We start from the raw sequence: 44,013 nt of genomic DNA on the forward strand, positions 1-44,013 counted from the left end.
GTGGCGAGCCCCCGATCGATGTAGGAGCGGGCTTGCCCGCGAATGCGATGGTGCTGCGACGCTGAATGATCTGGGATATTGGCCGGCAGGTCCGGCCCTTTCGCGGGTGAACCCGCTCCTACGACGGTATGTGGCGAGATCACCGAGCGATGTAGGGGCTTGCCCGCGAAGAGGCCCGTACAGGCGGCGAAGGTCTGGAGTAGACTGTGCCACCTCCGCACTCAAAAGGATGTTGCCATGCTGAAGATCTGGGGCCGCAAGAATTCGAGCAATGTGCGCAAGGCGCTGTGGATCGCCCACGAGCTGGGCCTGGACTTCGAATCCATCGACGCCGGCGGCGCCTTCGGCGTGGTCAACGAGCCGCACTACCGCGCCCGCAACCCCAACGGGCTGGTGCCGATGCTGGAAGACGGCGACCTGACCTTGTGGGAATCCAACACCATCGTCCGCTACCTGTGCGCGGAGTACGGCACGGAGCAGGGCTGGTATCTGGCAGACCCACGCCAGCGCGCCCTGGCCGACAAGTGGATGGACTGGACCACATCGTCCTTTGCTACCCCATTCCGGCCCCTGTTCTGGGGCCTGCTGCGCACGCCGGAAGACCAACGCGACTGGGTGGCGATCAACGCCGCGCACAAGCAGTGCGCGCAATTACTGGCCATTGCCGACCAAACCCTGGCCAATCAGCCTTACTTGTCCGGTGACCAGATCGGTATGGGCGACATCCCACTGGGTAGCTTCATCTATGCCTGGTACGAACTGCCCATCGAGCGCCCGGACATGTACCACCTTCAAGCCTGGTATGAACGCCTGAAGCAACGCCCGGCCTACCAGGCCGCAGTGATGACCGCGCTCACTTGAACCCGCTTCGATAGTCATTATCAATAGATGTGACTGTACTTGTGCAGCCTGGCCTTGCACCATGGCTGCACTCACTGCGCCAGTGACTTTACCTGGCGTGTCCTGCACCTTTTTCTTCGGTAAGTGACCCGCTATGAGTTCCGCCCTGTCCATCCGACAGCTGACCAAGACCTACGGCAATGGCTTTCAGGCCCTCAAAGGCATCGACCTCGATGTTGCCGAAGGCGACTTCTTCGCCTTGCTCGGCCCCAACGGCGCCGGTAAATCCACCACCATCGGCATTCTCTCGACCCTGGTGAACAAGACCAGCGGCACAGTGAATGTGTTCGGTCACGACCTGGACCGCGAGCCCTCCGCGCTCAAGCGTTGCCTGGGCGTGGTGCCGCAAGAGTTCAACTTCAACCAGTTCGAAAAGACCTTCGACATCGTCGTGACCCAGGCCGGGTACTACGGCATCCCGCCCAAGCTGGCCAAGGAGCGCGCCGAGCAGTACCTGACCCAGCTGGGCCTGTGGGACAAACGTGATGTGCAGTCGCGTTCGTTGTCCGGTGGCATGAAGCGGCGCCTGATGATTGCCCGTGCATTGATCCACGAACCGCGCCTGCTGATCCTGGACGAACCCACCGCCGGGGTGGATATCGAGCTGCGCCGCTCGATGTGGAGTTTCCTCACCGAGCTGAACCAGAAGGGCATCACCATCATCCTCACCACCCACTACCTGGAAGAGGCTGAGCAACTTTGTCGTAACATCGGCATCATCGATCATGGCACCATCGTCGAGAACACCAGCATGCGCCAGTTGCTGGGCAAGCTGCATGTCGAAACCTTCGTGCTCGACCTCAAGCAGGACCTGGTCGCGGCCCCGGTACTGCAGGGCTACCCGTGCCGGCTGCTGACCCCGCATACCCTGGAAGTGCAGGTGGAGAAGGACATCGGCATCACCGCGCTGTTCGGCCAGCTGGCGCTGCAGAACATCGAAGTGCAGAGCCTGCGCAACAAGACCAACCGACTCGAGGAGCTGTTCGTGTCCCTGGTGGAAAAAAACCTGTCGAAGGTGGCCGTATGAGTGTGGAACTGCGCACCAACTGGGTCGCCCTGAACACCATCGTCTACCGCGAAGTGCGGCGCTTCCTGCGCATCTGGCCGCAAACGTTGCTGCCGCCAGCGATCACCATGGTCCTGTACTTCGTCATCTTCGGTAACCTGATTGGCCGGCAGATCGGCGACATGGGTGGCTTCACCTACATGCAGTACATCGTCCCGGGGCTGATCATGATGTCGGTGATCACCAACTCCTACGGCAACGTGGTGTCGAGCTTTTTCGGCAGCAAGTTTCAGCGTTCGATCGAGGAACTGATGGTGTCGCCGGTATCGCCGCACACCATTCTCGTGGGCTATGTGCTGGGTGGGGTGCTGCGTGGTTTGGCGGTGGGTGTGATCGTGACCATCCTGTCGATGTTCTTCACCGACCTGCAGGTACACCACCTGGGCGTGACCGTGGTGGTTGTGCTGCTGACGGCCACCATCTTTTCGCTGCTTGGCTTCGTCAACGCAGTGTTTGCACGCAACTTCGACGACATATCGATCATCCCGACCTTCGTGCTGACGCCGCTGACCTACCTGGGCGGGGTGTTCTACTCGATCAACCTGCTCCCGCCGTTCTGGCAGACCGTGTCGTTGGCCAACCCGGTGCTGCACATGGTCAACTCGTTCCGCTACGGCATTCTAGGGGTGTCGGATATCAGCATTGGCACGGCGATCACCTTCATGCTGGTGGCCACTGCGGTGCTCTACGTTGTTTGCGTTCGCTTGCTGGTCAGCGGCCGCGGCATGCGTGCCTGAAGCCTTGCACCGGCATTGGCGACGACGCCACTGCCGGCCCACCCACGAGCGCCAATAGAGCATGGTGGTGAAGTAGCCAAGGATGCCCAGCACCACGCCGCATACCACCGAACCGAGCAGGAAGGGTTGCCACAGCGTGGCCAGCTGGTCGGTGATCCACTCGAAGGTCAGCTCGTCGGGCAGGGTGCGCGGCGGGATCTGCATCAGCCAGGCACCGGCCATGTAGGTCACGAAGAACACCGGTGGCATGGTCAGCGGGTTGGTCAGCCACACCAGGCTGATGGCGATCGGCAGGTTGCCGCGCACCGGGATTGCCAGGGCTGCGGCCAGTAGCATCTGCATGGGAACGGGAATAAGCGCCGCGAACAGGCCCACACCCATGGCCCTCGCCACCGAATGGCGGTTCAGGTGCCAGAGGTTGGGATCATGCAGCAACTTGCCGAAAAAACGTAAGGACTTGTGTTCCCGAATGCTGGTCGGGTCCGGCATGTAGCGTTTGAAAAGTCGGCGCGGCATGTAGGCTCCCGGAGCGTTGACCCTGGCAGTATGCCCTTAATCCTGCTCGGCCTCGTTTAGAGTTTGTGACAATTGTTGAGCGAGCGTTGCCGGCGATTGGGCTATGCCTCAGAAGGTGATTTGCCTTCTGGAGCTCTACCTCATGCGCACAGGGATGTTTGCGCTCGCGCTCGGGCTGTTGTGCCTGGGCTTTCTTCCCGCATTGCCATCGGTCGGATGGTTGATAACCCTGGCAGCCTGCGCTGTCGGCAGCCTGTTTACCCGCGTCTGGCCGTTGGGCTGGTTTCTGCTGGGCTTGTGTTGGGCGTGCGGGTCTGCTCAGCAGGCCCTTGATGATCGTCTGGCTGCCGGCCTGGAGGGGCGCACCTTGTGGCTGGAAGGGCGGGTAGTCGGCTTGCCGGCACGCACTGCACACGGTGTGCGTTTCGAGCTGGAAGCGCCACGCTCGCGGCGGGCCGAACTGCCTCAGCGTTTGCAACTGAGCTGGTTCGACGGCCCGCCGCTGCGGGCGGGCGAGCAGTGGCGGCTGGCCGTGACCTTGCAGCGCCCGGACGGGCTGCTGAACCCGCATGGGCCTGACCGGGAAGCGCAGTTGCTGGCGCGACGGGTAGGCGCTACTGGTACGGTCAAGGCGGGGCAGTTGCTGGCGCCAGTCGCCGGTGGTTGGCGCGATGCGCTGCGTCAGCGCTTGCTGATGGTCGAAGCCAATGGCCGGCAGGCAGCGTTGGTGGCACTGGTGCTTGGCGATGGTGCGGGCATGGCCCGGGAGGATTGGCAGACGTTGCAGGCCACCGGCACGGTGCACCTGTTGGTGATCTCTGGCCAGCACATCGGCCTGGTCGCCGGTTTGCTCTATGGCCTGGTCGCCGGGCTGGCGCGTTGGGGGCTATGGCCGGCAAGGCTACCGTGGTTACCCTGGGCCTGCGGCCTGGCCATGGCCGCAGCGCTGGCCTACGGGTGGTTGGCTGGCGGTGGGGTGCCAGTGCAGCGGGCCTGCCTGATGCTGGCCGTGGTGCTGCTCTGGCGTCTGCGCTTTCGCCACCTTGGCGCGTTTTTCCCGTTGCTGCTTGCACTGGTCGCCGTGCTTGTCTTCGAGCCGCTGGCGGCGCTGTTGCCGGGGTTCTGGCTGTCGTTCGCCGCCGTGGCCACGCTCATCTACTGCTTCAGTGCCCGGTTGGGTGGTTGGCGGCCCTGGCAGGCCTGGACGCGTGCGCAATGGGTGATCGCCATTGGCTTGCTGCCGGTGTTGCTGGCCACGGGCTTGCCGGTGAGCCTGAGTGCGCCGCTGGCCAACCTTGTGGCGGTGCCGTGGGTCAGCCTGGCAGTCTTGCCGTTGGCGTTGCTGGGCACGCTGATGCTGCCGCTGGCGGGCGTTGGCGAGGTGTTGCTCTGGCTGGCAGGTGGCCTGCTGGATGTGCTGTTCCGCGGGCTGGCGCTGGTGGCGCAGCAGCGCCCGGCATGGGGGGCGCCGGCCCTGCCGTTGTGGGCCTGGTTGCTGGTGTGTCTGGGTTCTCTATTGGTTTTGCTGCCTCGTGGTGTGCCGCTGCGCGGGTTGGGAGGGGTGATGCTGCTGGCGCTGTGGGTGCCCAGGGAGTCGGTACCGATCGGCCAGGCCGAGGTCTGGCAGCTGGATGTCGGCCAGGGGCTGGCGGTGCTGTTGCGTACCCGGCATCACAGCCTGCTCTACGATGCCGGACCGGCAAGGGGGGAAAGCGACTTGGGGGAACGCGTGGTACTGCCGACCTTGCGCAAGCTGGGGGTGGGCGGCCTGGATGTGATGGTGATCAGCCATGCGCATGCCGACCATGCGGGCGGTGCCGGGGCCATTCAGCGTGGTTTGCCGATCGAGCGGACAATCGGTGGGGAAGCGCTGGTTGATGTTCCGTTGCAGCCTTGTGCCAGTGGCGAGCAATGGGACTGGGATGGCGTGCGCTTTTCACTGTGGCGCTGGGTGGACGGGCAAAGCAGCAATGATCGTTCCTGTGTGCTGTTGGTCGAGGCGCAGGGCGAGCGCTTGCTGCTGGCGGGAGATATGGAGGCCGCTGCCGAACGGGCCTGGCTGGCGGACACTGAAGTGCCGCGTATCGACTGGCTGCAGGCGCCGCATCATGGCAGCCGCAGTTCGTCCACCGAGGCGTTCGTCCGGGCTACCGCACCGCGCGGGGTATTGATTTCGCGGGGGCGCAACAACAGCTTCGGGCACCCGCACGTGCAGGTGGTCGAGCGGTATAAGCGGCATGGGGTGGTGATGCATGATACGGCAGTGGAGGGGGCATTGCGGTTGGTGTTGGGGCGGCATGGGGAGGTTGAGGGTGTGCGCCGACAGCGGCGATTCTGGCGTGATGTGGGTGGTGGCTGATCTGGCCCTTTCGCGGGTAAACCCGCTGCCACAGGTACTGCACGGCCCAGAGGGCCGATCCGGTAGCCCGACAGCCTAATTCCCTGACCTCCGGCAGATGAGCCCTCGGCGCGCCTATGGTAGAGTGGCGGCCTTTTTCCGAAGGGGCGTTTATTGTGTGGGAATTGGTCAAGTCCGGTGGTTGGATGATGCTGCCGATCATTCTGAGCTCCATCGCTGCCATGGCTATCGTCGTCGAACGCCTGTGGACCTTGCGCGCCAGTCGCGTCACCCCGCCGCACCTGCTGGGCCAGGTGTGGATTTGGATCAAGGACAAGCAACTGACCAGTGACAAGCTCAAGGCCCTGCGTGCCGATTCGCCACTGGGTGAAATCCTCGCGGCGGGCCTGGCCAATTCGCGTCACGGTCGGGAGATCATGAAAGAGTGCATCGAGGAGGCCGCCTCGCGCGTCATCCACGAACTGGAACGCTACATCAGCACCCTCGGCACCATCGCCGCCATGGCGCCTCTGCTGGGCCTGCTGGGCACCGTGCTGGGCATGATCGACATTTTCAGCGCCTTCATGGGCTCGCAGATGACCGCCAACGCCGCCGTGCTGGCCAGTGGTATCTCCAAGGCCCTTGTCACCACTGCGGCTGGCCTGATGGTCGGTATCCCGGCAGTGTTCTTCCACCGTTTCCTGCTGCGCCGCATCGATGAACTGGTGATCGGCATGGAGCAGGAGGCGATCAAGCTGGTGGAAGTGATCCAGGGTGACCGTGAAGTGGAAGTGGCCGGAGGCAAGGCGTGAAGTTCCGGCGCAATCGCCAGCGGGAGAACGTCGACATCAACCTGGCGTCGCTGATCGACGTGGTATTCGTCCTGCTGCTGTTCTTCGTGGTTACCACCACCTTCACCCGCGAAACGCAACTCCGCGTCGAGCTGCCCGAAGCCACCAGTGCCGAGCGGGCGCCGGCTGACCCGGGCAAACTGGTGGAAATCACCATCAGCGCCGAAGGCGTGTATTCGGTGAACAACCACCTGCTCCCCAAAAGCGACCTGGCCACCCTGAGCGAGGCCATAGAGCGCGAGTCGGGCGGCGACAACAAGTTGCCGCTGGCCATCAGCGCCGACGGCAAGACCCCGCATCAGGCTGTGGTCACCGCAATGGATGCTGCCGGCAAGCTCGGTTTCAGCCAGTTGCGCATGACCACCGTCGAGGCGGCCCAGGGCACGCCTTGATGGCTTTCGCCGACCGCTTGCTCGCCGCCTGGTACGCCGGGCATCCGGCGCTGGTGCTGCTGCGTCCGCTGGAGGCCCTGTATCGCCGCGTGGTCACGCGCAAGCGGGCACGGTTTCTAAGGGGGGACAGTGCCAGCTACCGGGCACCGGTACCGGTCATTGTGGTGGGCAACATCACCGTCGGTGGCACCGGCAAGACGCCGATGATCCTCTGGCTGATCGAACACTGTCGCCAGCAGGGGCTGAAGGTGGGTGTGGTCAGCCGCGGTTATGGTGCCAAGCCTCCACAGCTGCCCTGGCGGGTGCAGGCCGATCAGGCGGCCGATCAGGCGGGCGACGAGCCGCTGCTGATCGTGCAACGCACCGGCGTGCCACTGATGATCGACCCCGATCGCTCCCGTGCCGTGCAGGCATTGCTGGCAAGCGAACCCCTAGACCTGATCCTGTGCGACGACGGTATGCAGCATTACCGCCTGGCCCGTGACCTGGAACTGGTGCTGATCGACGCTGCCCGCGGCCTGGGCAATGGCCGCTGCCTGCCGGCGGGGCCGTTGCGTGAGCCGGCCGACCGCTTGCGTGAGGCTGACGCGGTGCTGTTCAACGGCGCCAGCGAAGACCGCACCGATGGTTTCGGTTTCTGCCTGCAGCCGTCCGCCCTGGTCAACGTGCGCAGTGGCGAGCGCCGTGCGCTCGACCATTTCCCCGCCGGCCAGCGCCTGCATGCGGTGGCCGGAATCGGCAACCCGCAACGTTTCTTCAACACCCTGCTGGGGCTAAACTGGCAGCCGGTGCCGCATCCCTTCGCCGACCATGCGCAGTTCAGTGCCCGGAGCCTGGCTTTCAGCCCGCCACTGCCGCTGGTCATGACCGAGAAGGACGCGGTGAAATGCCGGGCCTTTGCCGCTGACGACTGGTGGTACCTGGCCGTCGAAGCCCAGCCTACGCCGGCTTTCAGCACCTGGTTCGACAGCCAGTTGCAACGCTTGTTGCGCAAACCCTGAGCCCGTTTTCAATTTCCGGCCACCTGGCCTAAAGGAAGCCTCCAATGGACACCAAACTGCTCGATATCCTGGCCTGCCCGATCACCAAGGGCCCGCTCAAGTTGAGCGCCGACAAGACCGAGCTGATCAGCAAAGGCGCTGGCCTGGCCTACCCGATTCGCGACGGTATCCCGGTCATGCTGGAAAGCGAGGCACGCACCCTGACCGACGACGAGCGTCTTGACAAATGAGCCTGGAATTTACGGTAGTAATCCCCGCCCGGCTGCGCTCCACCCGCCTGCCAGGCAAACCGCTGCTGCTGATTGCCGGCAAGCCGATGGTGCAACATGTGTGGGAGCAGGCCCGCAAGAGCGGTGCCAGCCGTGTGGTCATCGCCACCGACGACACCAGCATCCTCGAAGCCTGCCAGGCCTTCGGCGCCGAAGTGCTGATGACCCGTGCCGATCATGAATCGGGCACTGACCGCCTGGCCGAAGTGGCCGCGTACCTCGGCTTGCCGGCTGACGCCATCGTGGTCAACGTGCAGGGCGACGAACCGCTGATCCCACCGGTGATCATCGACCAGGTGGCGGCCAACCTGGCTGCGCATCCGGAAGCGGGCATCGCCACCTTGGCCGAGCCGATCCATGAGCCGGAAACCGTGTTCAACCCTAACGCGGTCAAGGTAGTGAGTGACAAGAATGGCCTGGCCCTGACGTTCAGCCGAGCGCCGCTGCCCTGGGGCCGCGATACCTTTGCCAAGGGCCGCGACGTGCTGCCGGAAGGGGTGCCATATCGCCGCCATATTGGCATGTACGCCTACCGTGTCGGCTTCCTGCACGACTTCGTCAGTTGGGGCCCATGCTGGCTTGAGCAGGCTGAAGCGCTGGAGCAACTGCGTGCCCTGTGGCACGGCGTACGCATTCACATCGAGGACGCCATCGAGGCGCCTGCCGTGGGCGTAGACACCCCGGAGGATCTGGAGCGCGTACGGCGCTTGCTGGAGGCCTGATGCGCGTCCTGTTCGTGTGCCTGGGCAACATCTGCCGCTCGCCAACTGCCGAAGGCGTGCTGCGCCATCAATTGCATGTCGCCGGGCTCGCCGACAAGGTGCAGGTGGCTTCTGCCGGCACCGGCGATTGGCATGTCGGCAAGGCGCCAGACAGCCGCACCTGCAAGGCGGCGCTGGCGCGTGGTTACGACCTGTCGCAGCAACGCGCCCAACAGGTCAAGGCATCGCACTTCGCCGAATACGACCTGGTGTTGGCCATGGATGAGCACAACCTGCGCGATCTGCGGGCCCTGCGCCCGTCCACGGCAGTGGGTGAACTCGACCTGTTCCTGCGCCGCTACGGTGCAGCCCTGGATGAAGTGCCAGACCCTTACTATGGTGGCGCCGACGGCTTCGAGCAGGTGCTGGATCTGGTGGAGGCGGCTTGCCAGGCGCTGGTACTGGAAATCAAGGGGCGTCTATGACAGTGCAGTGGCAGGAGCAGGTATCGCTCAAGCCTTACAATACCTTCGGCATCGACGTGAAGGCGCGCTATTTCAGCCAGGTGCAGGACGACCAGCAGGTGCGTCAGGCGCTGGGCCAGGCACAGCAAAGGGGCCTGCCGGTACTGGTGATCGGGGGTGGCAGCAACCTGCTGCTGACCCGCGATATCGATGCACTGGTGCTGCACATGGCCAGCCGCGGTCGGCGTGTGCTCAATGACGATGGCGAGCGTATCGTGGTCGAAGCCGAGGCCGGTGAACCATGGCACGCGTTTGTGCAGTGGGCGCTGGCGCAGGGCTATTGCGGGCTGGAGAACCTCAGTCTGATCCCCGGCACCGTCGGGGCTGCGCCGATGCAGAACGTGGGCGCATACGGGGTGGAGATCAAGGACGTATTCGCCGGGCTGACAGCCCTGGACCGTGAGACGGGCGAGCTGCGGGACTTCAGTTTGGCAGAATGTGCTTTCGCCTATCGCGACAGCCTTTTCAAGCGCAACCCCGGCCGCTGGTTGATCCTGCGTGTGCGCTTTGCCTTGACCCGCACCCTGCACGCTCATCTGGATTACGGCCCGGTGCGCCAACGCCTGTCTGAGCAGGGTGTTACCGAGCTGACCGCGCAAGCGATCAGTGATGCAATCTGCAGCATTCGCCGCGAGAAGCTGCCAGACCCGGCAGAGCTTGGCAATGCCGGGAGCTTCTTCAAGAACCCGGTGGTAACGGCTGATCGGGTCGAGCGTATTCGTGCGCAGTATCCCGGCGTCGTGGCATACCCCCAGGCTGATGGTCAGGTGAAACTGGCGGCGGGCTGGTTGATCGAGCAGGCGGGCTGGAAGGGCCATCGTGAGGGTGATGCTGGCGTGCATCGCTTGCAGTCGCTGGTGCTGGTCAACTATGGGCAGGCGAGCGGGGCGCAGATGCATGCGCTGGCGCGGAAGATTCAGGCGGACATCTTCGAGCGGTTTGGGGTTGAGCTGGAGATGGAGCCTAATCTTTACTGATTTGCCGGCTGTGAACCCCCGTAGGAGCGGGTTTACCCGCGAAAGGGCCGGGCCTGGTGGCCAATTTCCACCTGCTGTTCACCGTTGCCGCCGCCACCGTATTCGCGGGTAAACCCGCTCCTACACGCTGATCGGTGGTGGATATACATCGGGGGGTGGACACAGGCCATTGTAGGAGCGGGTTTACCCGCGAAGAGGCCAGTCAGGCAAGCCAAAAAAAGCCCCGCCAGTTCGCACTGGCGGGGCTTTTTCATTCAGCTTTGGCTATCAGCCGTGATGAGGTTTGTGCTCATCGGCGGCTTCCAGGGCTGGTTCCTGGGAGGCTGCAGCAGCTTCCTGTGCGGCTTTGGCAGCAGCCTCGGCCTCACGCTTGCGGCGACGCACTTCACGTGGGTCGTTCGGTGCGCGGCCGTTGGCCAGCATGACAGTGGCAGGTTCGACCGCTGCAGGTGCAGGCTCGGCCGCCACTTCTGGCTGGGCTTCGACAACCGGGGCAGGCTGTACAGCAACCGGAGTGACTTCGACCACGGCCGGGGCCTGTTCGATTTCACCGGCTTCCACCGTTGGGGCTTCTACTGGGGTTTCAGCGGCCACGGTTTCTGCAACCACGGCCGACTCAACAGCAGGTGCGTCTTCAGCGACAGGCTGCGGGGCAGTTTCGACCACAGGCTCGGCAGTTGCCTCGGCTGCGGCCACTGGCTCGGTGACCGGCTGCTCGACCGCTGGGGCCACGGACGCTTCTTCAGCTTTGGCGACCGCTTCGACCTGCTCGACCGGCTGGGTGGCTTCGCTGTTGTCGGTTTCTGCAACGGTAGCGACTTCGGCGGTAGCACGCTCGGCCTGCTGGTTGGCCTGGGCTTCTGCGTCGGAGCTGATGTTGCTGCTGGCGACAGCAGCCGTCACGGCAAGGCCGGCAGCCAGTTCGGCACCCAGCTCGGTGGCCTGGTGCTGTTGTGGCTGCTCTTCGCTGCCTTCTTCTTCACTGCCGTCGATCAGTTCACCATTGGCGTTGCGCTGACGCTCACGACGGTTGCTGCGACGACGCTGGCCACGGGAGCGGCGGCGCGGGCGCTCGCCATCGGTGCCTTCCTGCTCGTCTTGCTGCAGCTCTTCGCTTGGCAGTTGCTCTTCGGCCAGCTCGGCAGCCTGTTCGGCAGCTTCTTCGACAGCGCGTGGTTGGCGCTCTTCGCGTGGTGGGCGCGGGGCGCGTTCTTCACGTGGAGCACGTTCTTCACGAGGTGCGCGCTCTTCACGTGGAGCACGTTCCTCACGAGGTGCGCGCTCTTCACGTGGGGCACGTTCCTCACGAGGTGCGCGCTCTTCGCGTGGAGCACGTTCCTCACGAGGTGCGCGCTCTTCACGTTGGGCACGTTCTTCACGAGGTGCACGCTCTTCACGCGGCTGGCGCTCTTCGCGTTCGGCTGGTGGCGTAGCGTCCAGCGGCTCGCGCAATTCGCGAACGCGCTCTTCGCCGCGGTTGCTACGGCGGTCTTCGCGTGGCTGGCGTGGAGCACGTTCTTCGCGTGGGGCGCGTTCCTCGCGCGGTGCACGCTCTTCACGTGGGGCGCGTTCCTCACGCGGTGCACGCTCTTCACGTGGGGCGCGTTCTTCGCGCGGTGCACGCTCTTCACGCGGTGCGCGCTCGGCACGCTCTTCGCGCGGCTTGCGTTCTTCGTCGCGGCGGCCGTTGCGGTTGCGGCTTTGCTGGCGGCCGTTGCGGCGTTCTTCGTTGCGCGGGCTGCGCTCGGCGGCCGGTTTTTCGGCGGCGGGAACCACTGGCGCGGCGGCAGGCTCGTCCTTGCCGGCGAACAGGCTGACCAGCGACTTCACCAGGCCTTTGAACAGGCTTGGCTCTGGAGCGCTCGGGGCAGGGGCGACCGGCGCGGCAGGCTGGGGCTCTTCAGCGGCGACCGGTACCGGTGCGTTGGCGCGGGCCGGGGCCGTTTTCACTGCGGCTTCCTGGCGTACCAGGGTGCGGGTGGCGGTCGGCTGCGGCGCTTCTTCGGCTTCGGCGGCGGCGATTTCGTAGCTGGACTGGTTGTTCAGCACTTCAGGGTTGTCGTCGCGCAGGCGCTGGACTTCGAAGTGCGGGGTTTCCAGGTGGTCGTTCGGCAGGATGATGATGCGCGCACGGGTGCGCAGCTCGATTTTGGTGATCGAGTTGCGCTTTTCGTTCAGCAGGAAAGCGGCTACCGGGATCGGCACCTGAGCGCGTACTTCGGCGGTGCGGTCCTTCAGGGCTTCTTCTTCGATCAGGCGCAGGATGGCCAGCGACAGCGACTCGACGTCACGGATGATGCCGGTGCCGGAGCAGCGCGGGCAAACGATGCCGCTGCTTTCGCCCAGCGATGGGCGCAGGCGCTGACGGGACATTTCCAGCAGGCCGAAGCGCGAGATGCGGCCTACCTGCACGCGGGCGCGGTCGGCTTCCAGGCATTCACGAACGCGCTCTTCAACGGCGCGTTGGTTCTTTGCCGGGGTCATGTCGATGAAGTCGATGACGATCAGGCCGCCGATGTCACGCAGGCGCAGCTGGCGGGCGATTTCCTCGGCCGCTTCCAGGTTGGTCTGCAGGGCGGTTTCTTCGATGTCGCTGCCTTTGGTGGCGCGCGCCGAGTTGATGTCGATGGACACCAGGGCTTCGGTCGGGTCGATCACGATCGAGCCACCGGACGGCAGGTCAACCACGCGCTGGAAGGCCGTCTCGATCTGGCTTTCGATCTGGAAGCGGTTGAACAGTGGCACGCTGTCTTCGTACAGCTTGACCTTGCTGGCGTACTGCGGCATCACCTGGCGGATGAAGGTCAGTGCTTCTTCCTGGGCTTCGATGCTGTCGATCAGCACTTCGCCGATGTCCTGGCGCAGGTAGTCGCGGATGGCGCGGATGATGACGTTGCTTTCCTGATAGATCAGGAATGGCGCGGCGCGGTCCAGGGACGCTTCCTTGATGGCGGTCCACAGTTGCAGCAGGTAGTCCAGGTCCCATTGCATTTCTTCGCTGCTGCGGCCAAGGCCGGCAGTGCGCACGATCAGGCCCATGTCGCCCGGCACGGTCAGGCCGTTCAGGGCTTCGCGCAGTTCGTTGCGCTCTTCGCCTTCGATGCGGCGGGAGATGCCACCGGCACGCGGGTTGTTGGGCATCAGCACCAGATAGCGGCCGGCCAGGCTGATGAAGGTGGTGAGGGCGGCGCCTTTGTTGCCGCGCTCTTCCTTCTCGACCTGAACGATGACTTCCTGGCCTTCGCTGAGCACTTCCTTGATGTTGACCCGGCCTTCTGGGGCCTTCTTGAAGTACTCGCGGGAGATTTCTTTCAGCGGCAGGAAGCCGTGACGTTCGGAACCGAAGTCGACGAAGGCGGCTTCGAGGCTGGGTTCGATGCGGGTGATCTTGCCTTTGTAGATGTTGGCCTTTTTCTGCTCGCGCGCGCCGGACTCGATGTCCAGGTCGTAGAGACGTTGGCCGTCCACCAGGGCTACACGCAACTCTTCGGGTTGAGTCGCGTTAATCAGCATTCTTTTCATGTTGTACCGTCGGTTTCCGGGCTGCCGGAAACGGCGTTCGGCACACACGACGTCTCATGGTCGGTGCCAAGGTGCGCAAAGGGTGGCCGGGCCACCCCCGTGTCGAGCGACGTTCGGCACCAGCCGGTTGCCCAGCCTGCCGTTGTCGCGACGACGCGTCCTGTTTGCTGCGGTGCCAACAAGGCCCCGGTGGCTTCGAATAGGTATCCGAATCAACCAAGCGGGCCTTGTGCACTCAGTCAGGAGGAGGAATCAACCGTCAGCCGTGGACGCCCGGAGGGCATCTGTTCAGGACCTTATCCGCTCACCAGCCGTCAGTGGGCTGGTGGCCGGACGCGGTGCTACACGGTCCGAGGGCTGTGCATCTCCACCCTGCACGTATCCCTGATAATTCGGGTGCTGCCGCGCGCTGAATCCGCAACGGGTTGCATTTTTCGCCAGCGCTGGTTCTGCGCTGGCGCCATTCATGTCCAAGGCAGGTATTTCCGAAGCATTCGCCGGGCGATGCGTGGAAGCGACTCGCGGGCAGAGGTGCAGCGAAAAGAATCGGGTAAGCAGGTGAAACACCGCACTTGTCGTTTTTTTTCGGTCTTCTCTACACGGCGCTGGTGGCGATTCCAGGCATTTCGGTAAACTGGCGAAAACCCCGTAGGACGGCCTCGCGTCCTGGAGAATTGCGAAGGTCAGGGACCGGCAAAGAGCCTGATGCCGCTGGCCTGCCGCTTTTGGCGGCGTTCGCGACTATAGCAGCAATGATTAAGTGCTTCAATTCCATAAAAAATTGTTATGATCCCGCAATGACGACCAATACCCCTCCGACTTCCGGCGTTCAGCTGATCGAAGTCGCGCCGGAGCTTGCCGGCCAACGCATCGATAATTTCCTCATCACGGCCCTCAAGGGCGTGCCCAAGACACTGGTCTACCGCATCCTGCGCAAGGGTGAGGTGAGGGTCAACAAGGGCCGCGTCAAGCCGGAGTACAAAATCCAGGCCGGCGACATCGTGCGGGTTCCGCCCGTCCGCTTGCCGGAGCGAGACGAGCCGGCGCCGGTGGCCCAAGGCCTGCTGCAGCGCCTGGAGGCCGCCATTGTTTACGAAGACAAGGCGCTTATCGTGATGAACAAGCCGGCCGGCATCGCCGTGCATGGCGGCAGTGGTCTGAGCTTCGGGGTGATCGAGGCGCTGCGCCAGTTGCGCCCGGACGCCAAGGAGCTGGAGTTGGTGCACCGCCTGGATCGCGACACGTCTGGTCTGTTGATGATCGCCAAGAAGCGCAGCATGCTGCGCCACCTGCATGCCGCCCTGCGCGGCGATGGTGTCGACAAGCGCTACATGGCGCTGGTGCGCGGCCACTGGCCAACCTCGAAAAAGCAGGTCAACGCGCCGTTGCTCAAGAGCAACCTGCGTTCCGGTGAGCGCATGGTTGAAGTGAACGAGGAAGGCAAAGAGGCGCTGACCCTGTTTCGGGTGCTGCGCCGTTTTGGCGACTTTGCCACCATTGTCGAGGCGCGCCCGATCACCGGTCGTACCCATCAGATCCGCGTGCACGCGCTGCATGCCGGGCACATGATCGCTGGCGACAGCAAGTATGGCGACGAAGATTTCAGCCGGGAAATTCGTGAGCTGGGTGGCAAGCGCCTGTTCCTGCATGCTTATGCGTTGACCGTGCCGCTGCCGGACGGCGGTGAATTGAAGCTCGAGGCGCCTGTGGATGAGGTCTGGGCGAAAACCGTTGAACGTCTGAGTGCGTCCTGACCCATGAAAAAAGGCTATGAGCTACTGATCTTCGACTGGGACGGCACCCTGGCCGATTCCATTGGGCGTATCGTCGAGGCCATGAGTGTCGCCGCCGAGCGTGCCGGCGAGGCGCAGAGCAGCGACGCTGCGGTCAAGGGTATCATCGGTCTGGCCCTGGACGAGGCGATCCACACCCTGTACCCGCACCTGGCGCCTGCAGGGGTTGCCAGCTTCCGTCAGCACTATGCCGATGTCTACGTTGCGCTGGATCAGCAGCCTTCGCCGCTGTTCGAAGGCGTGGTCGAGTCGCTGGATGCCTTTCGTGCCGAGGGTTACCGCCTGGCGGTGGCCACCGGCAAGGCCCGTCGCGGGCTGGATCGGGTGCTCAAGGCCAATGGCTGGGAGCGGTTCTTCGATATCACCCGTGCCGCTGACGAGACCCGGGGCAAGCCGCACCCGCTGATGCTCGAGGAAATCCTCGGTCATTGTGGCGTCGAACCGACGCGTGCACTGATGGTCGGAGATTCGGCATTCGACCTGCAGATGGCCAGCAATGCCGGCATGCATTCGGTGGCGGTTGGCTATGGTGCCATGTCGCTGCAGGCGCTGGCCGAGTTTGGCCCGCAGGTATGCATCGATCACTTTTCCCAGTTGCGCGAGTGGCTGGGTGGTTCCGCAACTCCACTTCCAAGGTAGGTAAGCATGGCAGACGAATGGAAAGCCCCAGAGGCCGAGCCCGGGGAGCGCGAAGAGCGCAACAGCTGGAAGCTGCTGGAAAAGACCTTGCTGGCCAGTGTGCAGGAGCAGCGACGGTCGCGGCGCTGGGGGATCTTCTTCAAGCTGCTGACCTTCGTCTACCTGTTCGGCATTCTGGCGTTGTTCTCGCCGCTGATGGACATGGACAAGGCCGCTTCGCGCGGTGCCAGCCATACCGCGCTGGTCGAGGTGCGCGGGGTGATTGCCGATCAGGAGGCTGCCAGCGCCGATAACATCGTCAAGAGCCTGCGAGCGGCGTTCAGGGATGACAAGACCAAGGCTGTGGTGATGCGCATCAACAGCCCGGGTGGCAGCCCGGTGCAGGCGGGTTACGTGTATGACGAAATTCGTCGCCTGCGTGCCGAATATCCCGCTATCAAGCTGTATGCGGTGATCGCCGACCTGGGTGCTTCCGGTGCCTATTACATCGCCAGTGCGGCGGACGAGATCTATGCCGACAAGGCCAGTCTGGTGGGTTCCATTGGTGTGACGGCGGCCGGTTATGGCTTTGTCGGCACCATGGAAAAGCTGGGGGTCGAGCGGCGTGCCTATACATCGGGTGAGCACAAGGCGTTCCTTGATCCGTTTTCGCCGGAAAAACCAGAAGAGACCCGGTTCTGGCAGGGTGTGCTGGATACCACGCACCAACAGTTCATCGCCATGGTGAAGCAGGGGCGGGGAGAGCGCCTGAAGGATAAGGAGCACCCGGAGTTGTTCAGCGGCCTGATCTGGTCGGGTGAGCAGGCCAAGGCCCTGGGGCTGGTGGATGGCTTGGGCAGTGCCAGCTATGTGGCGCGTGAAATCGTGGGCGAAAAGGAGTTGGTGGACTTCACTGTTCAGGAGTCGCCTTTCGATCGCTTCTCCAAGCGCGTGGGGGCCAGCGTGGCTGAGCACCTGGCGATGTGGATGGGGTTCCAGGGGCCGCAGTTGCGTTGAGTCCGTCGCAGTTTGTGTTGCCTGGCAGATCGAGCGCCGCCCGCGCGGCGCATTGCGCTGAGGCTCGCTCATCGATCGGGGTGCCCGGTGTGGGAGCGGGTTTACCCGCGAATAGGCCGGACCTGCCGGCCAATATCCCCAGTCGATCACCCTCCCGGGCGGCGCTCGATCTGCGGGGCACCAAAATTTCCAGCCAGGTTACGGAACCATCACCCCTTCCTTTGTCAGCATGTCCACCAGCCGAATTAGCGGCAGCCCGATCAGGCTGGTCGCATCGCACCCATGCGTGCTCTGGAACAGGCTCACCCCCAGGCCCTCGGCCTTGAAACTCCCTGCGCAATCCAGCGGCTGTTCTGCTGTCACGTAACGCTCTACCTGCTCCCTGCTCAGTTCGCGCAGTGTCACGGTAAAAGGCACGCAATCTACCTGGCAGTGCCCGGTGGCGCTGTTCAGCAGCGCCAGCCCGGTCAGAAAGCTCACCTGTTGCCCGCTGCACTCCAGCAGTTGCTCGCAGGCGCGCTCGAACGTGTGCGGCTTGCCCAGCACCTGCTCACCCAATACTGCAACCTGGTCCGAGCCGATAATCAGGTGCCCAGGGTAGCTGCCTGCCAATGCCTCGGCCTTTTGCCTGGCCAGCCGGCGCACCAGCTCTACGGGCGGCTCACCATCCAGGCGTTGCTCGTCTATGTCGGGGCTTGCCCAGGTGAAGGGCAGGTGCAGGCGTGCGAGCAGTTCGCGGCGATAGGCAGAGCTGGAAGCCAGTAACAAAGGAAGCATGGTAGACTCCGGGTTCGGTTGAACCAATTCTATCACGCACGATGCCGCCTAATTTCCTTTGACAGGGGCGGGGGGCATCCCTAGAATGCTGCGCCTATGTTGAATGACCCGATTCCACCTCACGTTGACCCGCGCAAATTAGCCGATCGTGGCGTAACCCTTAACGGTTCGCTGCAACTCGCTGATTTGGAAAGACTCTGCGACCCGCTTTCCGACAATGTCGGTACGGTGCAGGCGAAGTTCGATTTTGAACGAGATGAGCAGCACGTGGTGGTTATCCACAGCGAGCTGGACGTCGAAGTCAAGATGGTTTGCCAGCGTTGTCTTGAGCTGGTCACCCTGCCGATCCACAGCGAATGTACTTACGCGGTGGTGAAGGAGGGTGCGAATACCCAGTCGTTGCCGAAAGGCTATGACGTGCTGGAACTGGGCGAAGATCCTTTGGATCTGCAGGCATTGGTCGAGGAGGAGCTTTTGCTCGCCTTGCCAATCGTGCCTGCTCATCATCCGGAAGAATGCCAGCAGCCGGCGGGCGCAGACGAGCCCGAATCGAGCAAGGACGAGGTATCGCGGTCCAACCCGTTCAGTGTTTTGGCGCAGTTAAAGCGTGACCCAAACGTTTAGGAGTTAATCAATTATGGCTGTTCAGCAGAACAAAAAATCCCGCTCTGCCCGTGACATGCGCCGTTCGCACGACGCTCTGTCGGAAAACGCGCTGTCGGTAGAGAAAACCACTGGTGAAGTTCACCTGCGTCACCACGTTTCGCCAGAAGGCGTATACCGTGGTCGTAAAGTGGTTGACAAGGGCGCTGACGAGTAATCCTTGTCCGCTCAGGTCATCGCGATCGACGCAATGGGCGGGGACTTCGGTCCCCGCAGCATTGTCCAGGCTAGCATTGCCTGCCTTTCGGCTACCCCCTCGCTCCACCTGACCCTCGTCGGTCAACCCTCCCTCCTTGAAGATCTCGTCAGTGGCCTGCCAGCTGCGGATCGCGCGCGCCTGCAGATTGTCGCCGCCAGTGAGGTAATCGGTATGGACGAGCGGCCATCCCAGGCGTTACGCGGCAAGCCGGATTCGTCGATGCGCATCGCCCTCGAACTGGTGCGCGACGGAAAAGCCCAGGCCTGCGTCAGTGCCGGCAATACCGGGGCGCTGATGGCGTTGTCGCGCTTCGTGCTCAAGACCCTGCCGGGTATCGATCGGCCGGCCATGGTGGCGGCGATCCCGACCCAGACGGGTTACTGCCAACTGCTCGATCTGGGCGCGAATGTCGACTGCAGTGCCGAAAACCTCTACCAGTTCGCCGTAATGGGCTCGGTGGCCGCTCAGGCCCTGGGTGTGCACCGGCCACGCGTGGCACTGTTGAATATCGGTACCGAGGACATCAAAGGCAATCAGCAGGTCAAGCTGGCTGCCACGCTGTTGCAGAACGCCCGCGGCCTCAACTATGTCGGTTTCGTCGAAGGGGATGGCCTGTACCGGGGTGAGGCGGACGTGGTGGTGTGCGATGGTTTTGTTGGCAACATACTGCTCAAATCCAGCGAGGGCCTGGCGACGATGATCGGTGCGCGCATCGAAAAACTGTTCAAGGGCGGTGCTTTTTCCCGCATTGCCGGGGCCGTGGCCATGCCGCTGCTCAGGCGTCTGCAGGCCGACCTGGCGCCGGCGCGGCACAATGGGGCGAGCTTCCTGGGGCTGCAGGGTATCGTCATCAAGAGTCATGGCTCTGCGGGCGTGCAGGGGTTTCAGAGTGCCATCCAGCGGGCGCTGATCGAAATTCAGGAAAACCTGCCGCAGCGGCTGCACGGCCGCCTTGAAGACTTGTTGCCTTAGGCATTTCGCCGATGAAGTGCTTAAATGTGACCGCTTGGTCTGTGTTTTCATCCAAGTTTTCAGATTCCGCGCTTGGCCTCGGGCCTGGCGCACACTATCCGACGACAAGATCATAAGGGCTTGTTCAATGTCTGCATCCCTCGCATTCGTCTTTCCCGGTCAAGGTTCCCAGTCGCTGGGCATGCTCGCCGAGCTCGGCGCCGAGAAGCCAGTGATCATCGAAACCTTCAAGGAAGCGTCCGAAGCGCTCGGCTACGACCTGTGGAAGCTGGTCCAGGATGGCCCGGAAGAGCAACTTAACCAGACCGACAAGACCCAGCCGGCGATCCTCACCGCGTCCATCGCGTTGTGGCGTCTGTGGCTGGAAGAGGGCGGTGCCAAGCCTGCCTTCGTGTCCGGTCACAGCCTGGGCGAATACAGCGCCCTGGTCGCTGCAGGCAGCATCAGCCTGAAAGATGCCGTTCGCCTGGTCGAGCGCCGCGGTCAGCTGATGCAGGAAGCCGTACCGGCCGGTCATGGCGCCATGGCTGCCATTCTCGGTCTGGACGATGCCGTGGTCGTGGAGCTCTGCGCCGAAGCCGCTGAGGACGAAGTGGTCAGCGCCGTGAACTTCAACTCGCCTGGTCAGGTGGTCATCGCCGGTAACAAGGCAGCGGTAGACCGTGCCATGGAGCTGTGCAAGGCCAAAGGTGCCAAGCGCGCCCTGCCGCTGGCGGTCAGCGTTCCGTCGCACTGCGCCCTGATGAAGCCGGCCGCCGAGCGCTTTGCCGATTCGGTCAATGCCATCGAATGGAAGGCCCCGCAGATTCCGGTGGTGCAGAACGTCACTGCTGCCGTCGCCGCCGACCTCGATGCCCTCAAGCACGACCTGCTGGCACAGCTGTACCAGCCGGTACGCTGGGTCGAGTGCGTGCAGACCCTGGCCGCCAACGGTGCGGTCAACCTGGTCGAGTGTGGCCCGGGCAAGGTCCTGGCTGGCCTTAACAAGCGTTGCGCCGACGGCGTGACCACCTACAACCTCAACACCCCTGACGCCGTTGCTGCCACCCGCGCGGCACTGGCCTGATTTGGAGAAGCTTGCATGAGCCTGCAAGGTAAAGTTGCACTGGTCACCGGCGCCAGCCGTGGCATTGGCCAGGCCATCGCCCTCGAACTGGGCCGCCAGGGCGCGACCGTGATCGGCACCGCGACTTCGGCGTCCGGCGCCGAGCGCATCGCTGCCACCCTGAAAGAGCACGGCATCACCGGCACCGGCATGGAGCTGAACGTGACCAGTGCCGAATCCGTTGAAGCAGTACTGGCCGCCATTGGCGAGCAGTTCGGCGCGCCGGCCATCCTGGTCAACAACGCCGGTATCACCCGCGACAACCTCATGCTGCGCATGAAAGACGACGAGTGGTTCGATGTCATCGACACCAACCTGAACAGCCTCTACCGTCTGTCCAAGGGTGTGCTGCGTGGCATGACCAAGGCACGTTGGGGTCGTATCATCAGCATCGGCTCGGTCGTCGGTGCCATGGGTAACGCTGGTCAGGCCAACTACGCGGCTGCCAAGGCCGGCCTGGAAGGTTTCAGTCGCGCCCTGGCGCGTGAAGTGGGTTCGCGTGGCATCACCGTCAACTCGGTGACCCCGGGCTTCATCGATACCGACATGACCCGCGAGCTGCCGGAAGCTCAGCGCGAAGCCCTGCAGACCCAGATTCCGCTGGGCCGCCTTGGCCAGGCTGACGAAATTGCCAAGGTGGTTTCGTTCCTGGCTTCCGACGGCGCAGCCTACGTGACCGGCGCCACCGTGCCGGTAAACGGCGGGATGTACATGTAATACTGCAACTCAATGTGACGGGTTTCGTAAAAAAAGAGTCATACTGCGAGCCTAAAATCCGTTATAAAGCTGCAACCAGATTCCAGGCAGCGGGTGTGGTGACTAGCCTGAAGGTGCGTTTCGCTTGAAAAGCGAACGTCTTTCTATAAAATTAGCCACCGGCCAGCTGCCTGACATATATCCATTAGGAGTGAAAACTAGGTATGAGCACCATCGAAGAACGCGTCAAGAAAATCGTCGCCGAGCAACTGGGCGTCAAGGAAGAAGAAGTGACTAACTCCAAGTCCTTCGTCGATGACCTGGGTGCCGATTCGCTTGACACCGTTGAACTGGTGATGGCTCTGGAAGAGGAATTCGAGACCGAAATCCCTGACGAAGAAGCCGAGAAGATCACTACCGTTCAAGCTGCTATCGACTACGTCCTGGCCCACCAGGCCTAAGACGCTGCAGTCGACGCTACTTGTCGGGGAAAACCGCACTGCCTTCGCTGGCGTGCGGTTTTTTCTTTGCGAGCGCCTCGCATTCTTCAGGCCGCTTCGTTCACCGCGCACCAAGAGTCTGTTGCCATTGCATTCCTGCGCTTGAATGCAATGGCAAGAGACTCTGTTATTAGAAAAGGAGAGTACTGTGTCGCGTAGACGCGTCGTGGTCACCGGTATGGGTATGCTGTCGCCACTGGGTACCGATGTACCGAGCACCTGGCAGGGCATTCTGGCTGGCCGCAGTGGCATTGGTCCGATCGAACACACGGACCTGTCTGCCTACTCCACCCGTTTTGGCGGCTCGGTGAAAGGCTTCGAGGTTGAGCAGTACCTGTCGGCCAAAGAGGCCCGCAAACTCGATCTGTTCATCCAGTACGGCCTGGCGGCCGGTTTCCAGGCGGTGCGTAATGCCGGCCTGGAGGTCACCGACGCCAACCGTGAGCGTATTGGCGTGGCCATGGGCTCGGGCATCGGTGGCCTGACCAACATCGAAGAAACCAGCCGCACCCTGCACGATTCGGGGCCGCGCCGCATTTCGCCGTTCTTCGTGCCGGGTTCGATCATCAACATGATCTCCGGTTTCCTGTCGATCCACCTGGGCCTGCAGGGGCCGAACTACGCCATCGCCACCGCTTGCACCACCGGCACCCATTGCATCGGCATGGCCGCGCGCAATATCGCCTACGGTGAAGCTGACGTGATGATCGCTGGTGGCGCCGAAATGGCCGCTTGTGGTCTGGGCATGGGCGGTTTTGGCGCTTCGCGCGCGTTGTCCACCCGCAACGACGAACCCAGCCGGGCCAGCCGGCCGTGGGACAAGGGTCGTGACGGCTTTGTGTTGTCCGACGGTGCCGGAGCCCTGGTGCTCGAGGAGCTGGAGCACGCCAAGGCCCGCGGTGCGACTATCTATGCAGAGCTGGTTGGCTTTGGCATGAGCGGCGACGCCTACCACATGACCTCGCCACCCGACTCTGGCGAGGGCGCTGCCCGCTGCATGGCCAACGCTTTGCGCGATGCCGGTATCCAGCCGGAAGAAGTCAGCTACATCAACGCCCACGGCACTTCTACCCCGGCGGGCGATGTGGCCGAAGTGGCGGCGATCAAGCGCGTGTTCGGCGAGCATGCCTACAAGCTGGCGGTCAGCTCGACCAAGTCGATGACCGGTCACTTGCTGGGCGCCGCGGGCGCGGTGGAGGCGATCTTCAGCGTGCTGGCCATCAATAGCCAGATGGCCCCGCCGACCATCAACCTGGACGAGCCGGACGAGGGGTGTGACCTCGACTTCGTTCCCCACCAGGCGCGCAGCATGCCGATCGACGTGGTGCTGTCCAACTCGTTCGGCTTTGGCGGCACCAACGGCTCGCTGGTATTCCGCCGGTTTGCCGGCTGATGCACAGCTGGATCGACGGCCAGCCGGCGACTGCACTCAACCTGCAGAACCGCGGCCTGGCCTACGGCGATGGCCTGTTCGAAACCATCGCTGTGCGAGGCGCTCGGCCCAGCTTGCTGGACGGCCACCTCGCACGCTTGGCACTGGGCTGCCAGCGCCTGGCAATCAACGCCGACCTGGCGCTGGTACGCGACGAGTTGCTGCGCTATGCCAGCCAGTTGGGCGAGGGTGTCGTCAAACTCATTCTGACCCGTGGCGATAGCCAGCGTGGCTATGCGCCCGCTGTCGATGCCGCTCCGCGGCGGATCCTGCAAGGCAGCCCATTACCCCGCTATCCTGCCGAGCATGCCGAGCATGGCGTGCGCTTGTTCCCTTGCCAGACCCGGCTTGGGGAACAACCACTGCTGGCCGGCCTCAAACACCTCAACCGCCTGGAGCAGGTGCTGGCCCGTGCCGAATGGCAGGACAGCGGCCATGCCGAAGGCCTGATGCGTGACGCGCAGGGCAGGGTGATCGAAGGGGTATACAGCAATCTGTTTCTGGTGCGTGATGGCGTGCTGCTTACTGCCGACCTTAGCCGTTGCGGTGTGGCGGGAGTGATGCGTGCCGCACTGCTGGAACAGGCCCCGCTGCTGGGTATTGCGGTACAAGTCTGCGACCTGTCATTCGACGCGCTGGAGCAAGCAGATGAAGTATTTGTTTGCAATAGCGTTTACGGCATTTGGCCTGTGTGTGGCGTAGCCGCGTTAAACTGGTCGCCAGGCCCGCTCACTCGTAAACTGCAGGCCGTTGCCCGTACGTTACTGGAAACCTGAATTCGTGAGACGTAAATTCCTGCTGTTGCTGGAGATGGGCTTGATCCTTGCCGGCCTGGCGTTTGGCTGGTCGGCCTGGAAGGTCAACTCGGTCCTGGAGCAGCCCTTGCACGTCACGCAGGAACGCCTGCTCGATGTGCCCAATGGCACCAACCCCAACCGCATGTTCTACAGCATGCAACGAGAAGGGTTGCTCGACGATGCCGTCTGGTTGCGTTTGTACTGGCGCTTCAACATGGCCGGCACCCCCCTGCACACCGGCGAGTACCGTCTTACCCCAGGCATGACCGTCGAGCAGCTGTTCGACGCCTGGCGCCGTGCCGACGTGGTGCAGTACAACCTCACTCTGGTCGAAGGCTGGACCTTCCGCCAGGTGCGCGCGGCCGTGGCCAAGCATGAAAAGATCAAGCATACCCTTGATGGCTTGTCGGATGCCGAGGTCATGGACAAGCTCGGCCATACCGGCGTATTCCCCGAAGGCCGCTTCTTCCCCGACACGTACCGCTTCGTGCGGGGTATGAGCGATGTCGAGTTGCTGCAGCAGGCCTACATGCGCCTGGACGAAGTGCTGGCCAAGGAGTGGGCCGAGCGTTCCACAGACCTGCCGTATCGTGACCCTTACCAGGCGCTGATCATGGCCTCTCTGGTCGAAAAGGAAACCGGCATTCCGCAGGAGCGCGGGCAGATCGCCGGCGTCTTCGTGCGGCGCATGCGCCTGGGTATGATGCTGCAGACCGATCCGACGGTTATCTATGGCATGGGTGAACGCTACAACGGCAAGATCACCCGCGCCGACCTGCGCGAGCCTACGCCCTACAACACCTACACCATGACCGGCCTGCCGCCGACCCCGATCGCCATGGTTGGCCGCGAGGCGATTCATGCGGCGCTGAACCCGTCCAATGGCACCAGTCTTTACTTCGTCGCCCGCGGCGACGGCAGCCATGTGTTCTCCGACGACCTCGACGGCCACAACTCGGCGGTGCGCGAATTCCAGCTCAAGCGCCGGTCGGACTACCGCTCCAGCCCCGCGCCGCAGCAAGAGGCAAAGCCAAGTGCCGATGATGCCGAGCAGGCGTCGGGCGCCGATGACGCGCAGCGCCCTGAGCCCGCTCCCGAGGAAGCGCCTGCGCAGGATGCCCCTGTCGGCGGTGCGCAAGCGGCCGAGCGGCCGATGCCTGACGAACAACATTAAGGACTGCCTGTGAGCGGCTTGTTTATTACTTTGGAAGGCCCCGAAGGTGCGGGCAAGAGCACCAACCGCGACTACCTGGCCGCGCGCCTGCGCGAGCACGGCCTGGACGTGGTGCTGACCCGTGAGCCAGGCGGCACGCCGCTGGCGGAAAAGGTGCGTGAACTGTTGCTGGCCCCGAGCGACGAAGGCATGGCGGCCGACACCGAGCTGCTGCTGGTGTTCGCCGCTCGCGCCCAACACCTGGCGCAGGTGATCCGTCCGGCGCTGGCCCGCGGGTCTGTGGTGCTGTGTGACCGTTTCACGGACGCTACCTATGCCTATCAGGGCGGCGGTCGTGGCTTGTCGGTCGAGCGTATCGCTGCCCTGGAGCAGTTCGTCCAGGGCAACCTGCGCCCGGACCTGACCCTGGTCTTCGACCTGCCGGTAGAAGTCGGCCTTGCCCGAGCCGCCGCCCGTGGCCGCCTGGACCGATTCGAACAGGAAGGACAGGCCTTCTTCGAAGCGGTGCGCCAGGCGTACCTGCAGCGCGCCCAGGGTGCGCCACAGCGCTACAGCTTGCTCGATGCAGCACAATCCCTGGAGGCTGTGCAGCGTGACATTGATGCACTGCTGCCAGGCATTCTGGAGCGTTGCCGTGGCTGAGGCCTACCCTTGGCAGCAGGCGCTGTGGCAGCAACTGGCCGGTCGCGGCCGGCACGCCCACGCTTATCTGCTGCATGGGCCGCAGGGTATTGGCAAGCGGGCCCTGGCCGAGCGTCTGATGGCGCGCCTGTTGTGCCAACAGCCGCAGGGCCTGGACGCTTGTGGGGCGTGTAAGTCGTGCCTGTTGCTCAAGGCCGGCAGCCACCCGGACAACTTCGTCCTCGAGCCTGAGGAGGCTGACAAGCCGATCAAGGTCGACCAGGTCCGTGAACTGGTGGCCTTTGTGGTACAAACCGCGCAGCTGGGCGGGCGCAAGGTGGTGTTGATCGAGCCGGTGGAGGCGATGAATGTCAACGCCTCCAACGCCCTGCTCAAAAGCCTTGAAGAACCTTCCGGTGATACCGTGTTGTTGCTGGTTACGCACCAGCCCAGCCGCCTGTTGCCGACGATCAAGAGCCGCTGCCAGCAGGTCGTCTGTCCGCAGCCCAGCCTGGCCCAGAGCCAGGCATGGCTGGCTGGCGCGTTACCCGACTGCGACGAGGTCGAGCGCGATGAGTTGCTGACGCTGGCCGCGGGTTCGCCATTGATGGCGGTCAACTTGCAGGCGCAGGGTGTGCGCGAGCAACGTGCGCTGGTTACTGACGGGGTGAAGAAGCTGCTCAAGCAGCAGCAATCGCCCAGCCAGCTGGCCGATGCCTGGAGCGGTGTGCCGTTGTTACTGCTGTTCGACTGGTTTTGCGATTGGTCGCACCTGATCCTGCGCTACCAGTTGACCCAGGACGAGGAAGGGTTAGGCTTGGCCGATATGCGCAAGGTCGTGCAGTACCTGGCGCAGAAGAGCCGCCAGACCAAGGTGCTGGAGGTGCAGGCATGGATCCTCGAGCAGCGCCAGAAGGTGCTGGGCAAGGCCAACCTCAACCGTGCCTTGTTGCTTGAATCGCTGCTGGCTCACTGGCTGCAACTGCCGGGTGCCCGCTGATTTTCCATCTTTCATGTGTGCCGTTATCCCATGCTCGTAGATTCCCATTGCCACCTCGACCGTCTTGACCTCAGTGCCCACCAGGGCTCCCTTGATGCTGCCCTGCAGGCGGCGCGTGAGCGTGGGGTTGGGCATTTCTTGTGCATTGGCGTCAGTGCCGAGAATGCGGGTGCAGTGAAGGCGCTGAGCGAGCAGTACGCTGACGTCGATTGCTCGGTGGGCGTGCACCCGCTGGACCTGGCCCCTGGCGAAACCCCGGCGTTGGAATGGCTGTTGCGCGAATTGGCCCACCCGCATGTGGTGGCGATTGGTGAAACCGGGCTGGATTACCACTACGAGCCGGAGGCTGCGGAGCTCCAGCAGGCCTCGTTCCGCCTGCACCTGGAGGCCTCCAGGCAGACTGGCAAGCCGGTGATCGTGCATACCCGGGCGGCGCGCGCCGATACCCTGGCGCTGCTGCGTGAGGCCAACCTGCCGCAGGCTGGCGTGCTGCACTGCTTTACCGAGGACTGGGACATGGCCAAGGCCGCGCTGGACCTGGGCTATTACATCTCGCTGTCTGGAATCGTGACCTTCCGCAATGCCGATGCGTTGCGTGAAGTGGCGCGGCAGGTGCCGGTCGACCGCCTGCTGGTAGAGACCGATTCGCCGTACCTGGCGCCGATTCCGCACCGGGGCAAGCCGAACCTGCCGCAGTATGTGCGGGAGGTGGCGGAGTATGTGGCTTCCCTGCGTGGGGCCAGTTATGAGCAACTGGCCGAGCAGACTACCGCCAACTTCAAGCGGCTGTTCCCGTTGGCGCGTGTGGATTGATTCACCGGGGTTGGAGATTGCGTGAGGGTCACAAGGTGCCTGCCACAGCCCTTGCAGCGCCTGTGAGATCGAGCGCCGCCCGCGCGGCGCTCGATCTCACAGGCGCTGAAAATCTTGCGTCACGCACCTGACAGCCGTCACACCATCCTCCCCACAAAAACACAAAAAAAAACCCGGGTTCTGGGGGAGGAATCCGGGTTAAGACCATTAGGAGTAAAACAAAGGTACGCGGTCCCTGAGCACCTTTATCGGCGCGCCACTGGGGGGGATGCGCCGCGCCAACACTTCAAGTATTGGTCAGGTTTGGCGCAGTGCCAGTGCATAGTGGACGTTTTTTAAACAGATTTGGAATACGCCAACGTTTCATTCCTCCCGCAGCGCATGGCAGTATGCATCGTGAAACACAGACATGTGTGGATGATCCGTGCAATTTCCCGCAAGTTAGGCATAATAAACCGCTTCGATTGTCATCCAGTCCTTCCCATGCAGAAAGAACCTCGTAAGGTCCGTGAGTTTCGCCGTCGCGAACAGGAAATCCTCGATACCGCGCTCAAGCTGTTTCTCGAGCAAGGTGAAGACAGCGTCACTGTCGAGATGATCGCCGACGCCGTGGGCATCGGCAAAGGCACGATCTACAAGCACTTCAAGTCCAAGGCGGAGATCTACCTTCGCCTGATGCTCGATTACGAGCGTGACCTGAACGAGCTGTTGCACTCGGCCGACGTCGACCGTGACAAGGAAGCCCTGTCGCGCGCCTACTTCGAGTTCCGCATGCGCGACCCGCAGCGCTACCGGCTGTTCGACCGCCTTGAAGAAAAGGTGGTCAAGGGCAACCAGGTGCCGGAAATGGTCGAGCAGTTGCACAGCATCCGTGCTTCCAACTTCGATCGCCTGACCCTGTTGATAAAGGGCCGTATCAGTGAAGGCAAACTCGAAGACGTGCCACCGTATTTCCATTACTGCGCTGCCTGGGCGCTGGTGCACGGCGCTGTAGCGCTGTACCACTCGCCATTCTGGAGCAATGTGCTGGAGGATCAGGAAGGCTTCTTCCAGTTCCTGATGGATATTGGCGTGCGGATGGGCAACAAGCGCAAGCGCGACCCGGAACCCTCGAACTGAGCATTGCACGGAACTGCGCGGGCCCTGTGGCAGCGGGCGCGCCTGCGAACACGGGCGCAGCCGGTGCCAGCCACTGCGTTTGATTCTTCGCGGGCACGCCCGCTCCCACAAGTACTGCGTCGTGGGTTCTCTACTCGGCAGCGCAGTCTGAAGCGTTCGGCTATCGCTTGAACATTCGGCATTGTTCATTGGGGCTTGCAAAAACCTGATTTATGAGTCAGGTTTTGCCAGCCCCTTCATCCATGCCGGAGTCATTCATGATTGTCGATCGTCAAGGCAGGCGCTTTCGTAACCTGCGCGTCAGCCTGACGGCTGCCTGCAACTACGCCTGTACCTACTGCGTACCTGACGGCAAGCGGTTGGTGGCGGCGCAGGACGAGCTGTCAGCGGATGCCTTGGCCCGTGGCGTGGCCTACCTGATCGAAGCTGCCGGTATCGAGCGCCTGCGCATTACTGGCGGTGAGCCATTGGTTAGCCCGCGTCTGGATGCCTTTCTGGCTGCCGTGGCCAAACTCGACCTTGACGACATCTCGCTGACCACCAATGGCCAGTTGCTGGCGCGCAAGTTGTCGCAACTGCAGGCGGCCGGGATTCGTCGGCTGAACGTTTCCCTCGACACCCTCGACCCCCTGGCTTTCCGCCAGATTGCCCGTGGCGGCGACCTGGGTACTGTGCTGGACGGAATGGAGCGGGCGAGCGCCCTGGGCATGCGAATCAAGGTCAACATGGTGCCGATGCGAGGGAAAAACCTCGATCAGGTACTGCCGCTGCTGGATTACTGCCTCGCGCGCGGCTTCGAACTGCGCTTCATCGAACTGATGCGCATGGGGCACCTGGCCCACGATCGTAACGCCTTTCTCCAACAGTTTGTCGGCCTCGACCAACTGCTTGCGCTGATCGGTGGCCAGTATGCCTACGCCCAGGTGGATGCGCCGCTGGACGCCACTGCCATGCGTTACCACATTCCCGGCAGGGGCCACTTTGGCGTTATCGCCAACGAAAGCGTGCCGTTTTGCCGTACCTGCTCGCGGCTGCGCCTGTCTTCCACGGGCTGGCTGCATGGCTGCCTGTCGTCTGGTAACCGGCACTTCGTCGGCGACCTGCTGGAAAAGCCGCGTCATCAGGCGTTGCCGGCCTTGCAGCGGTTGTTGGTCAAGGCATTGGCAGACAAACAGGACCTGGCCTTTTCCGGCGGCGTGACGGTCATGAAAGTGATCGGTGGCTGAAGCTGGCGCAAAAGCTGCATCCGCCGGCTATTCGCCGGTTTTTCGTCGCCGGCCACTGGAGGAAAGATGCGTAGCCTGGTCTTGCTGCTGGCGCTGATGGCGCTGGGCGGCTGCATGAATGTCAGTGATATGGGCGAGGGTGTCCGCTATCACATGAGCGATGCCGGTCTGCTGGACCACAGCGAAACCCGTCGCACCTTGTCGATCCGCCTGCAGCCTGATTCATTCATTTTCATTGGCCAAGGTGCGTTCGTGCCGCCGGGCAAGGGGCCGGTGCCTCGGCAGAATGCAGTGGCCCAGCAGGCCTTCAAGAGCTTTGTCGAATACTTCCCGATGGTGCGTCGCGCCCAGGGCCCGCTGGGCCTGGAAGAGGCCATTGCCCAGGCGCGCTCGGTAGGCGCCGACTACCTGCTGTACACCCGCTTCGCGCGTACCGACGATCGCATCGGCAATGGTGACGAGTGGTATGACGAGCAGGCCGTCGACCGCTTGGGCTGGGACACTGGCGTGGTGCAGATGATGCTGATAGAAACCAATACCCGCTACCTGATCGATACCGCGCGCATCAAGAGCCGTGGCGGTTTGTTGACGTTCCACGACAACACCCCGGAGGATTTGCTTGGCGCGCCGATGCGCGAGTACGCTCGTAGTCTCCTGGGCATGAGTGAATGAGGCAAGCGTGATGAGTGACTCCGGCAAGGCCAATGACCTTCTGGCGCAGATCCCCAAGGCCAAGGGGCTGCCGCCGGTGCACCTGTGGAACCCGGATTTCTGTGGTGACATCGACATGCGCATCGCCCGTGATGGCACCTGGTACTACCTGGGCACGCCGATCGGGCGCAAGCCGATGGTGCGGCTGTTCTCGACCATCATTCGCCGCGATGGCGATGACTATTTCCTGATCACCCCGGTAGAGAAAGTCGGCATTCGTGTCGACGATGCGCCGTTCGTGGCCGTGCTGCTGGAAGTGCAGGGGGAAGGCGAACAGCAGGTGCTGCGCTTTACCAGCAATGTCGAGGACCAGGTCGAGGCCGGGCCGGATAACCCCCTGCGGGTGGTGATCGACCCGGTGACGCAGGAGCCATCACCGTATGTGCTGATGCGCAGCAACCTGGAGGCGCTGATACATCGCAATGTGTTTTACCAACTGGTGGAGCTGGCGGTGCCGCGTGTGATCGATGGTGAGGAATGGCTTGGGGTGTGGAGCCGGGGGGAGTTTTACCCGATCGGGCGCAGTGATTGAGGCCTCTGTTGGCGATGCCGGCTTCTTCGCGGGTAAACCCGGTCCTGCACACGCATTGGTGATTCGGCACAGGCCGTTGGCGCCGGGTCACCCGTGAATGGGCCGGGCCTGCTGGCCAATCTCCGCCCGCCGTTCACCGTTGCTGGCCAATAATTTCAGCGCAACGAAAAAGCCCCCGGTTGCTTGCGCATCCGGGGGCTTCTTCAATGTCTGGCTCCGCGACCTGGACTCGAACCAGGGACCCAATGATTAACAGTCATTTGCTCTACCGACTGAGCTATCGCGGAATCTGCGCGTATCTTACTGATTGCCCGGGAGAAGTCAACCCACCCCCAGGCAAAACAATGAGTTACAGCACTTCCACGATAGCTTTGGTCACCACGTGGATGTTGCTCTGGTTCAGCGCGGCCACCGCGATACGGCCGGTGTCCAGGGCATAAATGCCGAAATCGTTCTTCAGGCGGGCGACCTGTTCAACGGTCAGGCCCGAGTAGGAGAACATGCCGACCTGGCGGCCAACGAAGCTGAAGTCGCGGTTGGCACCGTATTCGGCCAGCAGCGATACCATCTGTTTGCGCATGCCGTGGATACGCTCGCGCATTTCGGCCAGTTCGGTTTCCCACATCTGGCGCAGCTCTGCGCTGTTCAGCACGGTGGCAACAATGGTTGCGCCGTGGGTTGGCGGGTTGGAGTAGGTGGTGCGGATCACGCGCTTGACCTGCGACAGCACGCGGGTGCTCTCGTCCTTGGAGGCGGTGACGATCGACAGTGCGCCGACGCGCTCGCCGTACAGCGAGAACGATTTGGAGAACGAGCTGGAAACAAAGAACTCCAGGCCCGACTCGGCGAACAGGCGCACGGCGAAGGCGTCTTCGGCGATACCGTCACCAAAGCCCTGGTAGGCCATGTCGAGGAACGGCACGTGGCCCTTGGCCTTGACCACTTCCAGGACGTTCTTCCAGTCGTCCAGGTTCAGGTCGACACCCGTCGGGTTGTGGCAGCAGGCGTGCAGCACCACGATCGAGCCGGACGGCAGGGCGTTGAGGTCTTCGAGCATGCCAGCGCGGTTGACGTCGTTGGTCGGCGCATCGTAGTAGCGGTAGTTCTGCACCGGGAAGCCGGCCGATTCGAACAGCGCACGGTGGTTTTCCCAGCTCGGGTCGCTGATGGCAACCACGGCGTTTGGCGAGAGGCGCTTGAGGAAGTCGGCGCCGATCTTCAGCGCGCCAGTACCACCGACGGCCTGCACGGTGACCACGCGGCCAGCGGCCAGCAGTGGCGACTCGGCGCCGAACAGCAGCTTCTGCACAGCCTGGTCGTAGGTGGCGATGCCGTCGATCGGCAGGTAGCCGCGCGAAGCGTGCTGGGCGGCACGCTGGGTTTCGGCTTCGATCACGGCGCGCAGCAGCGGAATGCGGCCTTCCTCATTGCAATACACGCCTACGCCCAGGTTGACCTTGTCGGTACGTGGGTCGGCGTTGAATGCTTCGTTGAGGCCCAGAATAGGGTCGCGGGGTGCCAGCTCGACAGCGGAAAACAGGCTCATTGTTACCTTGGCTCTGATTGGAGTGTGATAGGGCGTACACGCTCCAGCCGAATGCACTGAAGCGGTGCACAAACGGGGAGTCAGTATAGTGATACCGACCGGTCACCGCGACACTCTGGCGCAGCTTTTAGGGCTATTTGCGCAAATATTTTTCGACCATTGGTCCAATTGCCGTGTCCACCGTTGCACACGCCCACTCCTGTGCCTTGAAAGCGCCCCCGAACGGGCGCATTTGGGTATAGACTACTGGCTAAATTTACAGCTGCTGCACCGCGAGGTCCTTCATGTCCGAGTTCCAGCTCGTCACACGTTTCCAGCCGGCCGGCGACCAGCCCGAGGCTATCCGCCAGTTGGTCGAAGGCATCGAGGCGGGGTTGTCGCACCAGACGCTGCTCGGGGTGACTGGCTCGGGCAAGACCTTCAGTATTGCCAACGTCATCCAGCAGGTGCAGCGCCCGACGCTGGTGCTGGCGCCCAACAAGACGCTGGCCGCGCAGTTGTACGGGGAGTTCAAGGCGTTCTTCCCCAATAACGCGGTGGAGTACTTCGTTTCCTATTACGACTACTACCAGCCAGAAGCCTACGTGCCGTCGTCAGACACCTTCATCGAGAAGGACGCCTCGATCAACGACCACATCGAGCAGATGCGCTTGTCGGCGACCAAGGCGCTGCTGGAGCGGCGTGACGCGATCATCGTGACCACTGTGTCGTGCATCTACGGCCTGGGCAGCCCCGAGACCTACCTGAAAATGGTCCTGCACGTGGACCGTGGCGACAAGCTCGACCAGCGCGCGCTGCTGCGCCGCCTGGCCGACCTGCAGTACACCCGCAACGAAATGGACTTTGCCCGTGCCACTTTCCGGGTACGCGGCGACGTGATCGACATCTTCCCGGCCGAATCGGATCTGGAAGCCATCCGTATCGAACTGTTCGACGATGAAGTGGAGAACATCGCCGCTTTCGATCCGTTGACCGGTGAGGTTTTCCGCAAGCTGCCACGTTTCACTTTCTACCCCAAGAGCCACTACGTCACCCCGCGGGAAACCCTGCTGGAAGCAGTGGAGGGCATCAAGGACGAACTGAAAGAGCGTCTGGAATACCTGCACAAGGCCAACAAGCTGGTCGAAGCGCAGCGCCTGGAGCAACGCACCCGCTTCGATCTGGAGATGATCCTCGAACTGGGCTACTGCAACGGCATCGAAAACTACTCGCGTTACCTGTCCGGGCGCCCGGCCGGGGCGCCGCCGCCCACCCTTTACGATTACCTGCCGCCCGATGCGCTGCTGGTGATCGACGAATCCCACGTCAGCGTTCCGCAGGTCGGTGCCATGTACAAGGGCGACCGTTCACGCAAGGAGACCCTGGTCGAGTACGGCTTCCGCATGCCTTCAGCGCTGGACAACCGGCCGATGCGTTTCGACGAGTGGGAGGATGTCAGCCCGCAGACCATTTTCGTTTCGGCCACCCCGGGCCCCTACGAGGCTGAGCATGCCGGGCGCGTGGTGGAGCAGGTGGTGCGCCCGACCGGGCTGGTCGACCCGCAGGTAGAGGTGCGCCCGGCGTTGACCCAGGTCGACGACCTGCTGTCCGAGATCCGCAAGCGTGTCGCGGCAGGCGAGCGAGTGCTGGCGACCACGTTGACCAAACGCATGGCCGAGGACCTCAGCGATTACCTGGCCGACCACGACGTGCGGGTACGCTACCTGCACTCGGACATCGATACGGTGGAGCGGGTGGAAATTATCCGCGACCTGCGCCTGGGCACCTTCGACGTGCTGGTGGGCATCAACCTGCTGCGCGAGGGCCTGGACATGCCCGAGGTGTCGCTGGTGGCCATCCTCGATGCGGACAAGGAAGGTTTTCTGCGTTCCGAGCGCTCCCTGATCCAGACCATTGGCCGCGCGGCACGTAACCTCAATGGCCGGGCCATTCTGTACGCCGATAACGTAACAGGCTCCATGCAGCGAGCCATCGACGAAACCGAGCGCCGCCGCGAGAAGCAGATCGCCTTCAACGAAGCCAACGGCATCGTGCCCAAGGGCGTGGTCAAGGACATCGCCGACATCATGGAGGGTGCCACCGTGCCCGGTGCGCGCAGCAAGAAGCGCAAGGGCATGGCCAAGGCGGCGGAGGAGAGCGCCCGTTACGAGGCCGAACTGCGTACGCCGGGCGAGATCACCAAGCGCATCAAGCAGCTGGAAGAGAAAATGATGCAGTTCGCCCGCGACCTGGAGTTCGAAGCTGCGGCGCAGTTGCGTGACGAGATTGCGCAGCTGCGGGAGCGGTTGATTAGCAGCTGAAGCCGGGCGCGGGCCCTGTGGGAGCGGGCGTGCCCGCGAAGAATTCAACGCGGTGGCTGGCACCGGCTGCGCCGGTGTTCGCGGGCATGCCCGCTCCCACAGGGACCGCATCTAATCTGTAATAGCCTCAATGGGCTTCCCCAGCCTTCAGCCCCTCCGGCAACTTGCGGGTCAGCAACACCGCCACCATGCTCACCGCCAACCCAATTCCGACAAAGTGGAAGGCATCGTTGTACGCCATGATCATGGCCTGTTGGTGGGTAATCTCGCTAAGTTTGCCCAGCGCTGCATTGTCACTGCCCAACCGTTCCGCCAATTGCGCCAGCCGCTCAGCCACCTGCGGGTTGCTCGGCACCACCGATTCGCGCAGGTAGTCGAAATACACCTTGGTCCGCGCATCCAGCAGGGTGGCCAGCAAGGCAATACCAATCGCGCCACCGAGGTTACGCAGAATATTGAACAGGCTCGACGCGGACCCGGCATCCTGTTGTTGGATATACGCGGTGGCAATCAGCGAGATGGTCACCATGATCATCGGCTGGCCCAGGGCGCGGATGATCTGGATATGGTTGAACTGCGGCCCGGCAAAGTCCGGGTTGAGCACCCCCGAACCGAAACTGGCAGCGCCGAACAAGCAAAACCCCAGCGCGCATAGTACCTTGGGCGATATCACCTTCATCAGTTGCGGCACCAGCGGGATCAGGAACAGCTGCGGAATCCCCATCCACATGATCACCTCGCCAATCTGCAAGGCGTTGTAACCCTGTACCTGCGCCAGGTACAGCGGTAGCAGATAGATCGACCCGTACAGGCCCACGCCCATGCCCAGGCTGGCGATGCTCGACAGGCCAAAGTTGCGGTTGCCGAGGATGCGCAGGTTGATCAGTGGGTGTGGCTTGGAAAACTGCAGGATGACGAAGGTGATCAGGCTGACCAGGGCAACGCTGCCCAGGCCGACGATCAGGTGCGACTCCAGCCAGTCCTTGCGATGGCCTTCCTCGAGAAACACCTGCAGGCAGCCCAACCCAAGGCCGAGGGTGACGATCCCGGCGTAATCGGTACTTTTCAGCAGCTCCCAGTGCGCCTCCTTCTTCTCAAGCCCGTATAACAAGCCGGCGATCATTAGCAGGCCCGGCGGGATATTGATGTAGAAGATGTACTCCCAGCCCCAGTTCTCGGTCAGCCAGCCGCCCAGGGTGGGGCCGATGGAGGGGGCGAAAGTGGCGGTCATGGCGAACATCGCCATGCCTTTGGCGCGGTGGTGTTCGGGCAGCTTGATCAGGGTCAGGGTAAAGGCCAGCGGGATCAGCGCGCCGCCGGTGAAGCCCTGCAGGGCGCGGAAAAGGATCATGCTCTCCAGGTTCCAGGCCATCGAACATAGCAGCGACGACAGCAGGAAGCCGCCGGATACCCACACTGCCAGGCGCCGCGCCGACAGCAGCTGCACCAACCAGGCTGTTAGCGGGATCATGATGATTTCCGCTACCAGGTAAGAGGTGGAAATCCATGAGCCTTCTTCCAGGGTCGCCGACAGGGCGCCCTGGATGTCCTTCAACGAGGAGTTGGTGATCTGGATGTCCAGCACTGCCATGAAGGCGCCGAGCATCACGCTCATCACTGCGATCCAGTCGCGCCGGGTTGGCTCCGCCGTGGGGCGGAGCAGTTGGTCACCGGCCATTGTGGCTTTCGTCTTCGCTGCGCAGGTCGACAGTGGCGGTCACCGACATGCCGGGGCGAATACGCCCATGCAACGGGTTGTCGGCGCGGAACGTGAGTTTTACCGGGATGCGCTGCACAACTTTGGTGAAGTTACCGGTGGCGTTGTCCGGTGGCAGCAGGCTGAACTGCGCACCGGATGCGGCGAACAGGCTGTCCACCCGGCCTTCGATCGGTGTGTCTGGGTAGCTGTCGAACAGCAGCTCTGCGCGCTGGCCGGGGTGCATGCGGCCGATCTGGGTTTCCTTGAAGTTGGCCTGCACCCAGATGTCTTCATCCGGCACGATCGACAGCAGGTAGGCACCGGCCTGCACCACCTGGCCATCGCGCGCACTACGCTGGCCGATGGTGCCGCTGATCGGTGCATGGATTTCGCAGCGGGTCAGGTTCAGCTCGGCCTGGGCCAGGTCGGTGCGGGCATTGGCGATTTGCGCATCGAGGCGCTTGAGTTCGGCGTTCAGGCTCGTGACCTGCTGACGCTGGCTTTGCAGGTCGGCGCGGGCCTTGTCGACCTGGGAGCCGGCGACATGGCTGTCCGCCGACAGGGTAGTGACCCGCTCTTCGGAGACAAAACCCGGTTTGCGCAGCTTCTCCGCGCGGCTCAGGTCCAGCCGCGAGCGGTCGAACGTGGCCTGGGTGGCCGCCAACTGGGCCTGGCCGGCGGCAATCAGGCTGCCTTGTTGGGTGAGGCGGCTTTGCGCTTGCGCATACTCGGCTTCGCGGGTGGCCAGGGCGGCACGGGCGCGTTCGACCGCCAGCTCGAAGTCGGCGGCTTCCAGGCGCACCAGCAAGCTACCCTTGCTGACGTGCTGGTTGTCCTCGACCGGCACTGTTTCGATACGTGCGCCGAGCTGGCTGGAGATACGGGTGATCTCGCCCTGCACGTAGGCGTTGTCGGTGCTTTCGTAGAAGCGGCCCTTGAAGTACCAGTGGGCCAGGAAGGCAAGGGCAATGATGGCCACCAGGGTGAAGAAGATCGTCAGGCGGCGTTTGAGTTGGGCAGGCATGGGGACTATCGTTCCAGAAATGTAAACAAATTTAACAGCGGCGCCGGGCCTGTCGACAAGTGACGTTCGCGCCATTGCTGGAGCCCGGTGCCCGCCTCCTGCTAACATCCCGCCTTTGTTTCATCTTTCGTTCGAGACTCTCCATGACCACCGTACGCACGCGTATTGCGCCATCGCCTACCGGCGACCCCCATGTCGGCACTGCCTACATCGCCCTGTTCAACTACTGCTTTGCCAAGCAGCACGGCGGTGAGTTCATCCTGCGCATCGAAGACACCGATCAGCTGCGCTCCACGCGCGAGTCGGAGCAACAGATCTTCGACGCTCTGCGCTGGCTTGGCATCGAATGGAACGAAGGCCCGGATGTCGGCGGCCCGCATGGCCCTTACCGGCAGAGCGAGCGTGGCGAAATCTACGCCAAGTACGCCAAGGAACTGGTAGACGCCGGCCACGCCTTCTACTGCTTCTGCACCGCCGAAGAGCTGGAGCAGATGCGTGCCGAGCAGCAGGCCCGCGGCGAAACCCCGCGTTACGATGGCCGTGCGTTGCTGATGAGCGCCGAAGAAGTGCAGCGCCGCCTGGACGCTGGCGAGCCGCACGTGATCCGCATGAAGGTGCCGAGCGAAGGCATCTGCGTGGTACCGGACATGCTGCGCGGCGATGTCGAGATCCCGTGGGACCGCATGGACATGCAGGTACTGATGAAGAACGACGGCCTGCCGACGTACTTCCTGGCCAACGTGGTCGACGACCACCTGATGGGCATCACCCACGTGCTGCGTGGGGAAGAGTGGCTGCCATCGGCGCCCAAGCTGATCAAACTGTACGAGTACTTCGGCTGGGAGCAGCCCAAACTGTGCTACATGCCGCTGCTGCGCAACCCGGACAAATCCAAACTGTCCAAGCGCAAGAACCCGACCTCGGTCACCTTCTATGAGCGCATGGGCTTCATGCCTGAAGCGATGCTCAACTATCTTGGCCGCATGGGCTGGTCGATGCCTGACGAGCGCGAGAAGTTCTCGCTGGCCGAAATGGTCGAGCACTTCGACCTGTCGCGTATCTCGCTGGGCGGCCCGATCTTCGACATCGAGAAGCTGTCCTGGCTCAACGGCCAGTGGCTGCGCGAGCTGCCGGTAGAGGAATTCGCCGCACGCCTGCAGAAATGGGCGTTCAACAGCGACTACATGATGAAGATTGCCCCGCACGTGCAGGGCCGGGTAGAAACCTTCAGCCAGGTTGCCCCGTTGGGCGGGTTCTTCTTCGAAGGCGCGCTCAAGCTGGACGCCAAGCTGTTCGAAAGCAAGAAACTGTCGGCCGACCAGGTGCGCCAGGTGATCCAGCTGATCCTGTGGAAGCTTGAAAGCCTGCGCCAGTGGGAAAAAGAGCGCATCACCGGTTGCATCCAGGCCGTGGTCGAGGCGCTGGAGCTGAAGCTGCGTGACGCCATGCCGCTGATGTTCGCCGCCATCACCGGCCAGGCCAGCTCGGTTTCGGTGCTGGACGCCATGGAAATCCTCGGTCCCGACCTGACCCGCTACCGCCTGCGCCAGGCCTTGGACCTGCTGGGTGGGGTGTCGAAGAAAGAAAACAAAGAGTGGGAAAAGCTGTTGGCTTCCATTGCCTGATTCAGCTTTGCACCTAACCTGTGGGAGCGGGCGTGCCCGCGAATGCAATGGTAAATTCAATACCGCATTTGCGGGCACGCCCGCTCCCACAGGCCAACTAAGCCCCAAAAAACCGGGGCAGGGCGGTAAGTGATTGTTATCTGTGAAAAATTTTTTGAATATTTTTGAAAATTAGTTTGACAGCCCTGCAATCCGATCTTAATATGCGCCCCGTCCACAGCGATGAACGAAAACGAAACGCTAGCCACCCAGCCAGCGGTTCAGTTCAAAGCGACATTGTGGGGCTATAGCTCAGCTGGGAGAGCGCCTGCATGGCATGCAGGAGGTCAGCGGTTCGATCCCGCTTAGCTCCACCAAATTCCGCTTAGCAGCCAAGGCTGATAAGCAAGACCGGGTCCAGCAACCGGGTCTTGAAGGTAAGAAGGTTCGTCCCCTTCGTCTAGTGGCCTAGGACACCGCCCTTTCACGGCGGTAACAGGGGTTCGAGTCCCCTAGGGGACGCCAGTTTTACACAAGCGATGTTGGTATGTCGCTGGGCCGCGAGGCTAGAAATCCGGGGCTATAGCTCAGCTGGGAGAGCGCCTGCATGGCATGCAGGAGGTCAGCGGTTCGATCCCGCTTAGCTCCACCAATTTTGCCGCGGTTCGCGTTAGCGGATCGGCACGAAGGTTACGTCCCCTTCGTCTAGTGGCCTAGGACACCGCCCTTTCACGGCGGTAACAGGGGTTCGAGTCCCCTAGGGGACGCCACTTTTCCTGCGTTTTGCAGGGCTTAAAAAGGCTCGTCGATTATTGATGAGCCTTTTGTTTCGGGGCTATAGCTCAGCTGGGAGAGCGCCTGCATGGCATGCAGGAGGTCAGCGGTTCGATCCCGCTTAGCTCCACCATTTCTGCCAGGGTTCACACGAGTGGATCTTCGCGAAGGTTACGTCCCCTTCGTCTAGTGGCCTAGGACACCGCCCTTTCACGGCGGTAACAGGGGTTCGAGTCCCCTAGGGGACGCCACGTTTACCCGCGTTTTGCGGGACTTTAAAGGCTCATTCGCTTATTGAATGGGCCTTTTGTTTTTTCCTTCCCCAATAATTTTCCCTCCGACAAGCGGTCGCAGGTTCTGCTTGCCAAAAAATATGATGAGAATAATATTTCGGTCATCATATTTTGTTTGGTGCGTGCCCGATGAGCGACAAGAAGAGCAGAACCCGCGAACGCATTCTGGAGGCTGCGCGCACTGCGCTGATCCAGCACGGCCCGGCCGAGCCCAGCGTCAGCCAGGTGATGGGTGCGGCAGGCCTGACCGTCGGCGGCTTCTACGCACACTTCGACAGCAAGGACGAGCTGATGCTCGAGGCGTTCCGCCAATTGTTGGGTGAGCGCCGAGCCTTGCTCGCCCAGATCGACCCCAGTCTCGATGGCGCCGGGCGGCGAGCGCTGGCTGGCGCCTTCTACCTCTCGCGCAAGCACCGGGACTGCGAAGTGCATGCTTGCCCGCTGCCTAACGCGTTGGGCGAAATGCAGCGCCTGCCGGAGGTCTTCCGCGAGGTGCTGGCCGAGCACATCGAGTTGATGACTGCCGCGATGGTTGACCGCCCTGAGGATGCCGACAAAGCGCTGGCCGACCTGGCCCTGATGGTTGGGGGGCTGGCGCTGGCCCGGGCCTTGGGGACCAGTGACCTGTCTGACCGTATTCTGCGCGCCGCCAAATCGGCGGTGCTTTAAACCTGGAGCATGGCGATGACCACCCTGAGCTGGATTCGCGGTGTCAATGGCACCTTGGGCCGCCTGGCCCCCGAGCATGTCGCGGGCAAGATGCGCCGAGCCTTCATGACTCCGCGCAACCTGCCGCCGCGGGATTGGGAGCTGCCTGTGCTGGCCAGCGCCGAGCGCATTACGCTGCGCTTCGGTCTGTCTGCCTTGCGCTGGGGTCAAGGGCCGACCGTGCTGCTGATGCACGGTTGGGAGGGGCGCCCGACGCAGTTTGCCGCCTTGATCGAGACCTTGGTTCAGGCGGGGCATACGGTGGTGTCGCTGGAAGGGCCTGGGCATGGTCGTTCGCCTGGCGAGCAAGCGAATGTGGTGCTGTTTGCCCGGGCGCTGCTTGAGGCTGCGGCTGAGTTGCCGCCCTTGCGTGCAGTCATTGGCCATTCCATGGGTGGGGCGAGCGTGCTGCTGGCTTTGCAGATGGGGCTGCGTACAGAGGCGGCTGTCAGCATTGCAGCGCCGGCGCGGTTGCTCGGTGTGTTGCGTGGTTTTGCCCATCGCCTGGGGCTGCCAGCCCGGGCACGGGCAGCGTTCATTCGCCAGATCGAGCGCGATGTGGGCATGCAGATTGCGCGGCTGGATGTCACGGGTTACCAGCTGGAGCTGCCGGGGCTGGTGGTGCATGCTGCCGATGATGCTCTCGTGTCCGCAGATGAGGCACATGTCATCCACAAGGCCTGGTTCGACAGCCGGCTGATGCTGCTGGAAGAGGGTGGTCACCAGCGAGTGCTGGCCGACCCGCGGCTGAGTGAAGCCGTGCTCGAATTGCTGGCTCGGGCTGAGGCGGTCAGTGTCGGCGCGGCTTCAGCGGCGAATATCGGCATCGCCGCCGGGGCCATCCGCCGCGGTGTCTGATTCGCGGGCAAGCCCGCCCCTCTAACGACTGCCTCAGGCTCAAGGGGGCTGGACATTGCCCCGCAGATCGCTGCTAAATCGCCTTTTGCGCCAAGGAAGCGAAAATGAGCTGGGACCTGGCAACACCCTTCGTCATCGACCTGCGCGTCGGCAGCGAGGACATCGACGGCCTTGGCCACGCCAACAATGCGGTCTACGTGACCTGGCTTGAGCGTTGCGCCTGGCGCCATTCCCAGCGCCTGGGGCTGGACCTGGCCGAATACCGGCGCCTTGACCGGGCGATGGCCGTGGTGCGCCACGAAATCGACTACCTGGCCGCTGCCTATGAGGACGACGAGCTGCAACTGGCCACCTGGATCATTGACTGGGACCAGCGCCTGCGCATGACCCGGCGTTTTCAGCTCAAGCGCCCGCGCGATGGTGTGACACTGCTGCGCGCGCAAACCACCTTTGCCTGCATCGAGCTGTCCAGCGGCAAGCCCAGGCGCATGCCGGCGGAATTCGTCGAGGGTTACGGTCCGGCGCTGATCGGTGCCTGAGTCGCCGGCAATTTTTGTTAAACTGCCGGCTTTTTCCGCTGAGACCCCGACATGCAAATTGCCCTGGCCCCCATGGAGGGGCTGGTCGACAACATCCTGCGCGACGTATTGACCCGCGTGGGCGGTATCGACTGGTGCGTCACCGAGTTCATTCGCGTGTGCGACCGTCTGTTGCCGGCGTCCTCGTTCCACAAGCTGGCGCCTGAGCTGCGCCAGGGCGCGCGCACCGCTTCCGGTGTGCCCATGCGTGTGCAATTGCTGGGTTCGGACCCGGTATGCCTGGCGGAAAACGCCGCACTGGCTTGCGAGCTTGGGGCGCCGGTGATCGACCTGAACTTCGGTTGCCCGGCAAAGACAGTGAACAAGTCGCGAGGTGGTGCGGTACTGCTCAAAGAGCCAGAGTTGCTGCACGCCATTGTGCGTGAGGTGCGGCGTGCAGTACCGGCGAATATCCCGGTGACCTCGAAGATGCGCCTGGGCTTTGACAGCCCCGACGGGGCGCTGGAGTGCGCCACGGCGCTGGCCGAGGGCGGTTCGGCACATCTGGTGGTGCACGCGCGGACCAAGGTTGAGGGCTACAAGCCGCCAGCGCACTGGGAGTGGGTGGCGCGGGTACAGGATGTGGTCAAGGTGCCGGTGTTCGCCAATGGCGAGATCTGGACGGTTGATGACTGGCGGCGTTGCCGCGAGGTCAGTGGCGCTGAAGACATCATGCTCGGGCGTGGGCTGGTATCGCGCCCGGACCTGGGTCTGCAGATTGCAGCGGCGCGGGACGGGCGCGACTATCAGCCGATGAGCTGGCAGGACTTGTTGCCTCTGTTGCGTGAGTTCTGGTGTCAGGCTCAGGCCAAATTGTCGCCGCGTTATGCGCCGGGGCGGATGAAGCAGTGGCTGGCGATGCTGACTCGCAGTTACCCTGAAGCGGTGGTGTTGTTTGCCGAGTTGCGCCGGGAAGATGACTGCGCGCGGATCAGCCGGTTGCTGGGGGTAGAGGCTCAAGCCCTGGAGGCTTGCGTCGCCTGAGCAGGTCTCTGGTACTGCACCTGTAGGAGCGGGTTTACCCGCGAAAGGGCCGGCCCTGCTGGCCAATCTCCACCCGCCGCTCAGCG

At 62.9% G+C, this 44,013-nt stretch carries 41 protein-coding genes, 7 tRNA genes and 1 pseudogene; 42 read left to right on the plus strand and 7 right to left on the minus strand.

The window, feature by feature from the left end:
* Positions 1-237: 237 nt before the first annotated feature.
* From ACF8RA_RS22145 to ACF8RA_RS22155, 3 genes are all read left to right on the plus strand, one after another.
* Positions 238-861, plus strand: coding sequence for a glutathione S-transferase (locus ACF8RA_RS22145; RefSeq protein ID WP_176685445.1), 624 nt, complete (start codon positions 238-240; stop codon positions 859-861).
* Between the two features lie 133 nt (positions 862-994).
* A complete protein-coding gene (locus ACF8RA_RS22150) occupies positions 995-1,927 on the plus strand; it encodes an ABC transporter ATP-binding protein (protein WP_176685446.1) in 933 nt (310 codons plus the stop codon).
* The gene (locus ACF8RA_RS22155; RefSeq protein WP_003247128.1) at positions 1,924-2,703 is read left to right on the plus strand and encodes an ABC transporter permease; all 780 of its coding nucleotides are present in this window, start codon (positions 1,924-1,926) and stop codon (positions 2,701-2,703) included. The genes ACF8RA_RS22150 and ACF8RA_RS22155 overlap by 4 nt, the downstream gene beginning before the upstream one ends.
* Positions 2,704-2,712: 9 nt before the next feature.
* On the opposite strand, the pseudogene ACF8RA_RS22160 reads toward ACF8RA_RS22155, so the two are convergent.
* Positions 2,713-3,219 (minus strand): annotated as a pseudogene (locus ACF8RA_RS22160) (DUF2062 domain-containing protein); the annotation flags it as partial.
* A gap of 142 nt (positions 3,220-3,361) precedes the next feature.
* Here ACF8RA_RS22160 and ACF8RA_RS22165 point away from each other — a divergent pair.
* The 8 genes from ACF8RA_RS22165 (at position 3,362) to murB (ending at position 10,272) form a co-directional block, all read left to right on the plus strand.
* The gene (locus tag ACF8RA_RS22165) at positions 3,362-5,578 is read left to right on the plus strand and encodes a DNA internalization-related competence protein ComEC/Rec2 (protein ID WP_176685448.1); all 2,217 of its coding nucleotides are present in this window, start codon (positions 3,362-3,364) and stop codon (positions 5,576-5,578) included.
* A gap of 155 nt (positions 5,579-5,733) precedes the next feature.
* On the plus strand, positions 5,734-6,369 hold the full coding sequence (locus tag ACF8RA_RS22170; protein ID WP_176685449.1) for a MotA/TolQ/ExbB proton channel family protein: 636 nt from the start codon (positions 5,734-5,736) through the stop codon (positions 6,367-6,369).
* Positions 6,366-6,800: a biopolymer transporter ExbD gene (locus ACF8RA_RS22175; RefSeq protein WP_176685450.1), complete on the plus strand. Its 435-nt coding sequence runs from the start codon at positions 6,366-6,368 to the stop codon at positions 6,798-6,800. Before ACF8RA_RS22170 ends, ACF8RA_RS22175 begins: the two co-directional genes overlap by 4 nt.
* A complete protein-coding gene (gene lpxK / locus ACF8RA_RS22180) occupies positions 6,800-7,801 on the plus strand; it encodes a tetraacyldisaccharide 4'-kinase (RefSeq protein ID WP_176685451.1) in 1,002 nt (333 codons plus the stop codon). The genes ACF8RA_RS22175 and lpxK overlap by 1 nt, the downstream gene beginning before the upstream one ends.
* A gap of 44 nt (positions 7,802-7,845) precedes the next feature.
* Positions 7,846-8,031, plus strand: a complete 186-nt coding sequence (locus ACF8RA_RS22185) for a Trm112 family protein (protein ID WP_003247142.1) — start codon at positions 7,846-7,848, stop codon at positions 8,029-8,031.
* Positions 8,028-8,792, plus strand: a complete 765-nt coding sequence (gene kdsB, locus ACF8RA_RS22190; RefSeq protein ID WP_176685452.1) for a 3-deoxy-manno-octulosonate cytidylyltransferase — start codon at positions 8,028-8,030, stop codon at positions 8,790-8,792. Before ACF8RA_RS22185 ends, kdsB begins: the two co-directional genes overlap by 4 nt.
* Positions 8,792-9,256, plus strand: coding sequence for a low molecular weight protein-tyrosine-phosphatase (locus ACF8RA_RS22195; protein WP_176685453.1), 465 nt, complete (start codon positions 8,792-8,794; stop codon positions 9,254-9,256). The genes kdsB and ACF8RA_RS22195 overlap by 1 nt, the downstream gene beginning before the upstream one ends.
* Positions 9,253-10,272 carry a UDP-N-acetylmuramate dehydrogenase gene (gene murB, locus ACF8RA_RS22200; RefSeq protein WP_176685454.1) on the plus strand — a complete coding sequence of 340 codons (1,020 nt, stop codon included), beginning with the start codon at positions 9,253-9,255 and terminating at the stop codon, positions 10,270-10,272. The genes ACF8RA_RS22195 and murB overlap by 4 nt, the downstream gene beginning before the upstream one ends.
* A 267-nt stretch (positions 10,273-10,539) precedes the next feature.
* On the opposite strand, the gene rne is transcribed toward murB, so the two are convergent.
* Positions 10,540-13,794 carry a ribonuclease E gene (gene rne / locus ACF8RA_RS22205; protein ID WP_392519580.1) on the minus strand — a complete coding sequence of 1,085 codons (3,255 nt, stop codon included), beginning with the start codon at positions 13,792-13,794 and terminating at the stop codon, positions 10,540-10,542.
* Positions 13,795-14,591: 797 nt separating this feature from the next.
* Here rne and rluC point away from each other — a divergent pair.
* The 3 genes from rluC to ACF8RA_RS22220 are packed head-to-tail and all read left to right on the plus strand — an operon-like array spanning position 14,592 to position 17,222.
* Positions 14,592-15,548, plus strand: coding sequence for a 23S rRNA pseudouridine(955/2504/2580) synthase RluC (gene rluC / locus ACF8RA_RS22210; RefSeq protein WP_176685456.1), 957 nt, complete (start codon positions 14,592-14,594; stop codon positions 15,546-15,548).
* Positions 15,549-15,551: 3 nt separating this feature from the next.
* Positions 15,552-16,226: an HAD family hydrolase gene (locus tag ACF8RA_RS22215; protein WP_176685457.1), complete on the plus strand. Its 675-nt coding sequence runs from the start codon at positions 15,552-15,554 to the stop codon at positions 16,224-16,226.
* Positions 16,227-16,232: 6 nt separating this feature from the next.
* A complete protein-coding gene (locus tag ACF8RA_RS22220; RefSeq protein ID WP_209964418.1) occupies positions 16,233-17,222 on the plus strand; it encodes a S49 family peptidase in 990 nt (329 codons plus the stop codon).
* Positions 17,223-17,420: 198 nt separating this feature from the next.
* Here ACF8RA_RS22220 and ACF8RA_RS22225 read toward each other — a convergent pair whose 3' ends face one another.
* On the minus strand, positions 17,421-17,999 hold the full coding sequence (locus ACF8RA_RS22225; protein WP_392519581.1) for a Maf family protein: 579 nt from the start codon (positions 17,997-17,999) through the stop codon (positions 17,421-17,423).
* 96 nt (positions 18,000-18,095) lie between these two features.
* Between ACF8RA_RS22225 and ACF8RA_RS22230 the strand changes: the two genes are divergently transcribed.
* The 16 genes from ACF8RA_RS22230 to ACF8RA_RS22305 all read left to right on the plus strand — a co-directional run bounded on the left by ACF8RA_RS22230 (position 18,096) and on the right by ACF8RA_RS22305 (position 31,559).
* A complete protein-coding gene (locus ACF8RA_RS22230; RefSeq protein ID WP_010952934.1) occupies positions 18,096-18,623 on the plus strand; it encodes a YceD family protein in 528 nt (175 codons plus the stop codon).
* Between the two features lie 13 nt (positions 18,624-18,636).
* Positions 18,637-18,819 (plus strand): 50S ribosomal protein L32, encoded by a 183-nt coding sequence (rpmF, locus tag ACF8RA_RS22235; protein WP_003247154.1) that lies wholly within the window; start codon positions 18,637-18,639, stop codon positions 18,817-18,819.
* Between the two features lie 3 nt (positions 18,820-18,822).
* Entirely contained in the window at positions 18,823-19,833 is a 1,011-nt protein-coding gene (gene plsX, locus ACF8RA_RS22240) for a phosphate acyltransferase PlsX (RefSeq protein ID WP_339444543.1), read from the plus strand.
* 127 nt (positions 19,834-19,960) lie between these two features.
* Entirely contained in the window at positions 19,961-20,899 is a 939-nt protein-coding gene (gene fabD / locus ACF8RA_RS22245) for an ACP S-malonyltransferase (protein WP_129933675.1), read from the plus strand.
* Between the two features lie 15 nt (positions 20,900-20,914).
* A complete protein-coding gene (fabG, locus tag ACF8RA_RS22250; RefSeq protein WP_003247160.1) occupies positions 20,915-21,655 on the plus strand; it encodes a 3-oxoacyl-ACP reductase FabG in 741 nt (246 codons plus the stop codon).
* A gap of 203 nt (positions 21,656-21,858) precedes the next feature.
* Positions 21,859-22,095, plus strand: a complete 237-nt coding sequence (gene acpP, locus ACF8RA_RS22255; protein ID WP_021784983.1) for an acyl carrier protein — start codon at positions 21,859-21,861, stop codon at positions 22,093-22,095.
* 187 nt (positions 22,096-22,282) lie between these two features.
* Positions 22,283-23,527, plus strand: a complete 1,245-nt coding sequence (fabF, locus tag ACF8RA_RS22260) for a beta-ketoacyl-ACP synthase II (RefSeq protein WP_010952938.1) — start codon at positions 22,283-22,285, stop codon at positions 23,525-23,527.
* Complete coding sequence (gene pabC, locus ACF8RA_RS22265) at positions 23,527-24,342, plus strand: aminodeoxychorismate lyase (protein ID WP_209964427.1); 816 nt, start codon at positions 23,527-23,529, stop codon at positions 24,340-24,342. Before fabF ends, pabC begins: the two co-directional genes overlap by 1 nt.
* 4 nt (positions 24,343-24,346) lie before the next feature.
* Positions 24,347-25,537, plus strand: a complete 1,191-nt coding sequence (mltG, locus tag ACF8RA_RS22270; RefSeq protein ID WP_176685462.1) for an endolytic transglycosylase MltG — start codon at positions 24,347-24,349, stop codon at positions 25,535-25,537.
* 9 nt (positions 25,538-25,546) lie between these two features.
* Positions 25,547-26,179 carry a dTMP kinase gene (gene tmk, locus ACF8RA_RS22275; RefSeq protein ID WP_176685463.1) on the plus strand — a complete coding sequence of 211 codons (633 nt, stop codon included), beginning with the start codon at positions 25,547-25,549 and terminating at the stop codon, positions 26,177-26,179.
* Entirely contained in the window at positions 26,172-27,158 is a 987-nt protein-coding gene (locus ACF8RA_RS22280) for a DNA polymerase III subunit delta' (protein ID WP_392462101.1), read from the plus strand. Before tmk ends, ACF8RA_RS22280 begins: the two co-directional genes overlap by 8 nt.
* Before the next feature lie 30 nt (positions 27,159-27,188).
* Positions 27,189-27,971, plus strand: a complete 783-nt coding sequence (locus tag ACF8RA_RS22285; RefSeq protein WP_392487628.1) for a TatD family hydrolase — start codon at positions 27,189-27,191, stop codon at positions 27,969-27,971.
* Positions 27,972-28,454: 483 nt separating this feature from the next.
* Positions 28,455-29,090: a TetR/AcrR family transcriptional regulator gene (locus ACF8RA_RS22290; protein ID WP_021784990.1), complete on the plus strand. Its 636-nt coding sequence runs from the start codon at positions 28,455-28,457 to the stop codon at positions 29,088-29,090.
* 257 nt (positions 29,091-29,347) lie between these two features.
* Positions 29,348-30,316 (plus strand): GTP 3',8-cyclase MoaA, encoded by a 969-nt coding sequence (locus tag ACF8RA_RS22295; protein WP_392487629.1) that lies wholly within the window; start codon positions 29,348-29,350, stop codon positions 30,314-30,316.
* Between the two features lie 66 nt (positions 30,317-30,382).
* Positions 30,383-30,988, plus strand: coding sequence for a DUF4823 domain-containing protein (locus tag ACF8RA_RS22300; protein ID WP_176685754.1), 606 nt, complete (start codon positions 30,383-30,385; stop codon positions 30,986-30,988).
* 10 nt (positions 30,989-30,998) lie between these two features.
* A complete protein-coding gene (locus tag ACF8RA_RS22305) occupies positions 30,999-31,559 on the plus strand; it encodes a DUF1285 domain-containing protein (protein WP_392519582.1) in 561 nt (186 codons plus the stop codon).
* A 211-nt stretch (positions 31,560-31,770) separates the two neighbouring features.
* Here ACF8RA_RS22305 and ACF8RA_RS22310 read toward each other — a convergent pair.
* Positions 31,771-31,846 (minus strand) — tRNA-Asn (locus ACF8RA_RS22310).
* A 62-nt stretch (positions 31,847-31,908) separates the two neighbouring features.
* On the minus strand, positions 31,909-33,105 hold the full coding sequence (locus ACF8RA_RS22315) for an amino acid aminotransferase (protein WP_176685752.1): 1,197 nt from the start codon (positions 33,103-33,105) through the stop codon (positions 31,909-31,911).
* A gap of 284 nt (positions 33,106-33,389) precedes the next feature.
* Between ACF8RA_RS22315 and uvrB the strand changes: the two genes are divergently transcribed.
* On the plus strand, positions 33,390-35,405 hold the full coding sequence (uvrB, locus tag ACF8RA_RS22320) for an excinuclease ABC subunit UvrB (RefSeq protein WP_176685751.1): 2,016 nt from the start codon (positions 33,390-33,392) through the stop codon (positions 35,403-35,405).
* Between the two features lie 127 nt (positions 35,406-35,532).
* Here the strand turns inward: uvrB and ACF8RA_RS22325 are convergent, their stop codons facing one another.
* Positions 35,533-37,023, minus strand: coding sequence for an MDR family MFS transporter (locus ACF8RA_RS22325; RefSeq protein WP_176685756.1), 1,491 nt, complete (start codon positions 37,021-37,023; stop codon positions 35,533-35,535).
* 49 nt (positions 37,024-37,072) lie between these two features.
* Complete coding sequence (locus tag ACF8RA_RS22330; RefSeq protein ID WP_392487630.1) at positions 37,073-38,128, minus strand: HlyD family secretion protein; 1,056 nt, start codon at positions 38,126-38,128, stop codon at positions 37,073-37,075.
* 143 nt (positions 38,129-38,271) lie between these two features.
* Between ACF8RA_RS22330 and gltX the strand changes: the two genes are divergently transcribed.
* From gltX to ACF8RA_RS22385, 11 genes are all read left to right on the plus strand, one after another.
* A complete protein-coding gene (gene gltX / locus ACF8RA_RS22335) occupies positions 38,272-39,753 on the plus strand; it encodes a glutamate--tRNA ligase (protein ID WP_010952995.1) in 1,482 nt (493 codons plus the stop codon).
* 280 nt (positions 39,754-40,033) lie between these two features.
* Positions 40,034-40,109, plus strand: a tRNA-Ala gene (locus ACF8RA_RS22340).
* 72 nt (positions 40,110-40,181) lie between these two features.
* Positions 40,182-40,257 (plus strand) — tRNA-Glu (locus tag ACF8RA_RS22345).
* A gap of 51 nt (positions 40,258-40,308) precedes the next feature.
* Positions 40,309-40,384, plus strand: a tRNA-Ala gene (locus tag ACF8RA_RS22350).
* A 42-nt stretch (positions 40,385-40,426) separates the two neighbouring features.
* A tRNA-Glu gene (locus ACF8RA_RS22355) sits at positions 40,427-40,502 on the plus strand.
* A 61-nt stretch (positions 40,503-40,563) separates the two neighbouring features.
* Positions 40,564-40,639: transfer RNA gene (locus ACF8RA_RS22360), tRNA-Ala, on the plus strand.
* Between the two features lie 42 nt (positions 40,640-40,681).
* Positions 40,682-40,757, plus strand: a tRNA-Glu gene (locus ACF8RA_RS22365).
* A gap of 171 nt (positions 40,758-40,928) precedes the next feature.
* Positions 40,929-41,468 (plus strand): TetR/AcrR family transcriptional regulator, encoded by a 540-nt coding sequence (locus tag ACF8RA_RS22370; protein WP_176685749.1) that lies wholly within the window; start codon positions 40,929-40,931, stop codon positions 41,466-41,468.
* Between the two features lie 15 nt (positions 41,469-41,483).
* Complete coding sequence (locus ACF8RA_RS22375; RefSeq protein WP_392487631.1) at positions 41,484-42,365, plus strand: alpha/beta fold hydrolase; 882 nt, start codon at positions 41,484-41,486, stop codon at positions 42,363-42,365.
* Positions 42,366-42,469: 104 nt separating this feature from the next.
* On the plus strand, positions 42,470-42,904 hold the full coding sequence (locus ACF8RA_RS22380) for a thioesterase family protein (protein WP_003247186.1): 435 nt from the start codon (positions 42,470-42,472) through the stop codon (positions 42,902-42,904).
* Between the two features lie 51 nt (positions 42,905-42,955).
* On the plus strand, positions 42,956-43,927 hold the full coding sequence (locus ACF8RA_RS22385; protein ID WP_176685747.1) for a tRNA-dihydrouridine synthase: 972 nt from the start codon (positions 42,956-42,958) through the stop codon (positions 43,925-43,927).
* Positions 43,928-44,013: the final 86 nt, after the last annotated feature.

The organism is Pseudomonas sp. FYR_5, assembly GCF_043106315.1.
In the GTDB taxonomy this organism is placed as follows: domain Bacteria; phylum Pseudomonadota; class Gammaproteobacteria; order Pseudomonadales; family Pseudomonadaceae; genus Aquipseudomonas; species Aquipseudomonas putida_Y.

What these genes read in the sequence shown, in the direction of transcription:
- ACF8RA_RS22145 (WP_176685445.1), top strand. Translation starts at nt 238, where the DNA reads ATGCTGAAGATCTGGGGCCGCAAGAATTCGAGCAATGTGCGCAAGGCG.
- ACF8RA_RS22150 (WP_176685446.1), top strand. Translation starts at nt 995, where the DNA reads ATGAGTTCCGCCCTGTCCATCCGACAGCTGACCAAGACCTACGGCAAT.
- ACF8RA_RS22155 (WP_003247128.1), top strand. Translation starts at nt 1,924, where the DNA reads ATGAGTGTGGAACTGCGCACCAACTGGGTCGCCCTGAACACCATCGTC.
- ACF8RA_RS22165 (WP_176685448.1), top strand. Translation starts at nt 3,362, where the DNA reads ATGCGCACAGGGATGTTTGCGCTCGCGCTCGGGCTGTTGTGCCTGGGC.
- lpxK (WP_176685451.1), top strand. Translation starts at nt 6,800, where the DNA reads ATGGCTTTCGCCGACCGCTTGCTCGCCGCCTGGTACGCCGGGCATCCG.
- ACF8RA_RS22185 (WP_003247142.1), top strand. Translation starts at nt 7,846, where the DNA reads ATGGACACCAAACTGCTCGATATCCTGGCCTGCCCGATCACCAAGGGC.
- kdsB (WP_176685452.1), top strand. Translation starts at nt 8,028, where the DNA reads ATGAGCCTGGAATTTACGGTAGTAATCCCCGCCCGGCTGCGCTCCACC.
- ACF8RA_RS22195 (WP_176685453.1), top strand. Translation starts at nt 8,792, where the DNA reads ATGCGCGTCCTGTTCGTGTGCCTGGGCAACATCTGCCGCTCGCCAACT.
- murB (WP_176685454.1), top strand. Translation starts at nt 9,253, where the DNA reads ATGACAGTGCAGTGGCAGGAGCAGGTATCGCTCAAGCCTTACAATACC.
- rne (WP_392519580.1), bottom strand. Translation starts at nt 13,794, where the DNA reads ATGAAAAGAATGCTGATTAACGCGACTCAACCCGAAGAGTTGCGTGTA.
- rluC (WP_176685456.1), top strand. Translation starts at nt 14,592, where the DNA reads ATGACGACCAATACCCCTCCGACTTCCGGCGTTCAGCTGATCGAAGTC.
- ACF8RA_RS22215 (WP_176685457.1), top strand. Translation starts at nt 15,552, where the DNA reads ATGAAAAAAGGCTATGAGCTACTGATCTTCGACTGGGACGGCACCCTG.
- ACF8RA_RS22220 (WP_209964418.1), top strand. Translation starts at nt 16,233, where the DNA reads ATGGCAGACGAATGGAAAGCCCCAGAGGCCGAGCCCGGGGAGCGCGAA.
- ACF8RA_RS22225 (WP_392519581.1), bottom strand. Translation starts at nt 17,999, where the DNA reads ATGCTTCCTTTGTTACTGGCTTCCAGCTCTGCCTATCGCCGCGAACTG.
- ACF8RA_RS22230 (WP_010952934.1), top strand. Translation starts at nt 18,096, where the DNA reads ATGTTGAATGACCCGATTCCACCTCACGTTGACCCGCGCAAATTAGCC.
- rpmF (WP_003247154.1), top strand. Translation starts at nt 18,637, where the DNA reads ATGGCTGTTCAGCAGAACAAAAAATCCCGCTCTGCCCGTGACATGCGC.
- fabD (WP_129933675.1), top strand. Translation starts at nt 19,961, where the DNA reads ATGTCTGCATCCCTCGCATTCGTCTTTCCCGGTCAAGGTTCCCAGTCG.
- fabG (WP_003247160.1), top strand. Translation starts at nt 20,915, where the DNA reads ATGAGCCTGCAAGGTAAAGTTGCACTGGTCACCGGCGCCAGCCGTGGC.
- acpP (WP_021784983.1), top strand. Translation starts at nt 21,859, where the DNA reads ATGAGCACCATCGAAGAACGCGTCAAGAAAATCGTCGCCGAGCAACTG.
- pabC (WP_209964427.1), top strand. Translation starts at nt 23,527, where the DNA reads ATGCACAGCTGGATCGACGGCCAGCCGGCGACTGCACTCAACCTGCAG.
- ACF8RA_RS22285 (WP_392487628.1), top strand. Translation starts at nt 27,189, where the DNA reads ATGCTCGTAGATTCCCATTGCCACCTCGACCGTCTTGACCTCAGTGCC.
- ACF8RA_RS22290 (WP_021784990.1), top strand. Translation starts at nt 28,455, where the DNA reads ATGCAGAAAGAACCTCGTAAGGTCCGTGAGTTTCGCCGTCGCGAACAG.
- ACF8RA_RS22295 (WP_392487629.1), top strand. Translation starts at nt 29,348, where the DNA reads ATGATTGTCGATCGTCAAGGCAGGCGCTTTCGTAACCTGCGCGTCAGC.
- ACF8RA_RS22300 (WP_176685754.1), top strand. Translation starts at nt 30,383, where the DNA reads ATGCGTAGCCTGGTCTTGCTGCTGGCGCTGATGGCGCTGGGCGGCTGC.
- ACF8RA_RS22305 (WP_392519582.1), top strand. Translation starts at nt 30,999, where the DNA reads ATGAGTGACTCCGGCAAGGCCAATGACCTTCTGGCGCAGATCCCCAAG.
- ACF8RA_RS22315 (WP_176685752.1), bottom strand. Translation starts at nt 33,105, where the DNA reads ATGAGCCTGTTTTCCGCTGTCGAGCTGGCACCCCGCGACCCTATTCTG.
- uvrB (WP_176685751.1), top strand. Translation starts at nt 33,390, where the DNA reads ATGTCCGAGTTCCAGCTCGTCACACGTTTCCAGCCGGCCGGCGACCAG.
- ACF8RA_RS22330 (WP_392487630.1), bottom strand. Translation starts at nt 38,128, where the DNA reads ATGCCTGCCCAACTCAAACGCCGCCTGACGATCTTCTTCACCCTGGTG.
- gltX (WP_010952995.1), top strand. Translation starts at nt 38,272, where the DNA reads ATGACCACCGTACGCACGCGTATTGCGCCATCGCCTACCGGCGACCCC.
- ACF8RA_RS22370 (WP_176685749.1), top strand. Translation starts at nt 40,929, where the DNA reads ATGAGCGACAAGAAGAGCAGAACCCGCGAACGCATTCTGGAGGCTGCG.
- ACF8RA_RS22375 (WP_392487631.1), top strand. Translation starts at nt 41,484, where the DNA reads ATGACCACCCTGAGCTGGATTCGCGGTGTCAATGGCACCTTGGGCCGC.
- ACF8RA_RS22380 (WP_003247186.1), top strand. Translation starts at nt 42,470, where the DNA reads ATGAGCTGGGACCTGGCAACACCCTTCGTCATCGACCTGCGCGTCGGC.
- ACF8RA_RS22385 (WP_176685747.1), top strand. Translation starts at nt 42,956, where the DNA reads ATGCAAATTGCCCTGGCCCCCATGGAGGGGCTGGTCGACAACATCCTG.